General features: G+C 73.9%; 55 protein-coding genes and 1 pseudogene (1 of these 56 only partly in view). 36 read left to right on the top strand and 20 right to left on the bottom strand.

Annotation, left to right across the window (positions count from 1 at the left end; genetic code table 11):
* The 7 genes from ACFUK0_RS00280 to ACFUK0_RS00250 form a co-directional block, all read left to right on the top strand.
* A protein-coding gene (locus ACFUK0_RS00280; protein WP_380245718.1) for an FAD-dependent oxidoreductase crosses the window boundary here: on the top strand, positions 1-259 show its 3' portion. Its footprint begins 1,370 nt before the window's first position; only the last 259 of its 1,629 coding nucleotides appear in the window; its start codon lies off the left edge, out of view; it ends in the stop codon at positions 257-259.
* 338 nt (positions 260-597) lie between these two features.
* Complete coding sequence (locus tag ACFUK0_RS00275; protein ID WP_380245717.1) at positions 598-900, top strand: urease subunit gamma; 303 nt, start codon at positions 598-600, stop codon at positions 898-900.
* Entirely contained in the window at positions 897-1,208 is a 312-nt protein-coding gene (locus ACFUK0_RS00270) for an urease subunit beta (protein ID WP_380245716.1), read from the top strand. The genes ACFUK0_RS00275 and ACFUK0_RS00270 overlap by 4 nt, the downstream gene beginning before the upstream one ends.
* Positions 1,201-2,943, top strand: coding sequence for an urease subunit alpha (locus ACFUK0_RS00265; RefSeq protein ID WP_380245715.1), 1,743 nt, complete (start codon positions 1,201-1,203; stop codon positions 2,941-2,943). The genes ACFUK0_RS00270 and ACFUK0_RS00265 overlap by 8 nt, the downstream gene beginning before the upstream one ends.
* A complete protein-coding gene (locus ACFUK0_RS00260) occupies positions 2,943-3,611 on the top strand; it encodes an urease accessory protein UreF (RefSeq protein WP_380245714.1) in 669 nt (222 codons plus the stop codon). Before ACFUK0_RS00265 ends, ACFUK0_RS00260 begins: the two co-directional genes overlap by 1 nt.
* Entirely contained in the window at positions 3,601-4,296 is a 696-nt protein-coding gene (gene ureG, locus ACFUK0_RS00255; RefSeq protein WP_380245713.1) for an urease accessory protein UreG, read from the top strand. Before ACFUK0_RS00260 ends, ureG begins: the two co-directional genes overlap by 11 nt.
* A complete protein-coding gene (locus ACFUK0_RS00250) occupies positions 4,293-5,030 on the top strand; it encodes an urease accessory protein UreD (RefSeq protein WP_380245712.1) in 738 nt (245 codons plus the stop codon). The genes ureG and ACFUK0_RS00250 overlap by 4 nt, the downstream gene beginning before the upstream one ends.
* A gap of 33 nt (positions 5,031-5,063) precedes the next feature.
* Here the strand turns inward: ACFUK0_RS00250 and ACFUK0_RS00245 are convergent, their stop codons facing one another.
* Together ACFUK0_RS00245 and ACFUK0_RS00240 are read right to left on the bottom strand one after the other, a co-directional pair.
* The gene (locus ACFUK0_RS00245; RefSeq protein WP_380245711.1) at positions 5,064-5,603 is read right to left on the bottom strand and encodes a putative immunity protein; all 540 of its coding nucleotides are present in this window, start codon (positions 5,601-5,603) and stop codon (positions 5,064-5,066) included.
* Positions 5,604-5,687: 84 nt separating this feature from the next.
* Entirely contained in the window at positions 5,688-6,389 is a 702-nt protein-coding gene (locus ACFUK0_RS00240) for an SRPBCC domain-containing protein (RefSeq protein ID WP_380245918.1), read from the bottom strand.
* Between the two features lie 111 nt (positions 6,390-6,500).
* Here ACFUK0_RS00240 and ACFUK0_RS00235 point away from each other — a divergent pair, with 111 nt between their 5' ends.
* Positions 6,501-7,826: a DUF2254 domain-containing protein gene (locus ACFUK0_RS00235; protein ID WP_380245710.1), complete on the top strand. Its 1,326-nt coding sequence runs from the start codon at positions 6,501-6,503 to the stop codon at positions 7,824-7,826.
* A 9-nt stretch (positions 7,827-7,835) separates the two neighbouring features.
* Here the strand turns inward: ACFUK0_RS00235 and ACFUK0_RS00230 are convergent, their stop codons facing one another.
* On the bottom strand, positions 7,836-9,446 hold the full coding sequence (locus tag ACFUK0_RS00230; RefSeq protein ID WP_380245709.1) for an MFS transporter: 1,611 nt from the start codon (positions 9,444-9,446) through the stop codon (positions 7,836-7,838).
* Positions 9,447-9,531: 85 nt separating this feature from the next.
* On the opposite strand from ACFUK0_RS00230, the gene ACFUK0_RS00225 reads away from it, so the two are divergent.
* Entirely contained in the window at positions 9,532-10,197 is a 666-nt protein-coding gene (locus ACFUK0_RS00225; protein ID WP_380245708.1) for a TetR/AcrR family transcriptional regulator, read from the top strand.
* 89 nt (positions 10,198-10,286) lie between these two features.
* On the opposite strand, the gene ACFUK0_RS00220 is transcribed toward ACFUK0_RS00225, so the two are convergent.
* Together ACFUK0_RS00220 and ACFUK0_RS00215 are read right to left on the bottom strand one after the other, a co-directional pair.
* Entirely contained in the window at positions 10,287-12,170 is a 1,884-nt protein-coding gene (locus tag ACFUK0_RS00220) for a flavin monoamine oxidase family protein (protein WP_380245707.1), read from the bottom strand.
* Positions 12,171-12,324: 154 nt separating this feature from the next.
* Positions 12,325-13,800, bottom strand: coding sequence for an MFS transporter (locus ACFUK0_RS00215; protein WP_380245706.1), 1,476 nt, complete (start codon positions 13,798-13,800; stop codon positions 12,325-12,327).
* A 128-nt stretch (positions 13,801-13,928) separates the two neighbouring features.
* On the opposite strand from ACFUK0_RS00215, the gene ACFUK0_RS00210 reads away from it, so the two are divergent.
* On the top strand, positions 13,929-14,645 hold the full coding sequence (locus ACFUK0_RS00210) for a TetR/AcrR family transcriptional regulator (RefSeq protein ID WP_380245705.1): 717 nt from the start codon (positions 13,929-13,931) through the stop codon (positions 14,643-14,645).
* A 106-nt stretch (positions 14,646-14,751) separates the two neighbouring features.
* Here ACFUK0_RS00210 and ACFUK0_RS00205 read toward each other — a convergent pair whose 3' ends face one another.
* On the bottom strand, positions 14,752-15,747 hold the full coding sequence (locus ACFUK0_RS00205) for a cytochrome c oxidase assembly protein (protein ID WP_380245704.1): 996 nt from the start codon (positions 15,745-15,747) through the stop codon (positions 14,752-14,754).
* Between the two features lie 213 nt (positions 15,748-15,960).
* Here ACFUK0_RS00205 and ACFUK0_RS00200 point away from each other — a divergent pair, with 213 nt between their 5' ends.
* From ACFUK0_RS00200 to ACFUK0_RS00190, 3 genes are all read left to right on the top strand, one after another.
* A complete protein-coding gene (locus ACFUK0_RS00200; protein WP_380245703.1) occupies positions 15,961-16,203 on the top strand; it encodes a DUF6480 family protein in 243 nt (80 codons plus the stop codon).
* Positions 16,200-17,201, top strand: a complete 1,002-nt coding sequence (locus ACFUK0_RS00195) for a MerR family transcriptional regulator (RefSeq protein ID WP_380245702.1) — start codon at positions 16,200-16,202, stop codon at positions 17,199-17,201. Before ACFUK0_RS00200 ends, ACFUK0_RS00195 begins: the two co-directional genes overlap by 4 nt.
* A gap of 186 nt (positions 17,202-17,387) precedes the next feature.
* The gene (locus tag ACFUK0_RS00190; RefSeq protein ID WP_380245701.1) at positions 17,388-17,927 is read left to right on the top strand and encodes a DUF4383 domain-containing protein; all 540 of its coding nucleotides are present in this window, start codon (positions 17,388-17,390) and stop codon (positions 17,925-17,927) included.
* On the opposite strand, the gene ACFUK0_RS00185 is transcribed toward ACFUK0_RS00190, so the two are convergent.
* Complete coding sequence (locus ACFUK0_RS00185; RefSeq protein WP_380245700.1) at positions 17,915-19,195, bottom strand: FAD-dependent oxidoreductase; 1,281 nt, start codon at positions 19,193-19,195, stop codon at positions 17,915-17,917. The two genes, ACFUK0_RS00190 and ACFUK0_RS00185, sit on opposite strands and share 13 nt — an antisense overlap.
* Positions 19,196-19,467: 272 nt before the next feature.
* Between ACFUK0_RS00185 and ACFUK0_RS00180 the strand changes: the two genes are divergently transcribed.
* The 7 genes and pseudogenes from ACFUK0_RS00180 to ACFUK0_RS00150 all read left to right on the top strand — a co-directional run bounded on the left by ACFUK0_RS00180 (position 19,468) and on the right by ACFUK0_RS00150 (position 25,975).
* Positions 19,468-19,899: an SRPBCC family protein gene (locus tag ACFUK0_RS00180; protein WP_380245699.1), complete on the top strand. Its 432-nt coding sequence runs from the start codon at positions 19,468-19,470 to the stop codon at positions 19,897-19,899.
* Between the two features lie 97 nt (positions 19,900-19,996).
* The gene (locus ACFUK0_RS00175) at positions 19,997-20,836 is read left to right on the top strand and encodes an oxygenase MpaB family protein (RefSeq protein WP_380245698.1); all 840 of its coding nucleotides are present in this window, start codon (positions 19,997-19,999) and stop codon (positions 20,834-20,836) included.
* A 309-nt stretch (positions 20,837-21,145) separates the two neighbouring features.
* A complete protein-coding gene (locus ACFUK0_RS00170; RefSeq protein ID WP_380245697.1) occupies positions 21,146-21,706 on the top strand; it encodes a hypothetical protein in 561 nt (186 codons plus the stop codon).
* A gap of 266 nt (positions 21,707-21,972) precedes the next feature.
* Positions 21,973-23,667 (top strand): FAD-dependent monooxygenase, encoded by a 1,695-nt coding sequence (locus ACFUK0_RS00165; protein ID WP_380245696.1) that lies wholly within the window; start codon positions 21,973-21,975, stop codon positions 23,665-23,667.
* A gap of 96 nt (positions 23,668-23,763) precedes the next feature.
* Positions 23,764-24,234, top strand: a pseudogene (locus ACFUK0_RS00160) (SRPBCC family protein); the annotation flags it as partial.
* A gap of 274 nt (positions 24,235-24,508) precedes the next feature.
* Complete coding sequence (locus ACFUK0_RS00155; protein ID WP_380245695.1) at positions 24,509-25,528, top strand: YihY/virulence factor BrkB family protein; 1,020 nt, start codon at positions 24,509-24,511, stop codon at positions 25,526-25,528.
* A 63-nt stretch (positions 25,529-25,591) separates the two neighbouring features.
* Complete coding sequence (locus tag ACFUK0_RS00150) at positions 25,592-25,975, top strand: VOC family protein (RefSeq protein WP_380245694.1); 384 nt, start codon at positions 25,592-25,594, stop codon at positions 25,973-25,975.
* 73 nt (positions 25,976-26,048) lie between these two features.
* On the opposite strand, the gene ACFUK0_RS00145 is transcribed toward ACFUK0_RS00150, so the two are convergent.
* Positions 26,049-26,336 carry a DUF6479 family protein gene (locus ACFUK0_RS00145; protein WP_380245693.1) on the bottom strand — a complete coding sequence of 96 codons (288 nt, stop codon included), beginning with the start codon at positions 26,334-26,336 and terminating at the stop codon, positions 26,049-26,051.
* A gap of 196 nt (positions 26,337-26,532) precedes the next feature.
* On the bottom strand, positions 26,533-27,357 hold the full coding sequence (locus tag ACFUK0_RS00140) for a YhjD/YihY/BrkB family envelope integrity protein (RefSeq protein ID WP_380245692.1): 825 nt from the start codon (positions 27,355-27,357) through the stop codon (positions 26,533-26,535).
* A gap of 194 nt (positions 27,358-27,551) precedes the next feature.
* On the opposite strand from ACFUK0_RS00140, the gene ACFUK0_RS00135 reads away from it, so the two are divergent.
* Together ACFUK0_RS00135 and ACFUK0_RS00130 are read left to right on the top strand one after the other, a co-directional pair.
* Positions 27,552-27,989, top strand: a complete 438-nt coding sequence (locus tag ACFUK0_RS00135; RefSeq protein WP_380245691.1) for an ATP-binding protein — start codon at positions 27,552-27,554, stop codon at positions 27,987-27,989.
* A 14-nt stretch (positions 27,990-28,003) separates the two neighbouring features.
* A complete protein-coding gene (locus tag ACFUK0_RS00130; RefSeq protein WP_380245690.1) occupies positions 28,004-28,300 on the top strand; it encodes a hypothetical protein in 297 nt (98 codons plus the stop codon).
* Positions 28,301-28,386: 86 nt separating this feature from the next.
* Here the strand turns inward: ACFUK0_RS00130 and ACFUK0_RS00125 are convergent, their stop codons facing one another.
* A complete protein-coding gene (locus ACFUK0_RS00125) occupies positions 28,387-29,010 on the bottom strand; it encodes a hypothetical protein (protein ID WP_380245689.1) in 624 nt (207 codons plus the stop codon).
* A gap of 93 nt (positions 29,011-29,103) precedes the next feature.
* The gene (locus ACFUK0_RS00120; protein ID WP_380245688.1) at positions 29,104-30,555 is read right to left on the bottom strand and encodes a hypothetical protein; all 1,452 of its coding nucleotides are present in this window, start codon (positions 30,553-30,555) and stop codon (positions 29,104-29,106) included.
* 351 nt (positions 30,556-30,906) lie between these two features.
* On the opposite strand from ACFUK0_RS00120, the gene ACFUK0_RS00115 reads away from it, so the two are divergent.
* On the top strand, positions 30,907-31,554 hold the full coding sequence (locus ACFUK0_RS00115; protein WP_380245687.1) for a GAP family protein: 648 nt from the start codon (positions 30,907-30,909) through the stop codon (positions 31,552-31,554).
* Positions 31,555-31,597: 43 nt separating this feature from the next.
* Here the strand turns inward: ACFUK0_RS00115 and ACFUK0_RS00110 are convergent, their stop codons facing one another.
* The 3 genes from ACFUK0_RS00110 to ACFUK0_RS00100 form a co-directional block, all read right to left on the bottom strand.
* Positions 31,598-32,935, bottom strand: a complete 1,338-nt coding sequence (locus ACFUK0_RS00110; protein WP_380245686.1) for a diacylglycerol/lipid kinase family protein — start codon at positions 32,933-32,935, stop codon at positions 31,598-31,600.
* Between the two features lie 77 nt (positions 32,936-33,012).
* A complete protein-coding gene (locus ACFUK0_RS00105) occupies positions 33,013-33,300 on the bottom strand; it encodes an SHOCT domain-containing protein (protein WP_380245685.1) in 288 nt (95 codons plus the stop codon).
* A 33-nt stretch (positions 33,301-33,333) separates the two neighbouring features.
* Positions 33,334-33,786, bottom strand: coding sequence for a DUF6325 family protein (locus ACFUK0_RS00100; protein ID WP_380245684.1), 453 nt, complete (start codon positions 33,784-33,786; stop codon positions 33,334-33,336).
* 316 nt (positions 33,787-34,102) lie between these two features.
* On the opposite strand from ACFUK0_RS00100, the gene ACFUK0_RS00095 reads away from it, so the two are divergent.
* From ACFUK0_RS00095 to ACFUK0_RS00065, 7 genes are all read left to right on the top strand, one after another.
* A complete protein-coding gene (locus ACFUK0_RS00095) occupies positions 34,103-34,543 on the top strand; it encodes a hypothetical protein (RefSeq protein WP_380245683.1) in 441 nt (146 codons plus the stop codon).
* A 43-nt stretch (positions 34,544-34,586) separates the two neighbouring features.
* Entirely contained in the window at positions 34,587-35,546 is a 960-nt protein-coding gene (locus ACFUK0_RS00090) for a 2-hydroxyacid dehydrogenase (RefSeq protein ID WP_380245682.1), read from the top strand.
* Positions 35,547-35,685: 139 nt separating this feature from the next.
* Positions 35,686-36,522 carry an SDR family oxidoreductase gene (locus ACFUK0_RS00085; RefSeq protein WP_380245681.1) on the top strand — a complete coding sequence of 279 codons (837 nt, stop codon included), beginning with the start codon at positions 35,686-35,688 and terminating at the stop codon, positions 36,520-36,522.
* 97 nt (positions 36,523-36,619) lie between these two features.
* A complete protein-coding gene (locus tag ACFUK0_RS00080) occupies positions 36,620-38,083 on the top strand; it encodes a cytochrome ubiquinol oxidase subunit I (protein WP_380245680.1) in 1,464 nt (487 codons plus the stop codon).
* Complete coding sequence (locus ACFUK0_RS00075; RefSeq protein WP_380245679.1) at positions 38,080-39,099, top strand: cytochrome d ubiquinol oxidase subunit II; 1,020 nt, start codon at positions 38,080-38,082, stop codon at positions 39,097-39,099. Before ACFUK0_RS00080 ends, ACFUK0_RS00075 begins: the two co-directional genes overlap by 4 nt.
* A gap of 75 nt (positions 39,100-39,174) precedes the next feature.
* On the top strand, positions 39,175-39,819 hold the full coding sequence (locus ACFUK0_RS00070; protein ID WP_380245678.1) for a GAP family protein: 645 nt from the start codon (positions 39,175-39,177) through the stop codon (positions 39,817-39,819).
* A 26-nt stretch (positions 39,820-39,845) separates the two neighbouring features.
* Positions 39,846-41,612, top strand: coding sequence for a cation:proton antiporter (locus tag ACFUK0_RS00065; protein WP_380245677.1), 1,767 nt, complete (start codon positions 39,846-39,848; stop codon positions 41,610-41,612).
* 65 nt (positions 41,613-41,677) lie between these two features.
* Here the strand turns inward: ACFUK0_RS00065 and ACFUK0_RS00060 are convergent, their stop codons facing one another.
* A complete protein-coding gene (locus tag ACFUK0_RS00060) occupies positions 41,678-43,498 on the bottom strand; it encodes a glycoside hydrolase family 15 protein (protein WP_380245676.1) in 1,821 nt (606 codons plus the stop codon).
* 214 nt (positions 43,499-43,712) lie between these two features.
* On the opposite strand from ACFUK0_RS00060, the gene ACFUK0_RS00055 reads away from it, so the two are divergent.
* Together ACFUK0_RS00055 and ACFUK0_RS00050 are read left to right on the top strand one after the other, a co-directional pair.
* Positions 43,713-44,690 carry a DUF389 domain-containing protein gene (locus tag ACFUK0_RS00055; protein WP_380245675.1) on the top strand — a complete coding sequence of 326 codons (978 nt, stop codon included), beginning with the start codon at positions 43,713-43,715 and terminating at the stop codon, positions 44,688-44,690.
* A 143-nt stretch (positions 44,691-44,833) separates the two neighbouring features.
* Positions 44,834-46,186 carry a chloride channel protein gene (locus tag ACFUK0_RS00050; protein WP_380245674.1) on the top strand — a complete coding sequence of 451 codons (1,353 nt, stop codon included), beginning with the start codon at positions 44,834-44,836 and terminating at the stop codon, positions 46,184-46,186.
* Positions 46,187-46,219: 33 nt separating this feature from the next.
* Here the strand turns inward: ACFUK0_RS00050 and ACFUK0_RS00045 are convergent, their stop codons facing one another.
* Positions 46,220-46,579, bottom strand: a complete 360-nt coding sequence (locus tag ACFUK0_RS00045) for a hypothetical protein (protein ID WP_380245673.1) — start codon at positions 46,577-46,579, stop codon at positions 46,220-46,222.
* A gap of 157 nt (positions 46,580-46,736) precedes the next feature.
* Here ACFUK0_RS00045 and ACFUK0_RS00040 point away from each other — a divergent pair, with 157 nt between their 5' ends.
* The 3 genes from ACFUK0_RS00040 to ACFUK0_RS00030 all read left to right on the top strand — a co-directional run bounded on the left by ACFUK0_RS00040 (position 46,737) and on the right by ACFUK0_RS00030 (position 49,701).
* Positions 46,737-47,258, top strand: a complete 522-nt coding sequence (locus ACFUK0_RS00040) for a hypothetical protein (RefSeq protein ID WP_380245672.1) — start codon at positions 46,737-46,739, stop codon at positions 47,256-47,258.
* Positions 47,259-47,370: 112 nt separating this feature from the next.
* Positions 47,371-47,982: an SUKH-4 family immunity protein gene (locus ACFUK0_RS00035; RefSeq protein WP_380245671.1), complete on the top strand. Its 612-nt coding sequence runs from the start codon at positions 47,371-47,373 to the stop codon at positions 47,980-47,982.
* A 120-nt stretch (positions 47,983-48,102) separates the two neighbouring features.
* Positions 48,103-49,701: a glycoside hydrolase family 43 protein gene (locus ACFUK0_RS00030; protein WP_380245670.1), complete on the top strand. Its 1,599-nt coding sequence runs from the start codon at positions 48,103-48,105 to the stop codon at positions 49,699-49,701.
* Positions 49,702-49,751: 50 nt separating this feature from the next.
* Here the strand turns inward: ACFUK0_RS00030 and bla are convergent, their stop codons facing one another.
* The 4 genes from bla to ACFUK0_RS00010 all read right to left on the bottom strand — a co-directional run bounded on the left by bla (position 49,752) and on the right by ACFUK0_RS00010 (position 53,804).
* Positions 49,752-50,675 (bottom strand): class A beta-lactamase, encoded by a 924-nt coding sequence (gene bla / locus ACFUK0_RS00025; RefSeq protein WP_380245669.1) that lies wholly within the window; start codon positions 50,673-50,675, stop codon positions 49,752-49,754.
* A 201-nt stretch (positions 50,676-50,876) separates the two neighbouring features.
* Positions 50,877-52,298 (bottom strand): MFS transporter, encoded by a 1,422-nt coding sequence (locus ACFUK0_RS00020; protein WP_380245668.1) that lies wholly within the window; start codon positions 52,296-52,298, stop codon positions 50,877-50,879.
* An 88-nt stretch (positions 52,299-52,386) separates the two neighbouring features.
* Entirely contained in the window at positions 52,387-52,794 is a 408-nt protein-coding gene (locus ACFUK0_RS00015) for an SHOCT domain-containing protein (RefSeq protein WP_380245667.1), read from the bottom strand.
* A gap of 167 nt (positions 52,795-52,961) precedes the next feature.
* Positions 52,962-53,804 (bottom strand): helix-turn-helix transcriptional regulator, encoded by an 843-nt coding sequence (locus tag ACFUK0_RS00010; protein WP_380245666.1) that lies wholly within the window; start codon positions 53,802-53,804, stop codon positions 52,962-52,964.
* 161 nt (positions 53,805-53,965) lie between these two features.
* On the opposite strand from ACFUK0_RS00010, the gene ACFUK0_RS00005 reads away from it, so the two are divergent.
* Positions 53,966-54,988, top strand: a complete 1,023-nt coding sequence (locus ACFUK0_RS00005; protein WP_380245665.1) for an aldo/keto reductase — start codon at positions 53,966-53,968, stop codon at positions 54,986-54,988.
* Positions 54,989-55,020 lie beyond the last annotated feature (32 nt).

The raw sequence follows: 55,020 nt of genomic DNA, 5'->3' as shown, positions 1-55,020 counted from the left end.
GGCGGACTGGCACCCGGCCGCCCGCCGGGCCGCCGACCGGCTCGCGGTGCCGCTGGACACCTACCGGGTCGGCTCCGGCGCGGACGACGACCTGGCTCCCGAGCCCGGCGCGGACTGGGCGGAGCTGTACGGCGTGGGCGCGGACGGCGCGGTGCTGGTGCGCCCCGACGGGTTCGTCGCCTGGCGCTCCGAGGGCGCCCTGCCGGACCGCGAGCGGGCGCTCGACGAGGCCCTGCGCACGGTGCTCGGGCTGGCCTGAGCGAGCGGCCCGGCCCGAACGGGACCGGAACGCGGGACTCGCCCGGACAACGGGCCGGGCCGGCGGAGCGGCGTACGACCGCCCCGCCGGCCCGGCCCGTCCGGCATGCCGTCGGAGCGCCACGGCGAAAGCAGGCACCTGCCCTCTGACCGGACGGACCGTTCGTCCGCTACGGTGTCGGGCACGAGATCGAACTCCCGCGTGCGGGCCGGAGGCGGTCGCGCCGGGCGGTGCTGCCCGCGCATCCCCACCCTCTCTCCGGACACCCCCCGCGTGCCCGAGCGCACCCGCGGCACAGTGTTGTGTCCGCGCCCCCGAACTCCCCGAGGCGCGCGAAGATGAGGCTCACCCCCCATGAGCAGGAACGCCTGCTCATCCACGTCGCCGCCGACGTGGCCCGCTCCCGCCGGGCCCGCGGTCTGCGGCTGAACCACCCCGAGGCGGTCGCCCTGATCACCTCGCACGTCCTGGAGGGCGCCCGGGACGGCCGGACGGTCGCCGAACTCATGGAGTCCGGGCGGCACGTGCTCACCCGCGAGGACGTCATGGACGGCATCGCCGAGATGATCCCGGACGTCCAGGTCGAGGCGACCTTCCCCGACGGCACCAAGCTCGTCACCGTCCACGGGCCCATCCTGTGACGCCCGGTGAGATCCTGCACGGCGACGGCGACATCGGGCTCAACGCCGGGCGGCCCGTCACCCGGCTGGTCGTGGTCAACGCCGCCGACCGGCCCGTCCAGGTCGGCTCGCACTACCACTTCGCCGAGGCCAACCCGGGCCTGGAGCTGGACCGCGCGGCCGCGTACGGCCTGCGGCTGAACATCCCCGCCGGCACCGCCGTGCGCTTCGAGCCGGGCATCCCGGTCGAGATCGAGCTGATCCCCATCGGCGGCCGGCGCGAGGTCGCCGGGCTGCGCGGCGAGACCGGAGGCCCCCTCGATGACTGACCGTCACGTCCAGCCCGTCCCGCACGCCCTGTACGTGAGCCGCCGGCGCTACGCCGACCTGTACGGCCCGACCACCGGGGACCGGATCAGACTCGGTGACACCAACCTGCTGATCGAGGTCGAGGAGGACCGCTGCGGGGGCGGGGACGAGGCCGTCTTCGGCGGTGGCAAGGTCATCCGCGAGTCGATGGGCCAGGCCCGCACCAGCCGCGCCGAGGGCGCCCCGGACACCGTCATCACCGGCGCCGTCGTCCTCGACCACTGGGGCGTCGTCAAGGCCGACATCGGCATCCGGGACGGGCGGATCACCGCACTCGGCAAGGCCGGCAACCCCGAGACCATGGACGGCGTCCACCCCGAGCTGGTGATCGGCCCGGAGACCGAGATCATCTCCGGCAACGGCAGGATCCTGACCGCCGGCGCCATCGACGCCCACGTGCACTTCATCTGCCCCCAGATCGCCGACGAGGCGCTCTCCTCCGGCGTCACCACGCTGATCGGCGGCGGCACCGGCCCGGCCGAGGGCTCCAAGGCCACCACGATCACCCCGGGCAGCTGGCACCTCGCCCGGATGTTCGCCTCGATGGACGACCTGCCGCTCAACATCGGGCTGCTGGGCAAGGGCAACACCGTCAACACCGTCTCGATGCACGACCAACTGCGGGCCGGGGCCGTCGGGTTCAAGATCCACGAGGACTGGGGCGCCACCCCCGCCGCGATCGACGCCTGCCTGCGGGTCTGCGAGGAGAGCGGCGCCCAGCTCGCCATCCACACCGACACGCTGAACGAGGCCGGCTTCGTCGCCGACACCCTCGCCGCGATCGCCGGGCGGGGCATCCACGCGTACCACACCGAAGGCGCGGGCGGCGGCCACGCACCGGACATCATCACCGTCGTCTCGGAGCCCAACGTCCTTCCCAGCTCCACCAATCCGACCCGGCCGCACACCGTCAACACCATCGACGAACACCTCGACATGCTGATGGTCTGCCACCACCTGAGCCCGCACGTGCCGGAGGACCTCGCCTTCGCCGAGTCCCGGATCCGGCCCTCCACCATCGCCGCCGAGGACATCCTGCACGACCTCGGCGCGATCTCCATCATCAGCTCGGACTCCCAGGCGATGGGCCGGGTCGGCGAGGTCGTCATGCGCACCTGGCAGACCGCGCACGTGATGAAGGCCCGGCGGGGCGCACTGCCCGGCGACGGCCGGGCCGACAACCGGCGGGCCCGGCGCTACGTCGCGAAGTACACCGTCAACCCCGCCGTCGCGCAGGGCCTCGACCACCTGGTCGGCTCGGTCGAACCCGGCAGGCTCGCCGACCTGGTGCTGTGGACGCCCGCCTTCTTCGGCGCCAAGCCCGACCTGGTGATCAAGGGCGGCCAGATCGCCTGGGCCCAGATGGGCGACGCCAACGCCTCCATCCCCACCCCCCAGCCGATGCTTCCGCGCCCGATGTTCGGCGCAAAGGGCCGGGCCCCGGCCGCCAACTCCGTCAACTTCACGGCGCAGGCGGCCATCGACGACCGGCTGCCCGAACGCCTCGGCCTCGGGAAGGAGTTCACCGCGATCCGGAGCACCCGGGGCGTCACCAAGGACGACATGGTCAACAACACCGCCCGCCCCGACGTCCGGGTCGATCCCGACACCTTCACCGTCACCGTCGACGGTGAGGTCGTCACCCCCGCACCCGCCACCGAACTGCCGCTCGCCCAGCGGTACTTCCTGTTCTGATGAGCGTCGCGGCGCTGCTGCTGCTCTCCGACGGCCGGCTCCCGGCCGGCGGCCACGCGCACTCCGGCGGGGCGGAGGCCGCCGTCAAGTCCGGCCGGGTGCACGACACACCCAGCATGGCGGCCTTCCTCACCGGCCGGCTGCACACCACCGGCCTCACCACCGCCGCACTGGCCGCGGCCGCGGCGGGCGGGCGGTTCGCGACGGACGCCCTCGACGAGGCCGCCGACGCGCGGACCCCGTCACCCGCCCTGCGGGCCACCAGCCGGCGCCTGGGCCGCCAGCTCCTGCGGGCCGCCCTCGCCGCCTGGCCGGACCCAGGCCTCGACCGGCTGCGGGCGGCCCACCCCGGCGGCGCCCACCAGCCCGTCGTCCTCGGGGCCACCGCCCGTGCCGCCGGGCTCACCCCCGCCCAGGCGGCCGCCGTCGCCGCGTACGAGAGCGTCAACGGCCCCGCCACCGCCTGCGTACGCCTGCTCGGCCTCGACCCGTACGAGGTCACCGCCGTGCTCGCCCGGCTCGGCCCCGCCCTCGACGCCGTCGCCGCCGAGGCGGCCGCCGCCGCCGGCGGGCCGGACCTCGACCACCTGCCCGCCGCCTCCGCCCCGCTGCTCGACCTGTACGCCGAGCAGCACAGCTCCTGGAAGGTCCGTCTCTTTGCATCGTGACCACGTCGACCACGTCGACGCCCCGGCCCGGCACACCTACAGCCACCGCGACGCGGACACCGGCGGTGCGCCGCGCGCGCTGCGGATCGGCCTCGGCGGCCCGGTCGGCTCCGGCAAGACCGCCACCGTCGCCGCCCTGTGCCGCGTCCTGCGCGAGGAGTTCTCGCTCGCCGTCGTCACCAACGACATCTACACCACCGAGGACGCCGAGTTCCTGCTCCGCAACGCCGTCCTGCCGCCCGAGCGGATCACCGCCGTCGAGACCGGCTGCTGCCCGCACACCGCCATCCGCGACGACATCTCGGCCAACCTGGAGGCCGTCGAGGAGCTGGAGGGCGCGGTCGGCCCGCTCGACCTCGTCCTGATCGAGTCCGGCGGCGACAACCTCACCGCCACCTTCAGCCGTGGCCTGGTCGACCACCAGATCTTCGTCATCGACGTCTCCGGCGGCGACAAGATCCCCCGCAAGGGCGGCCCCGGCGTGTCCACCTCCGACCTGCTCGTCATCAACAAGACCGACCTCGCCCCGCTGGTCGGCGCCGACCTCGACGTGATGGCCCGCGACGCCCGCGCCCAACGCGGCGACCTGCCGACCGTGTTCTGCGCGCTCACCGCCCCCGACGGCGTCGCCCCGGTCGCCCGCTGGGTCCGCGAACGCCTCGCCGAGCGGCGGACCACCGGGTGAGCACCCTCCTCGCGGCGCCCGCCCGGATCACCGCCGAACCGGACGGGCGCGGCGGCACCGCCCTGCCGCTGCTGGCCGGCGCCGGGCCGATCGCGCTGCGCCGGACGAGGGGCGAGGGCGGCGCCGCCCATGTGGTGGTGATCGGCTCGATGGCCGCGCCGCTGGGCGGCGACCGGCTCGCCGTCCGCGCCGAGGTGCTCCCCGGCGCCGCGCTGCTCGTCACGAGTGCGGCCGCCACCATCAGCCTGCCCGGTCCCGGACCGGCGTACTACGAGGTGGACCTGACGGTGGGGGAGGGGGCGCGGCTGGACTGGCTGCCCGAACCCGTGGTCGCGGCCGCCGGCAGCCATCTCGTCCTGCACACCCGGATCACCCTCGCCCCCGGCGCCCGGCTGCGCTACCGCGAGGAGCAGGTCCTCGGCCGCCGGCACGACTGGGCCCGGCTCCGCGACCCCGGCCGCCTCACCTCCCGGCTCACCGTCCGCCGGGCCGGCCGGCTGCTGCTCGACCAGCAGACCGACCTCGGGCCGGGCGCGCCCGGCTGGGACGGCCCCGCCGTGCTCGGCGGCAACCGGGCGGCCGGGCAGCTCCTCACCGTCGGGACCGGCCCGCAGCCCGCCGCACCGCCCACCGCCGGGACGGCCCTGCTCGCCCTGCCCGGGGGCGGCGCCACCCTGCTGGCGGCCGTCGCCCCGGACGCGCTCGCCCTCCGGCGGGCGCTGGACGCGGGGTAGCGGGACGCGGCGGGGAACTCGCCCGGGCGGTCCTCAGGCGCGACCGCGGAGGGCCTCGTCCAGATCGCGGAGCAGCTCCCCGACGCGTCCGCCACCGGCAGGCGCCGCCGGGTAGCGTCCGAGCACCTCGACGACGACCGGGGTCGCGCTCCGGCCGGCCCGCCCGATCCGGGCGGCGCCGACGGCCCGGTCGTCCCCCGCCAGGAGCTCGGCCGCCCTCGCCGCGTGGGCCGCCGATCCCAGGATGTGCTTGACCTGGTGGGCGTCGGCCAGGGGGTGCAGGTACGCGGCGGCCGCCGCGCACATCGCTGCTCGCGCCGCTTCGCCGGCGGCCGCGGTGCCCGCCTGCCGGGCCGCCCTGTGCGCCGCCCACGCGGTGTCGCGCAGGGACTTCCCGCGCTCGCCGCCGCGGGCGAACGTCCAGGCGGCGTCGAGGGCTTCGCGAGGGCGCGAGTCCGCCGGGTGTGCCCGCTCGAAGATCTCCAGGACCTCCTGCGCGCTCGCGGCCGCGAAGCCGGTGACCTCGCGGAGGTCCTGCTTGCCCAGAGCGATCTCGCTGGTTCCGTCGGCCACGGGTGGCGCTCCTGTCCTCGTGTGCGGCGGTTCCCCGCCGGCCGTCGGGTTCTCCGGTCGGGCGCGCTGCGCCGCTGCCCGCCGCTACCCGCCGTACAGGCCGTCGAGCAGTCGCTGCCAGGCCCGTTCGGTGCCGGCCCGGTCCACCTCGTCCGCGAACAGGTGCAGCGTCACGCCGACCCGGCCGCCGAAGGCGTTCCGCCCGAAGAACCGGATCAGCCCCTGGTGGGTGCGCAGCCCGAGGAACTGCGGGCTGCGGTAGTCCACCTCGGCCTCCAGCACGCCGACCTCGTCCAGCTCGACGCTCAGCCGGTCACCGACCCGGACCTCCTTGTCGAGGTGCAGCTCGTCCAACAGGACGTCGAAGGCGTCCGCGGCGGCCGAGGCCGCCGGCGCCTCGACACCGACGAATACCGCCGGGCGGCCGTCGAAGTACCGCAGGTACTGGCCGAGGGTGTGCAGGTAGAAGTCGGTGTGCCTGCTGCAGCTGTCGTACCGGACGTCCCAGTCGTCGTCGGGGAACGCACCGGTGTGCGCATAGCGAAGGACGGAGCCGGCGGCCTCGCGCGGCCGGATGTCGTACTCCAGCGAGCCCGGCCGGCCGTCCTCGTCCTCGACCCGGACGGCGTAGCGGCCCGGCGGCTCCCAGACGGTGGCGCCCGCCTCCGCGGAGCCCTCCGGTGCCGGGAACATCCACGCGGAGACGGCCCCGGTCACCGCCGCGAAGACCTCCTGCGGCGCCGCCGGCAGCACGACCTCACGCCGGACCTCGAACTCCCTGGCCATACCCACTGCGCACTCCCTCGCTCCCGCCGGACCTCCCGGCGTTCCCCCCATTGTCGGGGCCGCCCGCGAGCCCGACGCGCGGGAGTGTCCCGCAGCTCCTAGCCTGGGCCGATGAACGAGCGCCGGCCCAGCGGCCGTCAGGCCACCCGAATCCGCTACCGGCCGATGTCGCCGCTCCGTGAGCACCTGCGCGAGTCGTTCTGGTTCGCGCCGCTGCTGACGTGTCTGACGGCCGTCGCGCTGGCCGGGCTGACGGCCTGGCTGGACGAGCTGAGCGTGTCCGTCACCGTCGAGCAGACCGGGTCGGCGACCGAGCTGATGCGCTTCACCGGGGCCGCCAAGAGCGTGGTGTCGACCGTCAGTTCGGCGATGCTCACGTTCATCGGCGTGGTCTTCTCGATCTCCCTGGTCGCCCTCCAGATGGCGGCCAGCCAGTTCAGCCCGCGGGTGCTGCGGCTCTACGTCCGCAGCCGGCTGACCAAGGCCACCTTCTCGGTGTGCCTGGCCACCTTCCTGTTCGCGCTGCTGGTGCAGCTCAGCTACGACGACTCCACGGACCCGGCGACGGTCACCTCGGTGCCGGTCTTCTCCGGCCTGGTGGCGGTGCTCCTGGTGATGCTGAGCCTGGGTCTGTTCGTGCTGTACGTGCAGTCGATGATGCGGCTGCTGCGCGTGCAGTACGTGATCGACCGGGTGGCGAACGAGTCGGTGGCGGTCATCTCGCTGTTCCGGCTGCTGCCGCCGGACCGCGAACCGCCGGCCGCCCCGGAGAACCTGCTGACGCTGCTGCACGAAGGCCGCTCCGGGGTGCTGCGCGACGTCAACATCCGCCGCCTGGTGCGCCTCGCGCGCAAGCACGACGTGGTGCTGCACCTGGTGCCGCGGATCGGCGACTTCATCACCCCCGGCACCCCGATCGTGCGGGTGGCCGGGGGAGCGCCGCCGCGCCCCTGGCGGATCGCCTCGGCGCTGAACGTCGGCGTCGACCGGACGATGCACCAGGACCTCAGCTTCGGCTTCCGCCAGCTGGTGGACATCGCCATCCGCGCGCTCTCGCCGGCCGTCAACGACCCGACCACCGCCGTCCAGGCCGTCGACCGGATCCACCAGCTGCTCGGCCTGCTGGTGCACGAGAGCTTCGGCGACGTCCGCTTCCGGGACAGGGACGGTGTCGTACGGCTGGTCGAGCCGGTGCCGGACTGGGAGTGCGTCGTCGACCTGGCCTTCACCGAGATCCGCATCTGCGGGGCCGGCCAGCCGCAGGTGACCAGGCGGCTCGCGGCCACGCTGGACGACCTGCTGCGGATCACCCCCGAGGAGCGGCGGCCGCAACTGCTGGCCCAGCGGAGCCTGCTGGAGCGGGCCGTCGCAGCCCAGGCGGCCGACCCGGAGAACCTCGCGTTCGCGCTGCTCCCGGACCGGCAGGGCATCGGCTGACGGCCGCCCTCAGCGTCCGGCGGCCGGCTCCCCGGCCGGCTGCGCGGCGGCCGGAGCGGGGGTGGCCGGCCGGAGCCAGCGCAGGGCGGTGAGGGCGCCGGCCAGGGTGATCGCGGCGCAGATCCAGGTGCCGCTGTTCATGGCGGTGGTGAAGGCCTGGTCGGCCGCGCCGGCCAGCCGCGCCGCCGCCTCGGGCGGCAGGTGCCCGGCCAGGATGTGCGCCGAGGTGAGGTCGTCGGTGGCCGGTGCGCCGGTGCCCGGCAGGGCCGAGCCCAGGTCGCCGCGGTAGGAGGCGGAGACGACCGTGCCGACCACCGCGATGCCGAGCACGCCGCCGAGTTCGCGCACCACGCTGTTGATCGAGCTGGCGGTGGGCGCCTTCTCGCGGGGCACCGAGCCGACGGTCGTGGCGCTGGCCGGCGCCATGATCAGCCCCATCCCCGCACCGACCACGGCCATGGTGAGCGCGATGACGAGGTACGGCGTGCCGGTGCCGACCAGTGAGACGCCGGCCAGGCCGAGCGACATCACGGCGAGGCCGCCCGCGATGGTGTACCGGGTGCCGATGCGTCCGGTGACCAGGTCGCTGGTCGCGGCGGTGGCCGCCATCGCCACCGCGAACGGCACCGCGCCCAGGCCCGCCTTGAGCGGGCTGTAGCCGTGCACGAGCTGCAGGTACTGGGTGAGGACGAACAGCAGGCCGAACAGGGCGAAGAAGGTGATGCCGAGGACGACGCCAGCGAGGGTGAAGGCGCGGACGGCGAACATCCGGATGTCGACCATCGGGTGCGCCGTCCGCAGCTCCCACCAGGTGAACGCGGCCAGCAGCAGGACGGCCGCGGCGCTCTCGGCCAGGGAGCCGGCCGAGAGCCAGCCGCGCTCGGGGCCGCGCACGATCACGTCGACGAGCGCCGCCAGACCGCTCGCGGAGAGCAGCAGGCCGGGGACGTCCAGGCGTCCGGTCCGGCGGCCGGGGAGGGCCGGCAGCAGCATCATGACGGCGACCAGGGCGGCCCCGACCAGCGGGATGTTGATCCAGAAGACGCTGTTCCAGGAGAAGTGTTCGAGCAGCAGTCCGCCGGTGACCGGGCCGATCACGATGCCGAGCCCGGCGGTGGCGGACCAGACGGCTATCGCCTTGGGGCGCTCGCGCTCGCCGAACAGCGCCACGATGCTCGACAGCGTGGCGGGCATGACGAAGGCCGCGCCCAGCCCCATCAGGGCGCGCAGGGCGATCAGCTGGTTCGCCGAGTCGGCCGTCGCGGCGATCGCCGAGCCGGCGGCGAAGACGGTGAGCCCGCCGATCAGCGCGCGGCGCTGGCCCATCCGGGCGCCGAGGCCGCCGGCCGTGATCAGCATCGCGGCGAACACCAGCGTGTACGCGTTGTTGATCCACTGCAGATCGGCGGTGGAGGCCCGGAGCGCCGAGGCGAGGGCGGGCAGCGCGGTGTTGAGCACCGTGTTGTCGATGGTGACGGCCACCAGCGCCGTGCAGAGCGCCGCGAGGGCGGCCCAGCGTCGCGGATGGCCCGGGTCCGGGTCCGCCTCGGCGCCGGTGGCCGCCGTGCCCGGCTTCGTACCTGTTCCGGTACCTGTTCCCGTACTTGTTCCCGTACTCATCGCGTGTCCTCGCCCCTGTGAACTTACGCCCGTAAGCTTTCATGGGAAAGCTACCGCTTTAGCTAACAGGTGTAAAGTCTTCGCCATGGCAAAGGAGTCCGCAGTCACCGACCAAGTCCCTGACCAGGAAGGACGAACGCCGACGCGGCATCGCAACCGGCGCGGCCAAGGACTCCTGCTCCGGGACGAGATCGTCCGCGCCGCGAACGCGATCATCGTGCGTACGGGCTCCGACCAGGCCGTCACGCTGCGCTCGGTCGCCCGCGAGGTCGGCATCGCCGCCCCGTCCATCTACGCGCACTTCCCCGACCGGGACGCCATCATCGACGCCGTGGTTGTCGAGTCGCTCGGCCGGCTCCGCGAGGAGATCCTCACGGCCGCCGGCGAGCACGAGGACCCGGTGGACTCGCTGCTCGCGGGCTGCGCCGGCTACGTCGCCTTCGGCACCAGGGAGCCCGCGCGCTACCGGCTGCTGTTCAGCTCGCCCCGGGTCAAGCTCGAGGCCGCCGACTGCAGTCCCGTCCTGCCCAGCGGCCTCCAGGCGTTCCAGACCCTGGTCGACAGCCTGGAGAGCTGCGCCCGGGCCGGGCGCTCCGAGACCGACGATCCGTTCGGCGACGCCGTCGCGCTCTGGACGGCCCTGCACGGGCAGGTGACCCTCCGGGCCGGTCTGCCGGACTTCCCGTGGCCGCCGACCGACACCGTCGAGCAGCTCGTCCGCCGCCTCGGCCGCATCACCCCGCAGGCATAGCCGGCCGGCCCCGGCCCCCGCGGTCGCACGGGGGCCGGGGCTGGCCGGACAGGGCCCGCGGCAGCGCGGGTGGACTTCAGGAATCCGCGTCAGCGCGGGTGGACCTCCAGGAACGCGCGGACCGCCGACTCCAGCGCGCCCTCGATCCAGGCGGGCTTGAGGCTGGTGTGCTCGCCGGCGAAGTGCACCCGGCCCTCCACCGTGCGGGTGGCGGCGTGCAGTTCGTGCAACTGGCCGGGCGTGAAGATGACCGCCTCGCCGAGCGCGTACCGGGCCCGGGCCCAGGACTGGGTGGCGCCCACCCCGGCGTACTCGCTGCGCACGACCGGACCGAACAGCCGCTCCATGTCGTCGAGCGCGAAGGTGTAGCGCTCGCTCTCGGTCAGCGAGTCCCAGCGGAAGGCGTCGTCGGCCCAGCTGTACGAGGCCAGCACCACGCCGCCCGGCGACCCGGCGGGCGAGTGCGAGGGCAGGTAGGTGAACCGGCTGGCGCTGTCGGAGGTGCAGCCGCCGCCGGTGAAGCCGTTCGGCCCCTGCTCCCAGAAGCGGGTCTTGAACTCCAGCAGCACCTTGGTCGCCGAGTCGTAGTGCAGCTCGTTGACGGCCCGTCGCTTCGGGTACGACATCAGCGGCTCGACCGAGCAGAAGCGCAGCGCGCTGAACGGGATGGTGACGATGGCGTAGTCGCCCTCGAACACCTCGGTGGGCTCGATCGGCGCGCCGTCGTGCGAGTCCTCGGTGCCGCTCTCGGCGGTCGTCTCGATCCGCACGCCGGTGTCGGTCTGCACCAGGCGGGTCATCCGCCGGCCCATCCGGATGTCGTTGCGCAGCGGCGCCGCCATCGCCTCGGTCAGCGTGTCGGTGCCGCCGACCAGCTCCCAGTAGCGGTTGGTCGGCTTGATCGCCGCGTGGTCCATCAGGGTCGGTACGAGCGAGTAGTGCAGCCGGGAGGTGAGGTTCTCCAGGGTGCCGGCGGCCTGGATCCGGTTCTGGTCCCAGCCCGCCTCCTCGACCAGGAACCGGCGGGTGGAGTGGTCGTCGTACTTCTGGAAGATCGTGGCCCAGGCCTCGATCTGGTCGTTGATGCTCCCCTCGGACGCCACCGTCACCGGCTTCAGCGCCTCGTTGACGGCCTCCGCCATGGTGGCGGCGGAGTCCACGCCGAAGCTGCTGTTCACCTGCGCGGGGGCGGCGTCGTAGGCGGCCCGGGTGGTGCTGATCCCGTTCACCCGGATCAGCCGGCGGCCCACGGCGGCGGGGGACTTGAAGGTGAGGTCGTCCGTGCCGTTCGTCCAGGTCTCACCCGTGAAGGCCTGGTACGTGACCGGGGGTACCGTCCCGGTGGGCTCGGCGCCGGGCGCGACGTCGGCGTTGTAGAACAGCTGGCGCTTGAGCCCCAGCTTGTCGGACAGCGCGCGGACCAGCGGGTGGAAGTCCGGCAGTCGCATCGCGCCCGCCTCGGCGTACAGGGCCTTGTCCTTGAAGCTGCGGAAGGTCTTCACCCGGCCGCCCACCCGGCTGGCGTTGGCCTCGATGACCACGACCTCGTGCCCGGCCTTCTTGAGCAGCGCGGCGGCTGCCAGCCCGGCCACACCGGCGCCGACGATCAGCACCTTCTTGTGCGGTGCGCGCCCCGGGAGCTGATCGTCGATCAGGATCCGCAGGTACTGCAGTTTGAGGTCCTCGCCGTTCTCCCCGACCAGCAGGAGCTTGCGGGCCAGGTCCTCGCTGACGTCCGGGTCGATGCCCCGGCCGCCGGGCGCCGACCGGGGTGCCGGTCGGGGTGCGCCGATCGCGCGGCCCCCGGTGAAGCCGGCGATGCCGGCCACCGCCGCCGCCGCGGCGGCCGACCCGAGGAAGGTGCGGCGGACGACCCGCGACGCCGCCGCCGGGGCGTCCGGAGCGTCGGGGGAGCCGGCGGCATCCGGGGAATCCGGATTCGAATCGGCGCTGCCTTCAGGGTGGTTGGACATCGGAGGGGCTCCTCAACAGCATTCGCATACGTCGGACCCAACCCCAACGGCGCGCAGTTGATCAAGGGCACGTGCGCCCTGCCCGGTTCACCCGACCGAGTGAGCGGGTCGCTCGGGTGTCCGTGGCCGGCGGCGGCCCCGCACCCCGTCGGGCTCAGTGCGCGCCCTCCGGGCGGGCCTGGCGGGGGAGCAGGAACGCGACGGCGAACGCGACCGCCAGTGCGGCGGCGGCGAGCCCGAGCGTGCGGCCGGTGGCGGGCTGGAACCCGTCGGACGCGGCCCAGCCGAAGAACGTCGTCCCGAAGACCGCCACGCCCACCGAGCCGCCGAGCTGCTGGACGGCGTTCAGCACACCGGAGGCGGAGCCGACCTCGGGCTCGTCCACGCCGGCGAGGGCGATGTCGAAGAACGGGGCCATGATCAGGCCCAGGCCGAAGCCGGTGACCAGGACGGCCGGCGCCAGCCCCCAGCTGGTCACCCCGGCCGACCGTCCGGCGATGCTCGCCCAGAGGGCGAGTGCGCCGAGCACGGCGACGGCCAGGCCGGCGTGCAGCACCCGGCGGCCGTACTTCGGGCCGAGCACGGCGCCCGAGAGCACCGCACCCGCGACGATGCCGAGCGAGAACGGGATCATCGTCAGACCCGAGTGCAGCGGCGTCCAGCCGAGGCCCAGCTGGAGGTACAGGGTGAAGACGAGCATCAGGCCGGACATCGCGGCGAAGAAGACCAGCCCGGTGGCCAGCGCCCCGGTGAAGGCGCGCTTGGCGAACAGCGAGGGCTCGACGAGCGGCGAGCCGCCGGCCCGCAGCACCCGCCGCTGGTGGAGCACGAACAGCCACAGCACGGGCAGCGCGGCGGCCATCGAGAGGTACGTCCACAGCGGCCAGCCCAGCTCGCGGCCCTGCACCAGCGGGTAGACCAGCAGCAGGACGCTCGCGCTGATCAGCAGCACACCGAGCGGATCGAGCCGGGTGGCGGTGGCCGAGCGGGTGCGGTCGTTGGCCGGGAGGAAGCGCAGCGCCAGCGCGGCGGCGGCGAGGCCGAGCGGCAGGTTGATCAGGAAGATCATGCGCCAGCCGGTGCCGAACCAGTCGGCGCTGGTGAGGTAGCCGCCGAGGGTGGGCCCGAGCACCGAGGAGAGGCCGAGCACCGGGCCGAACAGGCCGAAGGCGGCGCCCATCTCCTTGGGCGGGAACATGCCCCGGATCAGGCCGAGGCCCTGCGGGATCAGCAGGGCGCCGAAGGCCCCCTGGACACCGCGGGCACCGATCAGCATCCCCGGGCCGGTGGCGGTGGCGCAGAGCAGCGAGGACAGCGCGAAGCCGGCCGCGCCGACGACGAACAGCCGCTTGCGGCCGTAGATGTCGCCGAGCCGGGCGCCGGTGACCAGCAGGACGGCGAAGGCGAGGGTGTAGGCGGCGGAGATCCACTGGATCTGCGAGTCGCTGCCGCCGAACTGGCGGTGGATCGCGGGCGAGGCGACGCCGACGATCGTGGTGTCGAGCAGGTCCATCACCTCGGCGACGAGGATCACGGCGAGCGCGGCCCAGCGCCATCGGTAGGGCGGCGGGCTGTCGGACGGGCCCTCGGGCGGACTGTCGGGGACGGTCTCGGTGGCCTGCGAGGTCATGGCGGCACTCCTCGGGGAACAGTGTTTGTTGGGACGAACAGTGTTCGTCGATGACGAAGACTGTTTTTCCATGGAACGCCGTTCGTGTCAAGTAGGCTGATGTCGTCCCCGACCCCGGAGGTTCCACCGTGACCGGCGCCGCACCGCGTCCCACCTGGCCAGGCACCTGGCACGGCAAGGAGAAGCCCGCCCCCAGACGGCCGCCGCTCACCCGCGAGCGGATCGTCCGCGCGGCCCTGGCGGTCATCGACGGCGAGGGCATGGACGCGCTGAGCATGCGCCGGGTCGCCCAGGAGCTGGGCACCGGCGCCGCCAGCCTCTACGCCCACGTCAGCAACAAGGACGAGCTGATCGAGGAGGTCCTCGACCTGGTCTACGCGGAGATCGAGCTGGAGAAGCCCGATCCGCAGCGCTGGGAGGAGCAGATCAAGGGCCAGCTGCGCCGGGCCCGCGCCGTCCTCACCGGGCACGGCAACCTCGCGCGTGCCGCGATGGCCGCCAACGTGCCCGTCACCCCCAACGCCCTGGACAACGCGGAGGCGATGCTCGCCATCCTCCGCGCGGGCGGCCTCGACGAGCAGACGGCCGCCTACGGCGTGGACGTGCTCTCGCTCTACGTCACGGCCACGGCCTTCGAGGAGAGCTCCCGGGGGGGCTTCAGCGAGGCCGACCACGACGCCTTCACCGAGCGGATCACCGGCTACTTCAGCAGCATCCCCGCCGACCGGTACCCCATGATCACCACCATGGCGGCGGCGCTCACCCGCAACGTGGGCGACGAGCGCTTCGAGTTCGGCCTGGAGATCCTGGTCGGCGGCCTCGCCCGGCAGCGCTCCGCCGGCTGACCGGGCGCCCCGGGCGCGCGAGAGCCCCGCCCGGGATCGGACGGGGCTCTCGCGGTGGTGCTGCGTCGGTGGTGCCTGTGTCGGTGGCGCCTGCGCCGGTGCTGTCTCAGTCGGTGCCGGGCGCGGTGGCGGCCGGCCGGCGGTCCCGCCGGTCCAGTGAGGCCAGGTAGTCGTTGTAGGCGTTCAGCTCGGCGTCGCCGCTGCGCTCCTCCGCGCGGTCCCGGCGGCGCGCCTGGCGCTCCTCGGACTTCATCCACTGGAAGACCAGCGCGATCAGCACGATGGCGGTCGGGATCTCGCCGAACGCCCAGGTGATCCCGCCGGCCAGCTTCTGGTCCGCCAGCAGGTCCGTTCCGGGCGGCGCGCCGGCCGGGGTGAACGACGTCACCAGCTCGTGGCCGGCCATCATCACCGCCACGCCGAAGAACGCGTGGAACGGCATCCCCATGAACAGTTCGAGGATCCGCATCACGTGGCCCGGCCGGTGCGGCCCCGGGTCGATGCCCATGATCGGCCAGAAGAACAGCAGCCCGGCGGCGACGAAGTGCACCATCATCGCGATGTGCCCGAGCCGGTACTGCATCAGGTTGTCGAACAGCGGGGTGAAGTACAGCCCGTACAGGCTGGCGATGAACAGCGGGATGGTGAACGCGGGGTGCGAGATCACCCGGACGTAGCGGCTGTGCAGCAGCGCCACCAGCAGCTCGCGCGGGCCGCGCGGGCGCCCCTTGCCCGTCGGGCGCAGGGCGCGCAGGGCCAGCGTGATCGGCGCGCCGAGCAGCAGCAGGATCGGGACCAGCATCGACAGCACCATGTGCTGCATCATGTGGGCGCTGAACAGCACCATGCCGTAGTCGTTCAGGCCCGTGCAGGTGACCAGGACCACCCCGCCGACGCCGGCCAGCCAGCCCACCGACCGCCCGATCGGCCAGCCGTCGCCGCGCCGGCGCAGCCGGACCACGCCCGCGCCGTACAACGCCAGGGCCGCCAGCGACGCGATCAGGAACACCCAGTCGGGGGACCAGGTCAACGCGGAGGAGAGCGAGAACGGGCCCAGCTGCTCGCCCCCGTGGTGGTGCATTCCGGTCATTCCGTCGCCCATCGGCGGGTCCTGCTTTCCGTCAACGCGATCCCGAGTGGGTCCGGTTCGTCCGCTTTGCTTCGCGCTACAGCCTAGGTGGGCCCTACACGGGGGCGGCACCCGCCCCCGCCCGGCGGCGCGGCGCTGCGCTGCGCGAACGCTGCGCCTGGCCACCCGTACGGCTCCGGCCCACGCTGGGACGAGGGGGTGCCGCCCGCTCCGTAGGAGGCCGTCATGTCCGTCGCCGATCCCGTCGCCGATCCCGTCGCCGCTTCCGTCGTACGCCCGGCCGGGCCGCCGTCCGGGCCGAAGCCCACCGAGACACCCGAGTGCGAGGGCTCCACCTGTGCCGGGATCTCCACCGCCGAACGGGTCGAGTTGCACACCGCGTGGCCCGGTTGGATCCCGCTGCTCCTCATCGGCGTCCTCGTGTTCTGCAGCGCCGGGTTCATGGTCGGGCGCATCCTGGGGCTGTGAACTCCCCTTCCGCCGAGTCCGGAGCCCCGCCGACTGAGCCCGGGCCGAGCCTCTCCACCGGGGGCGTCGCGCGCCTGCTCGGTGTTTCGCCGACCACCGTCCGCTCCTGGGAGCGCCGCTACGGAATCGGCCCGGCCGGTCACCAGAGCGGGCGGCACCGACTCTGGGCTCCCGCCGACATCGCCCTGCTCCAGGCCATGTGCGGCCTCACCGCGCGCGGGGTGCCGCCCGCCGAGGCCGCCCGGCTGGCCCGCCAGGGCGACGCCCGGCCCCGGCCGGCCGGCGGCGCAGAGCGTCCCGCCCCCGCCGTACGGGAGTCCGCACGGGAGTCCGGCGGCCGTTCCGCGCTCCCGTTGGGCGCCGTGCGCCCGGAGTGCCGGGGGTTGGCGCGGGCGGCCGTGCGGCTCGACGCGCCCGCCGTGCAGCGGATGCTCCGCCAGGTGGTGGAGGAACTCGGGACGGTGACGGCCTGGGACGAGGTGATGCTGCCCGCCCTGCGCGCGGCCGGCCGCAAGTGGGCCGCCGAGGGGGAGCGCTACGTGGAGGTCGAGCACCTGCTCTCCTGGCACGTGTCCACCACGCTCCGGCTGGTCGCCGCAGCTGCCGGTCCGGCCGGCCCGGTCCGGCCGGTGCTGCTCGCCTGCATGCCGGGGGAGCAGCACTCGCTGCCGCTCGACGCGGTGGCGGCCGGGCTCACGGAGCGCGGGCTGCCGTTCCGGATCTTCGGCGCGGCCGTGCCGGCCGGCGCGCTGCTGGAGGCCGTCCGCCGGACGGGGCCGTCGGCCGTCCTGCTCTGGTCCCAGTCGCGCCCGACGGCGGACCGCCGCCTCGCGCTGCAGACCGCCGCGACCGGCTGGGGCGTACGCGGCGCACGGGCCCGGCCGGCGGTGCTGCTCGCGGGCCCCGGCTGGGCCGGCCCCGCCCGGCCCGCCGGGACGCTGCGCCCCCGTGGGCTCGGGGAGGCGCTGGACCGGCTGGCGGAGCTGATGGCGCCCTGACCGGCCCACCGGCCGCTCGCCCCGGCCCGGCCGCCGCAGGGCCGGGGCGCCGTAGGGCCGGTCGTCGATGCGGCAAACGGTGCGGCAAACGGTGCGAGATCGCTGCGAGTGGGCCCCGGCCGACGCGCGGAAGAGGCTGGACCAGCACGTGGGAACACCCGCCCACCTCCGGAACGGAGCACGGTCATGGACCTTCGCGACGAACTCCCCGTCGACCACCGGCTGGCCCAGGTCTACCGCGTCGGGGCGGGCCTGTGCGGCGCCGCCCTGCTGGTCTTCGGCTGCCTCGGCCTGCTGGACGGCCTCGCGTTCTTCAGCACCCACGGCGAGCGGATCGCCGGGCTGTCGACCAACGGCCTGGTCAGCCTGATCTCCATCGTCTTCGCGGTGATCCTGATCGCGGGCGCCGTGATCGGCGGGAACACCGCCTCGACCGTCAACATCGTGGTCGGCACCCTGTTCTTCCTCAGCGGGTTCGTCAACCTCGCCCTGCTGGACTCCGGAGCCAACCTCCTGGCGTTCGGGATGTCGAACGTGATCTTCAGCTTCGTGACCGGCCTGGTCATCGCCACCTTCGGAATGTACGGCCGGGTCAGCAGCAAGCTTCCGCACGACAACCCGTACTGGCGCCGCCGCCACCCGCAGGCCTCGGCGGCCGAGCGGGAGCGGGCAGCCCTCCTCGGTGCCCGTGCCGCCCTCGGCCGGCCGGGCGGTCAGCCGTCCTGACCTCTCCGCGCGGCGCCCGGCCCGCCCTCCCGGGCGCCGCCGAGCAGATCGGCCGACACCTCGCGGGCGGCCCGCGCGCCGGAGGCCAGCGCCCCCTGGACGGAGCCGGTCGCCCGGTGGTCACCGCAGACGTAGCGGCCGGCGGCGAACCGCGTGCTGCGGATCAGCGGGTGCGGGGCGGCCATGGCCGGCAGTGCGGCCGGGATCCGGTAGTCCGCCAGGTGCTCCCAGCCGGACGTGTCCGCCCCGTACAGCTCGGCGAGCCGGGCCCGGACCTTCGCCTCGTCGGCGCCGTCACCGAGCACCGAGGTCGAGACGAGGGCCCGGCCGTCCCCCGAACACCCCGGTACCACCTCGGACAGCACCACGCTGTTGAGCAGCTCGCGGTCGGAGTCGACGAGCAGCGTCGGCTCCCGCAGCGGGCTCACCGGCGCCGCGTGGTAGAGCGTGGTCACCGCGCGCGCCGCCGGTACGTCCAGCCCCGGCAGCAGCCGCGCGGCCTCGGCCGCCTCCGTCGCCACGACCACGGCACCCGCCGCCAGCGCCGAGCCGTCCGCCAGCCGTACGCCCTCCCCGGTCAGCGCCGCCACCGGCGACTCCAACCGCAGCACTCCGGGCGGCAGTCCCTGCGCCAGCTGGGCCGGCAGCGCGCCGATCCCGGCCGCCGGGAGGCAGAGCGTCCCGCGCAGCATGCTGCGCCACACCAGGTGGAACACCCGGCTCGACGTCTCCAGGCCGTCCTCCAGGAACACCCCGGCCAGGAACGGGCGCAGCACGGCGTCGACCGTCCCGGCCGAGAGGCCGGCCGCCGCCAGGGCCCGCGCGGTGGGCAGATCGCTCCCGCGCCTGAGCAGGGCGGGCGGCAGGACCATGTCCCGCGCGCTGAGCAGCCCGAGCGCGAGGACGTCGCCGAGCGGGGCGAGCCGCCCCGGCAGCAGGTCGGCGGCCTGCCCCGGCCGCCGGGTGGGGTCCGCGAAGCGGTACCGGCCGCGGGCGCCCGCGAGCACGAAGCCCGGCGTGAAGGGGTGCAGCCGCAGGGCCCGCAGATCCACCCGCCGCCGCACCTGCGGGTACGCGGTGTTGAACACCTGGAACCCGCGGTCGAGGCGGAACCCGCCGACCAGGTCGGTGCGCACCCGGCCGCCCACCGCGTCCGAGGCCTCCAGCAGGCTGACCCGCAGGCCCTCGTCGGCCAGGTCCCGGGCGGCTGCCAGCCCCGCCAGACCCGCGCCGACCACGATCACGTCCACTGCTGTACCGGGCCGCATGCCGTATCCCTGTCCTCTGCCGTCATCGAGCCGCTGATCCTCCGTGCGCCCTGCCGCCGAGCGCCGACGCCCCCAGTGATAGCCCGTCCCGGCGGCGGAAGCCGGTAGCCACGCACGACCGGCGGCCGGGCGTGAGGCGGACCAATCCGCCGGCGCCGCGGCGCCGAACACCCCGCGAGGGCCGCTTGGCGGCCCGCGCTCCGGAGCCGCACGGGCCGAAGGAGCCCGGATGGAGCCCGAAGAGGCCCTTCAGGTCGGAAAGGACGGACGACGTGGTCACGGTGGTCAGACGCTTCACGGTGAGCCGGCCGGCGGACGCGGTGCTCGGCTACCTCGCCGACTTCGGCAACACGCCGGAGTGGGATCCGGGCACGGTGCGCTGCGCCCGGCTGGACGACGGGCCCGTCCGGCCCGGCTCGCGCTGGCTCAACACCTCCCGGTTCCGGGGCCGGACCACGGAACTGACGTACCGGCTGGACCGCTTGGAACCGGGCCGGCTGGTCTTCGTCGGCGAGAACCGTACGGTGACCGCCACCGACGACATCGCGCTCTTCGCGCTGGACGGCCGCACCGAGGTGGTCTATGAGGCCCGGCTGCGCTTCAAGGGCGCGGCCAGGCTGGTCGCACCCTTCATGAGGGCCGAGTTCGAGCGGCTCGCCGACGGGGTGGAGCAGCGGCTGCCCGAGGTGCTCGGAGCCCGCTGACCGGCCAGGGCGGGCACCGCTGCGGAAACGGTGCGACTGGCCGCCGGGCCGTCCGGCGGCGGAGGCTGGAGGCCGCAGCGGCAGGGAGGACAGGCGCATGGGCGAGGCAGCCGTCCCCGAGGCCGGGCTGTTCGGCCCGGGCTCGGTCTCCTGGCGGGTCCACGCCGACCCGTCGATGGGCCTGGCCGGCCTGCGGGCGCTGATGCTCCAGGCCCTGCACCCGCTCGCCATGGCGGGCGTGGCGGAGCACTCCGCCTTCCGCGAGGACCCCTGGGGCCGGCTCTACCGCACCGCCTTCTTCATCGGAGCGGTGACCTACGGGACGGGGGAGGAGGCCCGGCAGGCGGTGCAGCGGGTCCGCCGGGTGCACGGCCACGTGCACGGCACCGACCCGGTGACCGGGCGGGCCTACCGGGCCGACGACCCGGCGTTGCTGGTCTGGGTGCACTGCAGCGAGGTCGGCTCCTTCCTGGAGGTGGCCCGGCGCTCCGGCCTGCGGCTCACGCAGGCCGAGGCCGACGAGTACCTCCGCGAGCAGGCGGGGGTGGCCCGACTGGTCGGAGTCCCGGCGGACTTCCCGGTGCCGGAGACGGTCGCCGGGCTGGACTCCTACTTCCGCCAGGTGCGGAGCGAACTCCTGGTCACCCCGGCGGCCCGGCAGGCGGTGCGGTTCGCCTTCGTCCCGCCGTTCCCCGCCTGGGCCCGCTGGGGCACCCCCGTGCGGCCGGCCTGGTCGGGGGCCGCCGCGCTGGCCTTCGAGCTGCTCCCGGCCTGGGCCCGCCGGATGTACGGCCTGCCGGGGTGGCCCCTGACCGACCTGGCCGCCACCGGCCAGGCGAGGGTGCTGCGCACCGTGCTGCTCGGCCTGCCGCGCGGCTGGCGCGAGGGTCCGCACCTGGTGGCGGCCAGGCAGCGCTGGTCGGTGCCCTCGGGGTGACGGCGGCAGTGACCGGCGCCGGCCGTCCCGCGGGCGACAACTACCGCCGGTGACGGGGCCGGTGGTCGCTCCCGGCGATGGACGGCCGAGAAGCCCGGCCGGTCGCCCTGCCGACGGGCGGCAAGGGGAGGGTGAGTGAACGGTGACTGTTCGTCACGTCCTTGCCCCGTCCGGGTGCGGACGGTAGTCGCCAGGTCTCGATTGGCCAACAGGTGGGGGATCAGTGGCGGAACGGTGAATGCCGGGTCGTCAATCTCTGGTTGACTCTGGGCTTTCCCGCCCCGAGATGCAACGGAGCCGTCCACACCCATGCCCTCCTCCATACCTGCCGGGCACCGGCGGCTGGCCGCCGTCGCCGGCCTCGTGCTCGCCGTCGGTCTCACCCTGACGGGCTGTGACCCGACGGTGAAGGACAACACCGTCCCGGCCGGCGCGGTCGCCACCACCGCCGCAGCCACCCCGGCGGCCCCGCCCGCCCCGGCGCCCGCCACCACCACGGCCGAACCGGCGCCCGCGCCGTCGCCGACCGCGACGACCGCGCCCGCGGCCGCGCCCGTCGAGACGGTCGCGCCGGCCACCCCCAAGCCGCCCGCGCCCGCCCCGGCCGCCACCACGGCCAAGCCCCCGGCGACCAAGGCTCCCGTCCCCGCTCCCGCGCCCACCAAGACGGTCGAGGCGCCGCACACCACCAGCGCCCCCGCCCCCGCCCCCGCCCCCGCAGGCAACTGCGAGATCGTCTCCAACGCCGGCAACTGCTACAAGGCCGGCCAGTTCTGCCGCAACGACGACCTCGGCCGGAGCACCCACGACGCCGGCGGCCGGTTGATCTACTGCCGGATGGTCAGCGGCAAGCCGCACTGGCAGGCCTGACCATCGCACCGGCAGGCCTGACCGCCGCACGGGCCGGCCTGGCCGTCGCACCGGCAGGCCTGACCGCCGCCCGCTCGCCGCGCCCGGCCGGGAGTGAACACCGGCCGGGCGCCCGCGCCCGCCACGTGGTCGCGGGCATGTCGCGCTGCGGCAAGCGCAGCAGCGGCAGCCCCCGGCGTCCGGCGCCCGGCTCGCCGCCCGTCCCCCGGCGGGCGACCATGGAGCACGGGACCGGACCCGAGGGGGCCGGGCTTTGGGAGGCACCCGTGGCGCACACCCGGACGACCGACGTACTGATCGCGGGGGCCGGACCGGTCGGCCTGAGCGCGGCCGCCGAACTCCGCCGCAACGGAGTGCGCTGCCGCCTCGTCGACCGGCTGCCGGCCCGCCTGCCGTACGCCAAGGCGGTCGGCATCCAGCCGCGCACCCTGGAGATCTGGGACCGGATGGGCCTGGCCCGCACCGTCCTGGAAGCCGCTGTCCCGCTGCGCGGCCAACTGATCCACGTCAACGGCCGGGAGCGGGCGCGGATCGACCTCGCGCTGCCGTCCGAGGTGCCCTACGGATTCGCGGCGCTGCCGCAGTACGAGACCGAGCGCCTCCTGGAGGAGTACCTCGCGGGCCTGGGCACGGCCGTTGAACGCGGCACCGAGCTGCTGTCGTTCACCCAGGACGAGGACGGCGTGACGGCCCGGCTGGGCACCGCCGCCGGCGCCACCGAGGAGGTCCGCGCCCGCTACCTGGTCGGCTGCGACGGCGCCCACAGCACCGTCCGCAAGGCGCTCGGCCTCGGCTTCGAGGGCGGCGCCTTCGCCGAGGAGTACATGCTGGCCGACGTCGAGGCGGACTGGGACCTGCCGTCCGGATACGGCCTGCGCTCCAGCCATCGCACCGACGACGGCTCCACCGACGACCTGCTGGTCTGCATCCCACTGCCCGGCGCGGGCCGCTACCGCATGTCGATGCTCGTCCCGCCCGAACTCTCCACCCGCGCGACGGGCGGCGCTACGGAGAGGGCGCCGGACGGCGGCGTCACGGACGGTGCGCCCGCGCCCGGCGACGGTGTGGCACACGGCCTGGAGGGCGGCCGGACCCCGGAGCTGTCCGACATCCAGGCCGTCGTCGACCGCCTCGCCCCCGGGCCGACGACCGTCTCCCGGCTGCGGTGGTCGTCCGTCTTCCGCATCAGTCACCGGATCGTCGACCGCTACGGCGACGGCCGGGTGTTCGTCGCGGGCGACGCCGCCCACATCCACCCGCCCACCGGCGCACAGGGCATGAACACCGGCATCCAGGACGCCTGCAACCTGGCCTGGAAGCTCGCGCTCGTCCTGCGCGACAGAGCCGGGCCCGGCCTGCTCACCAGCTACGACGCCGAACGCCGCCCGGTCGGCGAGGAGGTCGTCGGCCGGACGGTCCGGCACGCCACCCAGGGCATCGAGAGCGAGCCCGACGACCAGCGGACGCTGATGCTCCGCGAGGCCCAGCTCCTCGTCGGCTACCGGGGCGGCCCGCTCTCGGGCAGCCCGTACGGGCCGGCCGACGCGCCCCAGCCCGGCGACCGCGCCCCGGACTGCGCCGGCCTCACCACCCCCGTCGCCGCCTACCCGCTGCGCCTGCTCGACGTCCTGCGCGACCGCACGGGGCACGTCCTGGTCCTGTACACGGCCGACGCCGCCGAGCCGGCCGCAGCAGCTGCGGCAGCCGCCGCCACCCTGCTCCCCGGGGCCGGGCCGACGGCCCTCGCCGTCCTCGCGCGCGAAGCCGCACCGACCCGGCCGGGCGTCCTGTCCGTTCCCGAATACCGGGACGCGGCAGGGGAGTTCGCCAGGCTCTACCGCCCCGACGGCCCGACCGGCTTCGTCGTCCGCCCCGACGGGCAACTCGGCGCCCGGTTCCCGCTCGCCGGTACCGCGGCGGCCCTCACCGGCTACCTCGAAGCCCTGTCCGTACCGGTCTGACCACGACCGTCGAGACTCGTGTGATTGAAGGACCACCGGCCGGGCAGACGCCTCCATGTCCGGAATATCCCGCATGACTGTTTGGAGGAGAACGCCGTGAGCGTGGTGAAGGAATCCATCGACGTCGACGTTCCGCTGCACAGTGTCTACAACCAGTGGACGCAGTTCGAGGACTTCCCGAATTTCATGGAGGGCGTGGAGGAGGTCCGCCAGATCGACGACCGGCACTCCCACTGGAGGACCAAGGTCGCCGGTGCCCGCCGGGAGTTCGACACGGAGATCGTCGACCAGCTGCCCGACGAGCGGATCTCCTGGCGCTCGGTGGGCGGGGACGTGGAGCAGAAGGGGTTCGTGTCGTTCCAGCGCCTCGACGACGCCCACACCCGGGTGATCCTGGTGATGGACTTCGCACCTCACGGCATGGCCGAGAAGGCGGGCGACATGCTCGGCGTCCTCGACCGGCGGGTCAAGGGCGACCTGAAGCGGTTCAAGGGATTCATCGAGGAGCAGGCCGGGGAGAGCGGTGCCTGGCGCGGCCGCCTCACCCCGGCCGACGCCGGCACCACGCCCGCCGCTGCCGACCGCCCGGGCGGCAAGGGGCCCGACGCACTCGGCGACGCTCCCACGCGGGAGACGCCGCAGTCCCGGATGACCGGCGAGGGCGCACCGCCCGCGCCCGACCCCACGGCGGCCGAGCGGGGCCTCGGCTCCCTCCCCGCCGACCCGGACGACATGCGGCGCGGCTGACCGCACCACGTCGCGGGGAGCCGTGCAGCCCTGCCGCTCCCAACGGTGTCGGCGGGCGGAGATTCGCCCCGCCAGGGGCGGACAGACGCACACCATGGCCATCCTCAAGCGCAGAAACACTCGGGTGCCCGGGCCCGGCGGAACCCCGCCGGGCCCGGGCCCGCAGATCGAGAACGCCGCTCCAAACACGCCCGGCGACATGCCCCGGCGCTCCTGGCGGACGGTGTTGCGCAGTACCGGCAGGGAGTTCCTGGAGGACGAGCTGCCCGACCGTGCGGCGGCCCTCACCTACTACGGCGTCCTGGCGATCTTTCCGGCGCTGCTCGTACTCGTGTCCGTGCTCGGGGTCGTGGGCAGCTCGGCGACCGACGCCGTTCTGGACAACGCGGGGAAGCTCGCCCCCGGCGCCGCGCGCGACATCCTGCGCAACGCCGTCGTCCAGTTGCAGAACAACGGCAGCACCAGCACCGTGCTGATGGTCGTGGGCCTCGCCGCCGCCCTGTGGTCCGCCTCCGGCTACGTGGGGGCGTTCATCCGCTCCTCGAACGCGGTCTACGACATCCGTGAGGGCCGGCCGGTCTGGAAGACCACTCCGCTGCGCGTGGGGCTGACACTGCTGCTCATGCTGATGCTGGCGGCGAGCGCGGTGATCGTCGTGTTCACCGGTCCGCTCGCCGACCGGGTGGGCCGGGCCCTGGGGGCGGGCGGCACCGCGCTCACCGTGTGGTCGATCGCCAAATGGCCCGTCCTGGTCCTGCTCGTCAGCCTGATGATCGCCCTGCTCTACTGGGCCGCGCCCAACGTGCGCGATCGCGGCTTCCGCTGGATCTCACCGGGCAGCCTCCTCGCCGTGGTGCTGTGGATGGCCGCCTCGGCCGGCTTCGCCCTGTACGTCGCCAACTTCTCCTCCTACAACAAGACCTACGGCACGCTGGCGGGCGTCATCGTCTTCCTCGTGTGGTTGTGGATCTCCAACCTCGCGATCCTCCTCGGCCTCGAATTCGACGCCGAGCTCTCCCGGGAACGCGCCACCCAGGGCGGCCTCCCGGCCGGTGAGGAGCCCTACGTCCAGCCACGCGACACGCGCACCTGGCCGGACGAGCAGCAGCCGTGACGGCGCCCCGGCGGTGACGGATCCGGCGGTGCTCCCAGGGGACCGCTACGTACACTGGCGGGCATGGCATGCCGCATCAGTGAGCTGGTCATCGACGCCGCCGACCCCGAGCGGCTCGCCGCATTCTGGAGCGAGGCCCTCGGCTACGTCGAACTCGGCCGGGAGGATGACGGAAGCATCGAGATCGGGCCGCCCGACGCCGGCTTCGGCGGCCCGCAACCCACCCTCGTCCTCAGCCCCAGCAGCGAACCGCGGGCCGGGAAGCTCCGACTGCACATCGACGTCAACGCCACCGACCGCGACCAGGACGCCGAGCTGGAGCGGCTGCTCGCTCTCGGCGCCAGGCCCGTCGACGTCGGCCAGACCGGCACCGAGAGCTGGCACGTCCTGGCCGACCCGGAAGGCAACGAGTTCTGCCTCCTGCACACCCGGCTCAAGCCCCTCTGAGCAGCAGCAGTGGCGGCCCGCATCGCCTCCCTGGCTGGCCAGATCGGTCGACGCGGGCCGGCCGCAGGCGTCGTCAGTACGGCGGCCCGGGATTGTCCCGGCCGTTGGCCGTCGGCTCGGCGGGGCCGCCGCCCCGGACGCCGGGGTCGCTCCCGCTGCCGGGGGTCTGCCACGACCCGCTCGCCGGGCCCGGCCCGGGCGTGGTGCCGGGGTGCACCGGCGGGCCCTCGCGCGACTTGCGACGGCTGCCGTAGACGAATGCGCCGATGAGGACGGCGACCACGACGAGTCCGACCGCGAGAAGAAGTCCTACGGCCGGTCCGGTCATGGAGGCGGCGAGTACTACCGGGGAATCGGTCATGAGGGGTTCTCCTGTTCAGCACCCTGGTGAGTGGCGGACACCGTCCGGTACAGGGACGGCAGCGCCGAACCCGCCGTGCGGCGGGGAGAGTCACGGGATCCGTACGTCGGCTACCCCTGATACCCGGGACCACTCCCGGCTGGGGCGGCGCCGCCTCGAAGGTGTGCGGAGGGCCTGGCCGGCGAGTGACGCGCTGTCATTCGGGAGGCGCGGGAGGGGGGTCCGGGCGGTCGCGTCGGAGGGCGCGGCCGGTCAGCGCGCCGGCGTAGACGGTGTAGCCGACGCCGATCAGCCAGGACTGCACCACCAGCACAGTACCGACCGCTCCGAACGAGACCGCGTTGGAGACGATCAGCGGGGCGAAGACCAACTGCGAGAAGACCCGCAGCCCGGCGAAGGCGACCACGGTCGCGACCGCCCCGGGGAGCAGCGGGCGCCAGGCGACGCGCGACCCGAGCAGCAGGCGCTGCAGCCACCAGAAGTAGAGCACGCCGCCGCAGACGCCCAGGGCGCCCCGGAGCACGGCGGAGGCGGCGGTGCCGTGCCAGGGCAGGCCGCGCCAGGTGGTCAGCAGGATGAAGCTGATCAGGCCGGCCAGGCCGATCACCTGCCGCCACACGGTGTGCCAGGCGGCAGGGGGCAGCTCCCAGATCCGCTCGTACGTCCGCTGCAGTGCCGCCATCAGGGAGATGCCGAACACGGCGAGGGCGGCCAGGCTCAGCGCCGTGGTGGCACTGAGCACCTCGCTGCGGGAGGCGAACACCTCGCCGACGGATTCGGCCGAGTGCCCGGACAGGCCGAGCCCGTCGATGATCCAGTCGGCGATCCCGTTGCCACGGGTCGGCAGCGCGGCGGCGATCACCACCAGCAGCGGCACGAGAGTGACGAAGAACAGCGCGGCGAAGGCCATCGACCGATGCAGCAGCTCCAGCTTCCGGCCGTCGCGCCAGACACGTTCGGCCAGGGCTCTCGCCTGCCTGCCCAGAGCCACGGCCCGGGCTCCGATCGCCTTCACGATCATCGCGGGGCGCCCCTTCCTCCGCCTTCTTCCGCCGAGTGCGATGGGACTGTCCAGCCGCACCCTACGCGCTGCCGCACCGGAATCCGGCGCAGGCGCCGCCGAAGGGCGGCCCCGGAGCGCCGGATGGCGGGCGTGCTCCGGCCGAACGGGGGCAGCCGTCTCCACAGGGGCCCGACGGCGGAGGGACGAGGAGCATGGACGGACAGGAGCCCGCGCTGAAGGCGCTGGGTTGGGCACGGACACTGCCCGTCTCCAGCGGTGTGCGCGCCGGCCGTGCGTGGGGCCGCCGCCACCTCGACGAACTCGGCTGGACGACCCGTGCGCCCGAGGTCGCCGACGCGGTCGTCCTCACGATCTCCGAACTCATCACCAACGCCCACATCCACGCCCGCAGCAGCGCCGACCTCGTCCTCACCTGGGACGGGAGCTGCCTCTACGTCAGCGTGCACGACGCCTCGCCCGAGCTCCCGCGCCCGCGCGAGGCCGGCCCCGACGCCACCTCCGGGCGTGGCATGGCGCTGGTCGAGGCCCTCGCCGACGGCTGGCAGATCAGGACGGACCGCTGCGGCAAGACCATCACCGCCTGCTTCCACCCGCCCGGCGACCCCGCCCACCGGGTGCCGCCGTCGTAAGGACAAGGATCCGGATGAACACCAGCACCCTGGCCGCCGGCGCGACAGCCCTGGCCGCCGCAGCCGTCGTCGCGGCGGCCCTCCGGGCCACAGCCGTCCAGGCCCGGATCCGGGTGGAGCGCATGCTGCTCGCCCCGCCGGGCTACCTCCCGGCCCGGCCCCGCTCCGGGCGGACGGGCACGCGGCCCCCTCACACGTCGCCCCCTCACACGCCGTCCCCTCACGCGCCGTCCCCTCACGCGGACGCCTCCGGCGAGGCCGTCCGGCGCGCGGAGGCCATCGTGCTCGCAGCCGCCCGCCGGAGGCGGTGAACCGGGTCCGTGGACGGTTCTGCGGACGGGTTCGGCCGGGGCCCGGCCGCGCGGGCGGTGCGGGCCCCGGCCGTGGGCCGTCCGGGTCAGCGGCGGCTTCGTCCGATGGCGTACGCGAGGCCCCAGGCTGTCGCTGCGGCGAGTACCAGGCCGAGCAGCGCGATCCACTCGCCTCCGGTCTGGCTGCCCCACCAGGCCTTGGCCGGGGTGAAGGGGTCGTTCACCAGCATGTCCCGGAGGATCTGGTGTCCGGCGCTGTCGGCGATGACGAGCGGAACGGCGTTGGTGTAGCCGAAGAAGGCGCCGAGCGCGGCCACGATCGTCCCGGCGGTCCGGGCGGCGTTGCTGCGGCCGCCGACGAGGCCGGTCAGGACACCGACGGCCGCTCCGTTGACGAGGGCGTGGAGCAGATAGAGGGTGTGGACCGTGCCCTCCGACTGGTCCTGGTAGGTGGCGTAGATGGTGGCGCTGTAGACCGCTGAGATGAGGAACGAGGCGAGCAGCGAGAGGAGGAACGCGCCGATGGGGCGGCCGTTGCCGGGGTTCGGCTGCTGTCCGAAGGGCACGGGGTGCACCGGGTACGGCGGGCCGGGCTGCATCGGCAGTTGCCCGGGGAAGGGCGGTGGGACGGCCGGGCCCGGCGGCTGCTGGGCTATGGGTGGCTGGTGGTACGGGTTGTACGGGTACGGCGGTGGTTGGGGCTGGCTCAACTGATCCCCCGTGAAGCAGAGACGGACAGGTCGAGCAGAAACTATCAACAAGTCAGGAGTGGCTCGTTGACGGAGCGGTGGGGCGAGCGACGGTCAGGCGGTCGGCGGTGTCCCGGGGGTGCGCTGCTGCGGGCCGGTGTCCAGGAACTCCCGGACGGCGAACGCGGCCAGCACCGCGACGGTGATCCACGCCACCACGGCTGCGGACGGGTAGCTCCAGGTGAACAGCACCACGGCGGCCACCAGCAGGATCGCGGCGCCGATCCACCGCTTGAAGCGGTGGACGAACGGGCCGACCGGCCCCAGCCGCATGCCGATGGAGGTGAGGGCCTCGCGCGCGGCCGCGATGCCCCGGTGGCAGACGGTTCGGACGGTGACCGCGACCCGCGACGGGCCGATCAGGAACGCGCCCAGAGCGGTGATCAGGGCCAGCGCCCCGACGGCCCGGACGCTCGCGCGCATGAACCGGATCAGCGTGTCGTACACCGCCGCCGCGGCCGGCTGGGACGCACCGGCGGGAAGGTGGTCGAGGTAGAAGGAGCGGAACACCGTCAGCACGATCCCGGTGAGCAGCATCGCGGCGAACACACCCAGCGCCGCCCCGATCAGTGCGCGGCGCCGGTTCACGGCCAGGAACACCCCGGCGGCGGCGATCAGCACCGTGACGATCGGCAGCCAGGTGCCCATGATCTCCAGCAGCCGGAAGTACGACTTGACCTTGCCGATGTCGTCCGAGGCGAAGACGACGAAGTCCGTGTGCACGGCCGGGATCTTCGCGGCGAGGCCGAAACCGGAGTCCACCAGCTGGGTCTGGACCCTGGCCACGATCGGGGCGATGTCGATGGTGACCTGGTTGTTGTCCAGCGAGACCGCGCCGCCGCCCTCTCCGGTCAGGGCCTTGTCGAGCGCGGTGTGCCCGGCCCGGTTCGCGTCCACCCACAGCGTCTCGAAGGCGCTGCTGGCGACGACCCGGTGCACGGTCGAGTTCACCAGCTCGTTCAGGCCGTTGGTGATCGGCCCGGTCAGACCGTTGATCAGGTCCGCCGCCCGGGGCGGGACGCCCTGCTCCGCCGCGGCTTCGGACAGTTGGCTGACCAGGCCCTTCACGTCGATCTGGTCCAGCACCGCCGTGGTGACCCGGGCGGCGACCGCGTCCTGCACGTCCGGATTCGAGGCCAGCGGCGCGACCGTCGAGACGTAGCGGTCGGTGTTGCCGACGATGTCGCTCGTCCAGACCGAGAGCACCGACAGCAGTGACAGGACGGAGGCCAGCGCGATCAGCACCACGGCTCCGGACGTGCGCCACCGGTGGTGGCGCCGTGGTGCGGCGGAGCCCTCCAGTGACGCGACCCGCCGCCGCAGATCCTCGACCTCGCTGCGCTCACCCGCCGTCGGCTCAGCCGATCCGCCCGCCGTCGGCTCCGCCGATCCGTCCGCCTTCCCGCCCGGCGGTGCGGCCGGCGGCTGCGCATCCGGCGGTATGCGACCGCCCTGCTCTGCTCGTCCCGGATCGGTCGGCTCCGACCCGGACTCGTTCGAGGCCATCGCACTCTCCCTGGGGTGGGCCCTGCGTGGATGCCGCAGGCGGCAGCCGGCTGTTCTGCCCAGGAGATACGCCACGGCGCGGGCTCACCACCGGGGGTGCGCGTTCGGGTGACCCGACGCCGCCGGCGGGACGTTCGCGGCGGGCACCGGCCGGGCCGTCCGCGCATGATGGTCGGGGCCGGGTCTGCGTCTGTCGGACCGGCAGCGCACCCCCGGCGGACGATCGATCGGAGGCCACCCGTGGCTGTGGACAAGGGCAGCGCGCCCTGGCGCCGACGGCGTCACCGTGCGACGGCCGCCATGGCCGCGGCGGCCGGCCGCCGCCCCGAGCGGCAGGGGTGACCTGCGGCGATGGTTCTGGATCTCGTGCTGATCGGCACCGCCATCACGCTGGGGCCGCTGCACAACACGGCGTTCATCCTGCTGCTCTCCGCGAGCCGGGGCGTGCGCAAGGGGCTGGCCTTCCTCCTGGCGTGGCTCGCCTGCCTCGTGCTGGTGGTGGCCGGGGTGGTCCTGCTGACCGGCGGCCAACCCCCTGCCAGGAACACCGTTCCCTCGACCGCGGCGCTGGTCCTCAAGCTGGTACTCGGCCTCGGGATGGTCTGGTACGGGGAGCGCAAACGGCGCCAGGGCCCGCGGCCGCGCCGGAAGTCCCCGAAGTGGATGGCGCGACTGGACCGCGTCTCCGGCTGGACCGCGGCCGGGCTCGGCGTCCTGCTGCAACCGTGGGCCATGGTCGCCGCGGGCGGACTGACCGCGATGCAGGCGGACCTCTCCTCGCTCGCCGCCTACCTGACCCTGATCGGCTACTGCCTGCTGGCCACCTCGACCCTGCTGGCGATGGAGCTCTACGCCACGTTCCGGCCCGCCGGCGCCGAGGCGGAGCTCGACAGGCTGCGCCGCTGGATCGACGGCCACCAGGACCAGGCCGTCGTGTCCATCTCCCTGCTGCTGGGGCTCTGGCTGGTCGGGAAGAGCATCTTCGAACTCGTCGGGTGAGGCGGCCACCGGACATCCGGCGGCCGCGCCGACGGTCACCGGGTCACGGCCGGCTCCCCGGGCGGCGCCGGCCGAGGGCGAGCGAAAGGATCTCGCGCCGGTCCAGGGGCGGGACGGCCGCCGGGGCGCCGGTCCGGTGCCGGGGCACCAGCACCCGCAGTGCGCGGGGGCGGACGGCGCAGGTCACCGGGGTCGCCAGGTGCAGGGCCTCGCCGTCGACGGCGACGGGAATGGTCGCCGCGTCGGAGTCGACGGTGACGCGGCGGGACGTCAGGACGTGCAGGGCCTCCGCACGCGTGCCGCGGATCGCGATGTCGGCCGCCTGGGCCGCGTTCGCCACCCGGACTCCCACGAGTCCCAGCATTCCGGAGTCGAGGCGGGGCCGGTGGCCGTTGGCGGTCGTCGGTTCGGGTGCCGCGTACGGGTTGTTGCTGACCAGCAGGGCCTGTTGGGATTCCAGCCGGGTGTCGTCCGCCAGGGCGTGCAGCGGGTGGCCGGAGTAGCCGAGCAGGAGGTCCGGCAGCGAGTTCAGGATCGTCCCGGCCTTGGCATCGCGGTACTCGGGGCGTTGCACGATCTGTGCGTAGACGCCGAACGAGACGGTGTTGACGAACGGCTGTCCGCTCACCGTTCCCAGGTCGACGCGGATCTCCTGTCCGTCCGTCAGCGCCGCCAGGCCGGCGGCCGGGTCGGCGCGGTCCAGGCCGAGGTCCATGGCGAAGTGGTTGCGGGTGCCCGCGGCGAGCACCAGGAAGGGCAGGTCGTGCTCGGCCGCGACCTGCGCGACCCGGGCCAGCGTGCCGTCGCCGCCCGCGACGCCGAGCAGGTCCGCGCCCTCGGCCACGGCGCGGCGGGCGAGGCCGGTGACGTCCGTTCCGCCCGGGGCGTCCAGCAGCACGACCCGGGCGCCCAGTGCCTCCGCCCTCGCGACCAGTCCGAACCGGCCGACCTTGCCGCCGCCGGACCTGGGATTCATGATCAGCACCGCGTGCTGCGGGCGGGGCCCCGCGATCACCGGCATGCCCTCGGGCCGGCGCACCTGCCGGAGGGCGGCGCGGGCACAGGCCAGCCCGGCGGCCAGCAGTGCGACCGCGACGAGGGCGGCCGGCCACAGGCCGGCCCGCGAGTAGAACACCACCACGGCCACCGGCGCGGCGACCGCGAGCAGCGCTCCGGCCACGCGTACGGCCCCTCGGTGTGACAGGGCCCACCAGGTGCCGGCCGCTCCCAGGGCCAGCCCCGCCAGACCGATGGCGAGGATCAGCAGGCCGGCCGGGCCGCTGACGGCCAGCAGCGCGACCAGCGCGCCCAGCCAGCAGGCCAGCGCCAGCCGGGCGAGCAGCCGCGCGCGCGGCGGAGCGGGGGAGTCGATCGGTGCCACCGCACTCCTTACGGGGCGTTACAGGGCGTCGGGGGACGGCCCTGTGCCGATCCCGGACCGGCCGGCGCCGGGGTTGGTCAGGAACCGAGGATCCGGGCCTTCTGCGCCTGGAACTCGGCGTCGGTGAGCACGCCCTGGTCCTTGAGCTCACCGAGGTCCTTGAGCTGGGCGATCTTGCTGCTCATGTCGTCGGCCGCCGCCGGCGCCGGTGCGGGCGCGGCCTGGACGGCGGGCTGGGGGGCGGCCTGCGGAGCCTCCTGCTGGGCCCAGCGCCCGGCCTGACGGCGGGAGACCCGGTTCGAGACGGCGGTCGCCGTCCCGGCGACGACGGCGGTGCGGGCGACGCCGCGGAGTAGGCCTGGCATGGTGTGCTCCTCTACTGGGCCGACCCGGAGGGGTCAGGCCCGGGTCTCGGTGCTTTCGAGGGCTGCCAGCAGCTCCTGGACGGGGATGCGGCCGTTGGCCACGAGCCGGCCGCCGGCCCGGCGGACGGCGGCGGCGAACGGGGCGGCCCAGACGTTCTCGTAGACGAGGATGCCGGCCGAGCTGCCGGGCGCCAGGACTTCGCTCGCGTCGTCGATCTCGTCCTGGCCGAGCAGACCGGAGGAGATGCCTTCGAACACGGCGAGGTCGAGTGCGCCGTCGCCGGTCAGGTCGGCGAGTTCGACGCCGACGACCGATCCGTCCGGCTCCTTGCGGACGAAGAGGAGATCCAGGATCCGGATGACGCCCCGGTCGACCAGGTCGACCAGCAGGGGCAGTCCTTCCCCGTTCATCCGGCTTCCGGGGAACTCGATCACCACGTAGTCGATGGGTCCCAGTTCGTCGGGTGGGGCGGCTTCGGTGCTCACATCGACTCCTCATCGGGATCGGGTCCGTGCGACCCGGGGCCGGGTGTCCGGCGGCCGGCGCCCGGGGCGTTCCGCGGGTGCTCCTGGGCGTCCCGGGCGGGCCGAGTGCCGTCGGGGGCAGAGCGGACGGCCGGTTCGGCGCACTCCTCATTCCATCAGCGGGCGGCCCCCGGCGCATCTCGGACCGGCCTGCCCGCCCGGCCGTGCCCCCGCCGCCGCACGGGGCGCGGTATCCACGCCGCCGTGGAACGCTGGAAGTGGAGCTGCGGGCCGGCCGTTCGGAAGGCCGGGTGGCTCCCCGAACCAGGGAGGACCCATGGCCGGCAACGTCAACCAGCCGCAGCCCGGGCAGGTCACCGCCCCTGCCTCGCGGCATGTTCTACGGTCCGGCTGGACCGCTCTCGCGGCGGTTCTGATGATCTTCGGCGGAGCCATGGCGATCTTCGAGGGCATCGCCGCCCTCGCCAAGGACGACCTGCTCGTCCGGACGGCCGACTACACGTTCAGCTTCAGCCTGACCGGCTGGGGCTGGATCCACCTCATCCTCGGCATCGTCCTCGTCCTCGCCGGCTGCGCGCTGTTCGGCGGAGCCGTCTGGGCGCGCGCTCTCGGCGTCGTCCTCGCCGGTCTGAGCCTGATCGCCAACTTCCTGTGGCTGCCCTACTACCCGTTCTGGGCCATCACGCTGATCGCCGTCAACATCTTCATCATCTGGGCCCTGTGCGCCGGATCGTTCCGCGAGGCCAGCAGGCCCTGAGCCGGGGTTTGCTCCTGCGGGAGATCGCTGCTGGGATCGCTCCATGAGCCTCTCGAACGCGGTGCCCGGCGGCCCCCCGGCCAGGATCCTGCTCCCCTATCCGTCCGCGCAGGTGGGCCTGCGCCCGGAGGTGGCGGTGGCACTGTGGGACGGCCTGGACGCAGGCCCGCCCCAGCGGGTCCTCGACGAGGTGGAGTTCTTCGTCATCCCCTACACCCGCACGACGGCCGCTGCGCCGCTGCTGGCGCGGATGCCCCGGCTGCGGGTCGTCCAGAGCCTGTCGGCGGGAGTCGAGGAACTGCTGCCCGCGCTGCCGGCGGGAGTGGCGCTCTGCAACGCGAGGGGTGTCCACGACGCGAGCACCGCCGAGCTCGCGGTCACCCTCGTCCTCTCCTCACTGCGCGGGGTCCCGGGGTTCGTCCGGGCGCAGGACGCCGGTGCCTGGGAGGGCGGCTCGTACGCCTCGCTCGCCGACCGCACCGTGCTGGTGGTCGGCCACGGGTCGATCGGCGCGGCCGTCGAGGAGCGTCTCGTGCCCTTCGAGTGCGAGGTCCTGCGGGTGGCGCGCACGGCCCGGACGGCGGCCCGCGGGCCGGTGCACGCCATCGCCGACCTCCCCGGCCTGCTGCCGCGCGCGGACGTCGTGGTGCTGACCGTCCCGCTCACCGACGCGACCAGGGGGCTGGCCGACGCGGGATTCCTCGCCGCGATGAAGGACGGCGCCCTGCTGGTGAACGTGGCCCGCGGCGCCGTCGTGGACACCGGCGCCCTCCTCGCCGAGCTGCGGAGCGGCCGGCTGGCCGCGGCCCTCGACGTGACCGACCCCGAACCGCTGCCCGCCGGCCACCCCCTCTGGCGGGCCCCGAACACCCTGATCACCCCCCACGTCGGCGGCAACAGCTCCGCCTTCCTGCCCCGGGGCCTGCGGCTGATCCGCACCCAGCTGGAGCGCTTCCTCGCGGGCGGTCCGCTGGAGAACGTGGTGGTCCGGCCGGTCGGGTGACCGGTGCCCGCCGGGCCCGGCGCTGAGCCGTCGGGGGGACAAAGGCGCGCCCGACGGGCGAGCCGCTCCCCGCGCCGGGGGCCGGGCCGACCAGTGTTGTCCCCCGATGACGGCTTGCGGCCAACGACGGGAGAGACCAGTGACCTCAGCGGTGGACGAGGGGCGGCGGCCGGTCCCGCCGATCCTCCGGGGGCAGAAGGCCCTGGTGACCGGCGCGAACTCCGGCATCGGCAGGGCGACCGCGATCGGCCTCGGCCGCGCGGGCGCCGACGTGGTCGTGAACTACGTCTTCGGCCCGGAGGCGGCCGAGGAGGTCGTCGAGGAGATCAAGTCCTACGGGGTGCGGGCCTACGCCCACGAGGCGGACGTCTCCCAGGAGGACCAGGTCGTCGCGATGGTCGACCGGATGGTCGGCGAGTTCGGCACGATCGACATCATGGTGGCCAACGCGGGGCTGCAACGGGACGCCGCCCTCACCGAGATGACCGTCGCCCAGTGGCAGAAGGTGCTGGACGTCAACCTCACCGGCCAGTTCCTGTGCGCCCGCGAGGCCGCGAAGGAGTTCGTCCGCCGGGGCGTCGTGCCGGAGGTGTCCCGCTCGGCCGGGAAGATCGTCTGCATGAGCTCGGTGCACCAGATCATCCCGTGGTCGGGCCACGTGAACTACGCCGCCTCCAAGGGCGGCGTCCTGATGCTGATGCAGACGCTGGCACAGGAACTCGCCCCGAAGGGGATCCGGGTGAACGCCGTCGCGCCCGGCGCGATCCGCACCCCGATCAACAAGTCCGCCTGGGACACCCCCGAGGCCGAGAACGACCTGCTCCGGCTGATCCCCTACGGCCGGGTCGGCGACCCGGCGGACATCGCCGCCGCGGTGACCGTCCTGGCCTCCGACCTGATGGACTACGTGGTCGGCACCACGCTCTACGTCGACGGGGGAATGACCCTCTTCCCCGGCTTCGCCACCGGGGGCTGACGGCACGGTGGTGGCAGGCCGCCGGTCCACCCGCCCGCTCCCCGTCCGGTCCACCGGCTGACCCAGCGGTCATCCGGCACGAGCCACCGAGGTCCGCATGAACACCGCAGCACACCTCCTGGCGAACACTCCCGCGCAGCTGCTCCCCGCAAGGGAGTTGATGGCGTTCACGCTGGCCTCCCACATCCTGCTGGTGCCGTTGGGAGTGGCGCTGCCGTTCGTCACCCTGGTGATGCACCACCGCGGGCTGCGGAAGGCCGACCCGACCGCCCTGCTGCTGGCGCGGCGGTGGTCCGCCGTGATGGCCGTCCAGTTCGCCGTCGGCATCGTCACCGGCACCGTGCTCTCGTTCGAGTTCGGGCTGCTGTGGCCGGGCATGATGGGCCGCTGGGGAGACGTCTTCGGCCTCGGCTTCGGCGTGGAGGCGTGGGCGTTCTTCCTGGAGGCGATCCTGATCGCGATCTACCTCTACGGCTGGCGCAGGCTCAAGCCGTGGACGCACTTCTGGCTCGGCGTGCCGCTGCCGCTGGCGGCGCTGCTGGGCGCGTTCGGCATCATCGCCGCCAACTCGTGGATGAACACCCCGCAGGGTTTCACCCTCGACGACAGTGGCAGGCCGGTGGACGTCAACGTCCAACAGGCAATCTTCACACCCATGTTCGGCCCGCAGTACTGGCACTTCGTGGTCGCCATGTTCCTCACCGCCGGCTACGTGGTGGCCGGCGTCTACGCCGTGGGATGGCTGCGCGGCCGCCGGGACCGCTACCACCGCCTCGGCTTCACCGTGCCGTTCACGGCCGCGGCGATTCTCACCCCCGTCCAGTTCGTGCTCGGCGACTCCATCGCCCGGTCGGTCTTCCACAAGCAGCCCGTCAAGTTCGCCGCGACGGAGCTCGTCTGGAACACCGGCACCCATGTGCCCGAGTACCTGTTCGGCCGCCTGCAGGAGGACGGCACCGTCAAGGGCGGCATCAAGATCCCCCAACTGGACTCCATCCTCGCCGGGTTCAGCCCCGGGACGCAGGTCACCGGGCTGGCCTCGGTGCCCGCCTCCGACCGCCCCACCGCGACCCAGGCGACCATCGCGCACTGGGCCTTCGACATCATGGCCACCATCGGCAGCCTGCTGCTCCTGCTCGCCCTCTGGTACGGCTGGTGCTGGCTGCGCCGCCGTGAACTACCGCGCTCCCGCTGGTTCTTCCGGTTCGCCGCGGTGGCGGGCGCGGCCAGCCTGCTGACCGTGGAGTGCGGCTGGATCACCACCGAGGTGGGCCGCCAGCCCTGGATCGTCTACCGGAACATGCGGGTCTCCGAGGCCGTGACCCCCACCGGCGCCGCCTCGCTGTGGACGATGTTCGGGATCGTCGTCACGGTCTACGTCCTCGTCTTCGGAGCCTTCCTCGCCGTCGTCCTGAAGATGCGCGCCCGTTGGCGGCTCGCCGACGCCGGATCCGCCCGCACACCCGCCGAGGACCCCGAGACGGACACCCCCTACGGCCCGCGCCCGGAACCGGCCGCGAGTGCCCCCGGCAACCGGCGGCCCCCCGGGAGCGAACTGTGACAGCGAACGTCGTCGCCTGGATCCTGCTGCTCGCGATCGCCGCGTACGCCTGCGGCGGCGGCGTCGACTACGGCGCCGGGTTCTGGGACCTGCTGGCGGGCGGCGCCGAGCGCGGCAGACGCCCCCGCTGGCTGATCGACCACGCCATGGCACCGGTCTGGGAGGTCAACAACGTCTGGCTGATCTTCGCGTTCGTCCTGATGTGGACCGGATTCCCGGTGTTCTTCCAGACGGTGTTCACCGCCCTCTGGCTGCCGCTGGCCCTGGCCGCCGTCGGCCTGGTCCTGCGCGGCGCCGGGTTCGCGCTGCGCAAACCCACCCGGCGACTGGCCGAACGCCGCATCTACGGCGCCGTGTTCGCGGTCTCCTCGCTGCTCACCCCGTTCTTCCTGGGCGCCGCCGTCGGCGGTGTGGCCTCCGGGCGGGTCGCTCCCGGCACCACCGCGTCGGCCGACGCGTGGGCCAACACCACCTCGGTCCTGGGCGGGCTGCTCGCCGTCGCGGCCACCGCCTTCCTCGGCGCGGTGTTCCTCACGGTGGACGCCCGGCGCTTCGAGGCCGACGACCTGGTCGGCTACTTCCGGCTGCGCGCCCGGACGGCCGCCGCCGCCCTGCTGATCCTCGGCGTGACCGGCCTGACCGTGACCGACCCGCACGCCTCGTACGTCCACCACGGGCTCACCCACGGGACGGGGCTGCTGCTCGTCCTGCTCGCCGCGGCGGCAGCGGCGGTCACGGCCTGGCTGGTCGCCGGCTCCGCCGCCGGGTGGGCGCGCTACACCTCGGTGGCCGCCGTGGCCCTGCTGGTCGCCGCCTGGGGCGTCGCCCAGAAGCCCTACCTGGTGCCCACCTCGCTGACCGTCCAGCAGGGGGCGGGGGCGAGCGCCCCGCTCCAGTGGATGCTCGTCGTCGCCGCCGTCGCCCTCGTGTTCATCGGCCCGGCCCTCGTCGTCCTCTACCGCCTCGACACCCACGGCGTACTGGAACCGCTGGCCGACGAGGACGTCGCCCGGTGACGGCCGCACCGGGCCGGCCCGCACGCGGCCGGGCGCGTCCGTCCGTCCGGCCGGCCACCGAGAGGGGCACCCCCGATGGTTCTTGACCTTCTGCTGATCGGCCTGGCGATCACCCTGGAGCCGGTGCCGGTGACGGCGTTCATCCTGCTGCTGTCGGCGGACCGCGGTGTCCGCAAGGGGCTGGCCTTCGTGCTGGCCTGGCTCGCCTGCCTGGTCCTCGTGCTCGCCATGGTGATCGCCGTGACCGGCGGGAAGCCGCCCGAGGCCGAGAGCACCCCTTCGACGGCGGTGCTGGCCGTCAAGATCGCCCTCGGCGTGGGCCTGATCGCCTACGGCGAGCACCGCAGACGCCGGCCCGCGCGGCCCCACAAGCCGCCCGCGTGGACGGCCCGGCTGAACCACCTCTCGCTCTGGACCGCCTCCGGCCTGGCCGTGCTGGTACAGCCGTGGGGGCTGGTGGCGGCCGGCTGCGCGACCGTGGTGGACGCCGACATGTCCGAGGCCAGTACGTACCTCGTGCTGTCAGGGTTCTGCCTGCTGGCCAGCGCCAGCCTGTTGGCGATGCAGATCCACGCGACCTTCTGGCCCGTCACCGCGCAGGAGCGCCTCGGGCGGATCCGCACCTGGATGGAGGACCATCAGGAGCAGACCATCGTCGCGCTCGCCCTCCTGGTGGGCCTCTGGCTGGTCGGCAAGAGCATCGCCGAGCTCGTGGGGTAGGGCGCGACGTCCGAGGAGGAGGTGTCATGTCATCCAGTCAGGTGCTGGTCGGCGTCGCGCTGATCGTCGCCCTGGCCGTCGGCTCCCAACTGGTGGCGAGCCTGCTGCGGGTGCCGGCGATCCTCCTGCTGCTGCCCGCCGGCTTCGTCGCGGGCGCGCTGACCGACGACGTCGATCCCGAGCAGTTGCTGGGCGCCGCGTTCTCACCGCTGGTCTCGCTCGCGGTCGCGGTGATCCTCTACGACGCCGGACTCGGGCTGGACCTGGGCCGGCTCAAGGGACACACCCGCCGGGTCGTGATCAGGCTGATCTGGCTCGGCGGCCTGGTCACCTGGGTGTCGGCGGCCCTGCTCGCCGTACCGGTCCTCGGCATGTCGCCGGGCTCCGCCGTGATGCTGGGCGCGATCCTCGTGGTCAGCGGCCCGACCGTGGTCGGGCCGCTGCTGGGCTTCGTCCGCCCGACCGAACGCCTGCAACGCATCCTCGTCTGGGAGGGCACCCTGATCGACCCGGTCGGCGGCATCCTCGGGGCGTTCGTCTTCCACGGCGTCCTCGCCGGCGACCAGCACGGTCTGGGCAGCCAACTGGGCAGTTTCGGCGCCAGTGCCGCCGTCGGCCTGGCGGGCGGCGCCGTCGGAGCCGCCGCGCTCTGGCTGCTGCTGCGCCACCTGCCCCTCGGTGAGGTGCTCGGCACGACGGTGCAGCTCGCCGCGGTGGTCTCGGTGGCGGCGGTCTGCGACGCCCTCCGGGACGACACCGGCCTGATCGCGGCCGTGGTGATGGGAATGGCGCTGGCCAACCTGCCCGGGCTGGACATCCCGGCCCGCCGGGTCTTCTTCGAGACGCTCGTCTCGCTGACCATCGGCCTGCTGTTCGTCTCGATCTCGGCCACCGTCACGCCGCAGTCGCTGCGCCACGTGGTGCTTCCCGCGCTCGGCCTCGCCGCCGCCCTCGTGCTGGTGGTCAGACCGTTGGTGGCGCTGCTCTCCACCGCCGGCACCGACGTGCCGTCCCCGGAGAGGCGGTTCATCGGATGGATGGCGCCGCGCGGCATCGTCGCCGCGGCCACCGCCTCCACCTTCTCCGTCGCCCTCGTGCAGGCCGGTGTCGGCGGGGCGGAGAAGATCCTGCCGGCCACGTTCGTCGTGATCGTCGCCACCGTCATGGTCTACGGCCTGACGGCGCTCCCGGTCGTGCGGTGGCTCGGTGTCCGCCGTTCGGCCCGGTCGCGGCCGCTGCTGGTCGGGGGCGATCCCTGGGCGGTGGAGCTGGGCGTGGCCCTGCGGTCGGCGGGCCTGGACGTGCTGATGTGGGCAGGACTCGACCAGCAGCGCCGGAGCATCACGGACGCGGGCCTCGAACTGGCCCCCGGCGAACTGCTCGCCGCCGCCACCGGTGCCGGCGCCGAACTGGAGGGCATCACCGAGGTCCTCCTGCTCACCGCCGAGGACGACTTCAACGCTCTCGCCTGCATGACGCTGGAGGAGACGGTGGAGGGGTCCGTCCGCCGGCTGGGGCCGCCCACCCGCAGCCACGGCGTGGTCGCCCCCTACACCGGGGGCGCGGTGCTGTTCGCCCCGGGCCTCAACCGGCCCGGACTGGCCGGCCGGTACGCGGCCGGAGCCCGGATCGTCACCCGCCAGGTCGACGCGGGCATCCCGGCCGGACACGACCTGCTCTTCCTGGTGCGCGCCGACGGCCGGCTCGTCGCCGTCACCGAGACCGCCGCGCCGACGCCGGACGGCGGCGACACCGCCGTCCTCCTGACCCCTCCGGCCCGGCCCGCGCCGTAGTCCCCGGGCTCCGGCCGGACAGCGCTCCCGGGCCCGGTGAGTCGCGTCGCCGCTGCGGGGCCCGGTCAGTCCCGTCGCCGGTCGAGGGCCTCGTCCAGCGTGCAGGCCGCCGTGATGAGCGACAGGTGGGTGAACGCCTGCGGGAAGTTGCCGAGCTGCTCGCCGCTGGGCCCCACCTCCTCGGCGAAGAGGCCGACGTGGTTGGCGTAGGTGTGCATCTTCTCGAAGGTGTAGCGGGCCGGCCGCAGGCGCCCGGCCCGGGCCAGGGCGTCGACGTAGAGGAAGGTGCAGAGGCTGAACGTGCCCTCGGAGCCGCGCAGGCCGTCGGGGGAGGCGGCCGGGTCGTAGCGGTAGACGAGGCTGTCGGACACCAGGGTGCGGTCCATCGCGTCCAGGGTGGACAGCCAGGACGGGTCCCGGGGAGCGACGAAGCCGACCCGGGGCATCAGCAGCAGCGAGGCGTCCAGGACGGCGTCGCCGCCGTAGTGCTGGACGTACGCCTGCTGCTCCTCGCTCCAGCCGCGCTCCATGACCTGCAGCAGGATGGAGTCGCGGGCCTTCGTCCAGCGCTCGGTGTCGGCCGGCCGGCGGAAGACGTCGGCGAGGCGCAGGCCGCGGTCGAAGGCGGCCCAGCACATCACCCGGCTGTAGGTGAAGTCCTTGCGCCCGCCGCGGGTCTCCCAGATGCCCTCGTCGGGGCGGTCCCAGGAGTCGGCGAGCCAGTCCAGGCTCTCGGACAGGATCTTCCAGCCGCGGTAGCCGGCCTGGCCGGCGATCTCGTGTCCCTCGGAGAGGGCGTAGAGCGCCTCGCCGTAGATGTCCAGCTGCAACTGGTCGGCGGCCGCGTTGCCGAGCCGCACGGGCGCGGAGCCGCGGTACCCCTCCAGATGGCCGAGGATCTCCTCGGTCAGCAGCGGTTCGCCGTCGACCCGGTACATGATCTGGAGCGGTTCGCCGCCCTTGCCCGCGGTCTCGCGCAGGCGGTCGCCCAGCCAGTGCGTGAAGGCCGTCGCCTCCTCGACGAAGCCGAGGTCCAGCAGGGCGCGGACGGAGAGCGAGCCGTCGCGGACCCAGGTGTAGCGGTAGTCCCAGTTGCGCTCGCCGCCGACCTGTTCGGGCAGGCCCATGGTGGCCGCGGCCACCGGTGCGCCGGTGGGGGCGTAGGTGAGCAGTTTGAGCGTGATGGCGGAGCGGTTGACCATGTTGGGCCAGCGGCCGCGGTAGTTGGAGCCGCGCACCCACCTCTGCCAGAAGTCGGCCGCGTCCCAGAGCTGTTCGGTGATCCCGTCGACGGTGGGCGGCGGCGGCATCTCGCCGTCGGCGTCGCAGACGGTCAGCAGGACCGCCGCGGCGTCACCGATGTTCAGCGTGACGGAGCCGCGCACGTCGTCGCCGTCCCGCTCCACCGGGAAGGTGCTCTGGAGGTACGCGCAGACCCCCGGCGCCCGGAAGACGGACGCCTCGGGACGCAGGTCGAGTTGGTGGGAGGCCCGGCCGTAGTCGAACCGCGGGCGGCACTCCATGTCGAAGCGCACGGTGCCGCGCACGCACCGCACCGTCCGGATCAGGCTGTGCCGGTCGGTCGGGGTCCGGCTGGTGTTCGGCGGCATCCAGTCGATCACCTCGCCCACCCCGTCGGGCGACATGAAGCGGGTGACCAGGACGGCACTGTCCGGGTAGTACAGCTGTTTGCAGGTGGCCTGCGGATTGACGTCCGCGAGCCGGAAGTAGCCGCCGCGGTCGTGGTCGAGCAGGGCCGCGAAGATGCTGGGGGAGTCGAAGCGGGGAGCGGCGAACCAGTCGACGACGCCGCGCGAGGTCACCAGCGCGGCGGTCTGCAGGTCGCCTATGAGGCCGTGCTCGGCGATGGGCGGGTAGCGGTCCATGAGCGTCCCCAAGGTCAGAGTGATCCCGTGATCTCACTATCGGCCAGGACCGGCGGACGCGCCCGTCGCGGTGACCGGCCCGCTCCCCCGGCCGGTGTCGCGGCCCGAATCCGGGGCCGCCCGCGCGGCGGGTCCGCGAACGGCGGGACGGGGTGGAGGATCTTGCAGGGGCCGGGCACCCGGCCGGGAGGCCGACGCCTGTGGAGGTCCGGGGTTGGACATGATCCATGTCCGTGCGGTGAGCCCGCCGGACCTCACCGCACGGGTCGTCGGCCGCCTCGCGGGCGACCCCTCGGTCCTCAACCTGATCGTGCAGCCCGGTGCGGCGCGCAACCCGGACGGGGACGCCGTCGCCTGCGACGTGCTGACCGGCGCGGCGAACGACGTCCTGCGCGCCCTGCGCGCGCTGCACCTGGACAGCCGGGGTTCCGTCGTCATCGAGCCGGTGGACGTGGCGTTCGCCGGCGGGGCCGCGGAGGCCGGCACCCGGCAGCTCGGGGCACGCGCCCACGCACCCGTCTGGGACCAGGTCGAGGCACGGATCCGGGCCGAGGGGACGTACGCGCCGAGTTTCTACCTCTACCTGGTCATCGCCGGCCTGATCGGCGCGGTCGGGATCGTCACGAACTCGCAGATCCTGATCGTCGCGGCCATGGTCGTCGGCCCCGAGTACGGAGCCGTCGTCAGCATCGCGCTGGGCATCGACCGCCGGGACGGCCGGCGGGTCCGCCAGGGGCTGCGGGCACTGCTGCTGGGCTTCACCCTGGCCGTCGTCGCCACCTTCCTCTTCAGTCTGCTGATCCGCGGGTTCGGCTTCGAATCGAAGGCCTTCAGCGTGGGCGTGCGGCCGGTCTCCCAGCTGATCGACACTCCCGGCTTCTTCTCGTTCGCCGTGGCGGGGCTGGCCGGCATCGTCGGCATCATCTCGCTCACCGAGGCGAGGACGAGTGCGCTGCTGGGCGTGTTCATCTCGGTCACGACCATCCCGGCGGCGGCCGACATCGCGGTGTCCGTCGCCTTCTCCAGTTGGAGCGAGGCCCGGGGTTCGCTCGTCCAACTGCTCGTCAACATCGTCGTGCTGATCGTGGTGGGCACCTGCACGCTCCGCTGGCAGCGGGAGATCTGGCGCCGGGTCGCCGCCCGGCGCGCACCCGCCGACCGGCCGCAACGGCCGTCCCCGGGCGGGAACTGAGCCGTCGGAATGACGTTCGGTGAATCGCCGGGCGGTCGCCGGCCGCGAGCGCGGGGCAGGCCGCCGGGCCGTGGTACGACGGATCCGAGGCCTGCCGACCGACGCGTTCCAGGCCGCCGTCCGGTGCTGAGGAGACGATGAGCATGCCGACCCCGGCTGTCGGACCGCCCGCCGCCGAACCACCGCCGGATCCCCTCGCACTGATCCGGACCCGCAAGTACGCGATGCTGCTGGTGATGGCGGCGCTGCTCGGCGTCCCGATCTCCGCGCTGGCGTTCGGCTTCCTCGCCCTCGTGTCCGAACTGCAGTCGCTGACCTACACCGACCTCCCCAAGGGGCTGGGCTTCGACGGGACGCCGTCGTGGTGGCCGGTCCCGCTGCTCGCCCTGGCCGGGCTGCTGGTGGCGCTGGCCGTCAGCCGCCTGCCGGGAGGAGGCGGGCACAAGCCGGCCGAGGGGCTGTCCACCAAGGGAGCGCCGACGGCGGTGGAACTGCCCGGCATCGCGCTCGCGGCGGTGGCCTCGCTCGCGGCGGGCGCGGTGATCGGACCGGAGGCCCCGCTCATCGCGCTCGGCGGGGGGCTGGCGGTGTTCGCCGTCCGGGCGGTGAAACGGGACGTGGCGCCGCGGGCGAGCGCCGTACTGGGGGCCGCGGGGAGTTTCGCGGCCGTCAGCACGCTGCTCGGATCGCCCCTGCTCGGCGCGTTCCTGCTGATGGAGGCGGCCGGTCTCGGCGGCGCCATGATGGGTGTCGTGCTGGTGCCGGGCCTCCTCGCGGCCGGCGTCGGCGCGCTGATCTTCACCGGCCTCGGGTCCTGGACCGGTCTGGGCACCTACTCGCTGGTCCTGCCGCAGGTGCCGCACGCCGACCGCCCCGACCTCGCGGGGTTCGGCTGGGCCCTCGTCATCGGGGTGGCCTCGGCCTTCCTCGGGGCGGGGATCCACCGTTCGGCCCTGTTCCTCCAGGCCCGGGTCGAGCGGCGGCGGACGCTGCTCACCGTCCTGGCGGGCGTGCTCGTGGGAGTCCTCGCGCTGGTCTTCGCCGAGGGGACGGGCCGGGAGGCGTCGGAGGTGCTGTACTCGGGGCAGAGCGCACTCGGGCCGCTCCTGGCCGGTCAGGCCGGTTACACGGCGGGCACCCTGGTCGTGCTGGTGGTCTGCAAGGCGCTCGCCTACAGCCTCTCGCTCAGCGCATTCCGCGGCGGACCGGTCTTCCCGTCGATGTTCGTGGGAGCGGCGGGCGGGCTCGCCCTCGCCCACCTCCCCGGACTGGACGTGACCTCCGGGTTCGCGATGGGCGTCGGGGCGATGTGCGTGGCGATGCTGAAACTGCCGATGACCGCGGTGCTGCTGGCCACTCTGCTCCTGGGCACGGAGAGCCTCACCGTCATGCCGCTCGTGATCGTCGCGGTCGTGGTCTCCTACGCGCTCTCGTTCCGCCTCGCCCCTGCCCCGACTCCGGCCCCTGCGGCGCCACCGAGTGCGGCGCCCGCCTGAACCGCCCTGCGCGCCCCGGCCTCACCCGGCGGCTCAGGAGTACCAGGAGGCCTCCGTCGGCCGCGCCCGGTGGGGCACCTCCTTCTCGGGCATCGGGAGCTCCGTCCCGCCCTGCCCCGTTCCGTCCTGCCCCGCCCCGTCCTCGACCAGGACGCTGCTCGGCTCCCCGCGGACGGGGCCGGGCAGGGTCACCCGCACCTCGATGGGACGTGGCGGGTCGGTCGGCAGCGTGGTGGCCAGTGACCGCACCTCCGGGTGGTGGCCGTGGACCCGCTCGGCCGCGACCTCCTTGCCGTCCACCAGGAGTTCGACCCCCCGGGCTCCGCCCAGGTGGACGGCGACGGTCACGGAGCAGCCGGCGTGTTCACGGTGGAAGTGGTAGTCGCGGCCCATGACCGCCTCCGATCGCGGTGAAGCTCTGGCGTCCATCGTGACACCGACCGGGGGCTGCCGCGAGGTCCGCAGGGCCGGTGCACGACCCGGCCGTCCGGTGCGGACCCGCCCGCGCGTGGTGCGGCCGAGGGTGGGCGGGTTCGATTAGGTTGAGTTGGTGAACCGTTTCTTTCCCTGGCCACGCAGGCCTGACCGGACCGGCCGGCGCGCATCGCGGACGGACTTCGCGGGGGCCGTCTACGGGTCGCTCCTCGCCGCCTCGGTCATCGCCACGGCCGGCGCGGTCGGCGACTTCCCCCGGCTCCAGGTCGTGGTGCTGCTCCTGGTGACGGGCCTGGTCTTCTGGGCCGCCCACGTCTACGCGAGCCTCGCCGGCGAACGCCAGGTCGGCGGGCGGCCCGACTGGGCCGAGATCCGACGGGTCGGGCGGCACGAGTGGGGCATCGTCGAGGCGGCCGTGCTGCCCGCGGCGGCCGTGGCGGTCAGCCCCCTCCTGGGACTGGGGCTGAGCGGCGCGGCCTGGCTGGCCCTGGCGGTCGCGGTGACGCAGCAGGTCGGCTGGGCCTGCCTCGGAGCCCTGTACGCCGGCGCCTCCCGCACCGAGGCGGCCGTCGAGGGCGCGGTCAACCTCGTCCTCGGGCTGGTGATCGTCGCGGCGAAGGCGGCCCTCGGGCACTGAGGCCGGGGGACCGCCGCCCCCGGGGCGGGGCCTGTCGGTGCCACCCGGTTGGATGGTGCCGATGTCGCCCGAAGTTGCCGCCCGAAGTTGCCGCCTGATGGGGAGAAGGCCGTTGAACGAGTCCGAGCTGCTGGCCGTCGCCAAGAGGCCCACCGTCGAATGGCTGGAGTCCTGCTTCGGGCCGGGCAGTCTGTGGCGCCCCGCGGAGGCCGAGCTGCCCGTCCGGCTGGAGGACGCCGGTACCCGGGCCTTCCTGACCACCGTGGGAGTCCCGGCGGTCCGGCTCGACTTCATGGGCTACGACTCGGCCGGCCTGAAGGCCAAGGGCATGTGGGAGGAGGACCCGGACGAGCTGTTCGGCAACCGCTACCCCGACGACGACTCCGAACCGGCCTGCTGGTCCTACTGCGTCGGCATGGTCCAGCTGCTGCACCTGATGGTTCGCGGTGACAGCGGAACGGTCGAGATCTACGACCCGGACGGCTGGGACCACGCCGCCGGGTACGGCGGCCACGCCGCCGACTCGCTGCCCGAGCTGATCGGCGCGCTCGCCCTGATCGCCCGCTGCGGGCACCGGCTCACCGACGAGGACGGTGACACCGACGCCGACGCCCTGCTGGACGAACTCACCGGCAGGCTGGAGCTGCTGGGACAGGGCCCGGAGGAATCGAGCCTCTGGGAGGGCGTCCTGGAGAACCTCCGCGACGAGTACGGCGACCAGTAGGACCGGGCCCCGGGGACGTTGATCGACCGGAACCGGTTGATCGCGAATGCGTTCGACGCTAGCTTCGGCGTCAATGTCCTCGGAGCCGTGCGGAGCAGTCCGCGAGTGAGGTGTCCTGCGGTGATCCGCAACCCCGTCCTGCCGGGATCGCATCCGGACCCGTCGCTGCTGCGCGTCGGCCAGGACTTCTACCTGGCCACCTCGACCTTCGAGTGGTACCCCGGCGTCCGGCTGCACACCTCGCAGGACCTCGTGCACTGGCGGCCGTTGGGCGGCGCCCTCGACCGCACCGCCCTGCTCGACCTGACCGGCTGCCCGGACTCGGGCGGCGTGTGGGCGCCGAACCTGAGCCACGCGGACGGCCTGTTCCACCTGGTGTACTCCAACGTGTCCACGTACGCCGGCGGGTTCACCGACTGCGCCAACCACCTGGTGACCGCACCGTCGATCGAGGGGCCGTGGTCCGAGCCGGTGCCGCTGCACTCGCGCGGCTTCGACGCCTCGCTGTTCCACGACGGGCCCGACAGCTGGCTGCTGAACCTGGTGCACGACTGGCGCCCCGGGTACGGCGGTTCGGCCGGCCTGGAGGCCACCCGCTACGACCGCACCACCCGGCGCCTGGTCGGCGAGCCCGTACCGATCACGCTCGGCCGGGAGGGCGGCTGGATCGAGGGCCCCAACCTCTACCGCCGCGGCCCCTGGTACTACCTGCTCACCGCCGACGGCGGCACCGGCTACGACCACCAGGTCACCGTCTCCCGCTCCCGCAACCTCACCGGCCCGTACGACCGCGACCCCGCCGGCCCGCTGCTCACCGCCCGCGACCGCCCCGAACTGCCGTTGCAGAAGGCCGGACACGGCAGTCTCGCCCGGACCGCCGACGGCCGGTGGTACCTCGCCTACCTCGCCTCCCGCCCGATCGGCACCCACGGCCCCTGCGTCCTGGGCCGCGAGACCGCCCTCGCTGCCGTCACCTGGACCGCCGACGACTGGCCCCGGGCCGGGGACGGGACGCCCCGGCCGCAGCTCCCCGCACCCGGCCTGCCGGCCGCTCAGGTGCCCGACCCTGCGGACGACTTCACCGCAGCGCGGCTCGGCCCGCACTGGTCCACCCTGCGCCGCCCCGCCACGCCCGACTGGTGCAGCCTCACCGAACGCCCCTCCCACCTGCGCATCCGAGGCGGACGCTCACCCCAGAGCCTGGTCGGCCCGAGCCTGGTGGCCCGCCGTCTGACCGCCGCCCGCTGCTCCTTCGAGACGACGATGGAGTACCGGCCCGGCGGCTTCCAGCACCTGGCCGGCCTCACCGCCTACTACAACTCCCGCAACTGGTACTTCCTGCACGTCACTTCGGACGAGGACGGCACCCCGGTCGCAGGGCTGGCGGGCTGCGACCGGGGCCGCACCACCCTCGACGCGGGCGGCCGGGTGCCGGTCGGCGCCATCACCCGCCTCGGGCTGGACCTGGACGGCGCGAGCCTGCGCTTCCGCATCGACACCGGCGCCGGCTGGCGGCCGTTCGGGCCGCCGCTCGACGCCACCGTCCTGTCGGACGAGCACGCCGAGGAGTACGACGGCGACCGGATCCGCGCCCTCGGCTTCACCGGCGCCTTCGCCGGCCTGTGGGTGTGGGACCTGAACGGACACGGCCACCACGCCGACTTCCGGGACGCCGACTACGCCGACTGCACCGAAGCCGTCGGCGACGCCGCCTGCTGAGCCCTGCGGGGCGCCCACCGCAGGGCTCGGCGCATGGCTGCGAGCGCCAACTAGGCCGGATTACCGCCGAGTTCCGCCGCCAGCAGGGCGGCGGCACCGGCCACCAGCGGGTGGTCGGCCGGGGCGTCCTCCTCCCGCCGGGTGGTCAGGACGGCCAGCAGCACCGGCGTGCCGTCGGGCGACCAGGCGATGCCCGCGTCGTTGTTGCTCCCGTACCTCCCGCCGCCCGTCTTGTCGGCGAGGATCCAGTCGGCGGGGAGGCCGGCGCGGAACCTCTCGCCGCTGGTCGTGTTGGCGAGCAGCCAGCCGGCGAGCCGTTCGCGGTCCTGCGGTGCGAGTGCGTCTCCGAGCGTGAGCCGGGCGTAGGTCCGGCCGACGGCGCGGGGGGTGGTGGTGTCGGTCACCCGCCACGGCTCCGCCGAGTTGAGTTCCGGCTCCCAGCGGTCGAGCCTGGTCCGGTCGTCCCCGATCGAGCGGCAGAAGCGGGTGACGGCCTCCGGTCCGCCCAGCTGCCGGAGCAGCAGGTTGCCCGCCGTGTTGTCGCTGTAGCGGATGGCCGCGTCGCACAACTCGGCGACGGTCATGCCGGCTTCGAGGTTCTCGGCCGTACCGGTACGGGGGGAGAAGCCCGACCTCGCCACGTCCTCCGCGGTGTAGTGGATGCGCTTCGCCAGGAACTCGCCGTCGTGGTCGAGGTCGCGCAGCACCGCCGCGGCGGCGATCGTCTTGAAGAGCGAGCACAGGGGGAAGCTCTCGTCCGCGCGGTACGCGACCGACCTGCCGGTGCGCAGGTTGCGGGCGAACACCCCCAGACGGGCGGAGTGCTGCTGCTCCAGCTCCCTGAGCCGCGCGGTGATCCCGCCGCCGGACAGGGCGTGCGCCGTCCCGCCGAGGGGCAGGGCGGCGGAGAGTGCGGCGCCGGCGCCGAGAGCGAGTGCGGTGCGGCGGGACGGTCGAGGTCCGGTGGTGCGCAAGGCGTTCCCTTTCCGAGGCGGTCACGACGTACGTCGGTACACGTGGCAGGCGGCACGGATCCGCTGCGGTCACCACACCTGGTGTCCGGGCTTCGTCTCCGTGGCCTGCTGCCACCCTCGCCTGCCTCGCACACGAACGCATGAGTACGCGTACTCAGATGCCCCGCAGTTGCGATGTCGCCGGCCGGCCGTGGCGGGCCGTCAGCCGCCCGCCTCCGGACGGCCGGCGGGGGAGGGCGCCGCGGGCGCCGGGGTGTGCGGCAGGAGGGCGGCGGCGGCGAGGCCGATGAGTCCGACGGCTGCCAGGGTGATCATCGCGGCGGCGTAGGCGTGGCTGGTGAGGCCGGCGACCAGGATGGTGCCGGCGACCGCCGTGCCGAGGGAGGAGCCGAGGTTCGACACGCTGCGGGACAGGCCGGAGATCTCGCCCTGGCGCTCCTCCGCGAAGCTCGACTGGACGATGTTGACCGAGGGGGTGAGCATCAGGCCGAGGCCGAGGCCGATCAGCAGCAGTCCGGGGGCGAAGGCCCAGGGGCTGGGGGAGCCGCCGACGATGAGGATCAGGACGACGATGCCGGTGATCGTGACGGCGAATCCCGTCAGGATCAGGGTGCGCTGGGCGTACCGCTCGGCGAGGCGTTCGGCGGCGAGGGAGGTGAGGAGGATTCCGAGGGTGGCCGCCGTGAAGATCACCCCGGTCTGGATCGCGTCGTAACCGCGGACGACCTGCAGGTAGGAGGCCACCGTGAAGGACACGCCCATCAGGAGCAGCCACTGGGTGTTCTGGGTGACGAGCCCGAGGTTGGAGACGCGGCTGCGGAACAGGCTGGTGGACAGCAGCGGCTCCCTGCCCGCCCGCTCCCGGCCGCGGACCCAGCGGAAGAACCCCGCCAGGAGGAGCGCGCCGAGGAGGAGCAGGGCGAGCATCAGCCAGCCGTTGTCGTCGGCGGCCAGGATGCCGGTGACGACGAGGACGAGCCCGACGGCGGACAGGACGGTGCCGACGGTGTCGAACGGGCGGGTCGGATCCGGCGGCAGGGGATCCTCGATCCGGCGGCTGAGGACGATGATCACGACGATCACCAGTGCCTGGAACACGAACGCGGCCCGCCAGCTGAGCACCGAGGTGATGAGCCCGCCGATCAGCGGGCCGGCCGCCGCGCCGATGCCGCCGAGCGCCATGATCGTCCCGAACGCGCGGGCGCGTGAGGTCGTCTCCGTGAAGAGCAGCGTGGTGAGGATGTAGACGGGCGGGATGAGCAGGGCGGTCCCGACGCCCTCGAGGATCGAGTTTCCGAGGATGAGAACGCCCAGGCCCGGCGCGGCCGCGCTCAGCAACGCGCCGGCGCCGTACACGGCCAGCCCTGCCAGCAGGCAGCGTTTGCGGCCGTAGCGGTCGGTCAGCTTGCCGCCGGGGATCATCAGGGCGGCCATCACCAGCAGGAAGATCGTGATCGCGACCTGCACGCCCTGGACGGTGGTGTCGAGGTCCTCGCTGATGTCGTTGATCATCACGTTCATGTTCGAGCCGGCGAAGCTGCAGATGAACTGGGCGAGGGCGAGCGGGGCGATGATCCGCCGCAGGGCGGCGGGCGAAGGAGCGGCCGGGGACGTGTCAGTCATCGGGGCTGCCGCCTTCGGCCCGTCCGCGCTGCCGGCCAGGGGCGGTCGCCGGGTGGGCGCTCATGGGTGACTCCGTCAGGTCAGGAGTTCAGGAGTTCAGGAGTTTGGCCTTCGCCTTGGCGAACTCCTCGTCCGTGATGTGGCCGGCGGTGCGTAGTTCGCTGAGTTTCGCCAGTTGGTCGGCGGTGGCGCCCTCCCCGGAGGAGGCCGCGCTCTCGCGCACGTACGCGCGGAAGCGTTCCTCGCTCTTCTGCGTCCTGCTCAGTTCGCGCTCGCCCATGCCGCGTCCGCGGGCGATGAGGTAGACGAAGACGCCGAGGAACGGCAGCAGGACGAGGAAGACGGCCCAGCCGGCCTTGGCCCAGCCGTGCACCGAGTCGTCGTGGAAGAGGTCGATGAGGATCCGGAACAGCAGCATGAACCAGAGGATCCACAGCATGAACCAGAAGATCGTCCAGAAGACGTTCAGCAGCGGGTAGTCGGCAGCGAGGTCCATGGCTCTGCTCTCCTGTCCCGGCCCGGACCGGGCCGGCCCGCGTCGGGTGGGCGCGGTTGCCGAGGGCGGCGCGGGTGTGCGCCCGCCCATACCCTCATGCTGCGCGCGGCGGCCGGTTCACGCATCCGATCGGGTACCGGGCGGGGGAGCCGCACGCGGGCCGGGGATCAGCTGCGGGTCAGGTCCTGGAGGCCGACCACCCGCAGCAGCTGGAGCCGCTCGTGGGATTCGCTGCCCGGGCGGGCGGTGTGGACGATCAGCCGCTGGTCCTGCTCCGGGCTCAGCAGTACCTCGCAGTCCAGCTCCAGCAGGCCGACCACCGGATGCGCGAAGCGCTTGACGTCGACCCGGCGCACGGCGACGTCGTGGTCCTCCCACAGGGCCGAGAACTCCTCGCTCCGGGCCAGCAGGCGGCGGACGAGCTCCGCCGTCCGCACGTCGCCCGGGCGGCGGCCGAGGGTGGCGCGCAGATCCGCCACCGCCGCGCGGGCGGCCCGGTCACGGTCCCCGGCCGGGAAGAGCTCCCGGGCGGACAGGTCCGTGAACCAGCGCCAGACGATGTTGCGCTCCGCCCACGGGCGGGCCGAGGCGTCGCCGTGCAGGGCCCTGGCCATCGCGTTCTGCGCCAGGATGTCGCCCCGGTCGCTCACCACCTGGGCGGGAGCGTCCGTCAGCCGGTCGAGCACGAGGAGCAGGCCGGGGCGCACGTGGTCGGTGGCCGCCCGGTCGCGCGGGGGCTCCTCGCCGGCCAGATGGAACAGGTGGTCCCGTTCGTCGCCGGTCAGCCGCAGCGCGCGGGCGACGGCGCCGAGCATCTGCCGGGACGGGCGCGAGCCCCTGGCCTGCTCCAGCCGCGTGTAGTGGTCGGTGGACATGCCCGCCAGCTGCGCCACCTCCTCGCGGCGCAGCCCCGGGGTGCGGCGCCGGGTGCCCCGCGGCAGGCCCACGTCCGCGGGGTCGAGTCGGGTGCGGCGGCGACGCAGGAAGTCGGCCAGCTCGGTTCGGTCCATTCCTCCACCATGTCCCGGAACGCCGGCCGGAGCCAGGGACCGCCCGTCCCCGGACAGGGACGTCTCTCCCGCCGCTGCCCGCACCGCCGCACGCTGGAGGCCGGACCGGCGGCCCGGTGGACCGGCGACCCGGATCTCCTGCGAGGAAAGGCACGCTTCTCATGCGCTACCGCACTCTCGGCCGGACCGGTATCAAGGTCAGCCCCTACGCGCTCGGCACCCTGATGTTCGCGACGTCCATCGGCAACCCCGACCCCGACGACTCGGCCCGGATCATCCACCGGGCGCTGGACGCGGGAATCAACCTCATCGACACCGCCGACTCCTACGGCGACTCCGAGGAGGTCGTCGGCAGGGCGCTCAAGGGCCGGCGGGACAAGGTCGTCCTGGCGACCAAGGTGAGCCGCCCGACGGGCGACGACCCCAACCAGCAGGGCGCCTCGCGGCGCTGGATCGTGACCGCGGTCGAGAACTCGCTGCGCCGCCTGCGGACCGACCACATCGACCTCTACCAGATCCAGCGGCCGGACCCGGACACCGACGTCGAGGAGACGCTGTCCGCCCTCTCCGACCTGATCCACAGCGGGAAGGTCCGCGCGATCGGGACGTCCACGATGCCGGCCTCCGACATCGTCGAGGCCCAGTGGGTCAGCGAGCGGCGCGGGCTGGCACGGTTCCACACCGAGCAGCCGCCGTACTCACTGCTCGACCGCGGCGTCGAACGCGAGGTGCTGCCGGTCGCCCAGCGCCACGGGATGGGCACCCTGGTGTGGGGCCCGCTCGGGCAGGGGCTGCTCACGGGGCGGGTCCGCAGGGGCCGGCCGAACGAGCTCCGCCGGGCCGGCCTCTTCAAGCACCTCACCGACGAGCGCCGCCTGGACGCCGTCGAGCAGTTCGTCTCGCTCGCCGAGGAGACGGGTCTGCCGCTGACCCACCTCGCCATGGCGTTCACGATCGCGCATCCGGGCGTGACCAGCGCGATCGCCGGGCCGCGCACGATGAGCCACCTCGACGACCTCCTCGCGGGCGCCGGCACGACCCTCGACGACGACGTCCTCGACCGGATCGACGGCATCGTCGCGCCCGGCACCGACATCGGCACGCTCGACCAGGCCTACCTGCCGCCGGCCCTCCGGCAGAAGGGCCTGCGCCGCCGACCCGTCGGCGAACGCACCGCGGCCTGACCGCGGTGCGCGGCAGCGCGGGTGGCCGGGAG

It is taken from the genome of Kitasatospora sp. NPDC057223 (assembly GCF_042669755.1).
GTDB lineage: Bacteria > Actinomycetota > Actinomycetes > Streptomycetales > Streptomycetaceae > Kitasatospora.
This window is presented reverse-complemented; position numbering and strand designations above follow the sequence as displayed.

Coding starts and splice junctions, on each gene's coding strand:
- ACFUK0_RS00275 (WP_380245717.1), top strand. CDS start 598: ATGAGGCTCACCCCCCATGAGCAGGAACGCCTGCTCATCCACGTCGCC.
- ACFUK0_RS00265 (WP_380245715.1), top strand. CDS start 1,201: ATGACTGACCGTCACGTCCAGCCCGTCCCGCACGCCCTGTACGTGAGC.
- ACFUK0_RS00260 (WP_380245714.1), top strand. CDS start 2,943: ATGAGCGTCGCGGCGCTGCTGCTGCTCTCCGACGGCCGGCTCCCGGCC.
- ACFUK0_RS00240 (WP_380245918.1), bottom strand. CDS start 6,389: ATGGCCAGGGAGTTCGAGGTCCGGCGTGAGGTCGTGCTGCCGGCGGCG.
- ACFUK0_RS00235 (WP_380245710.1), top strand. CDS start 6,501: ATGAACGAGCGCCGGCCCAGCGGCCGTCAGGCCACCCGAATCCGCTAC.
- ACFUK0_RS00230 (WP_380245709.1), bottom strand. CDS start 9,446: ATGAGTACGGGAACAAGTACGGGAACAGGTACCGGAACAGGTACGAAG.
- ACFUK0_RS00225 (WP_380245708.1), top strand. CDS start 9,532: ATGGCAAAGGAGTCCGCAGTCACCGACCAAGTCCCTGACCAGGAAGGA.
- ACFUK0_RS00220 (WP_380245707.1), bottom strand. CDS start 12,170: ATGTCCAACCACCCTGAAGGCAGCGCCGATTCGAATCCGGATTCCCCG.
- ACFUK0_RS00215 (WP_380245706.1), bottom strand. CDS start 13,800: ATGACCTCGCAGGCCACCGAGACCGTCCCCGACAGTCCGCCCGAGGGC.
- ACFUK0_RS00205 (WP_380245704.1), bottom strand. CDS start 15,747: ATGGGCGACGGAATGACCGGAATGCACCACCACGGGGGCGAGCAGCTG.
- ACFUK0_RS00200 (WP_380245703.1), top strand. CDS start 15,961: ATGTCCGTCGCCGATCCCGTCGCCGATCCCGTCGCCGCTTCCGTCGTA.
- ACFUK0_RS00190 (WP_380245701.1), top strand. CDS start 17,388: ATGGACCTTCGCGACGAACTCCCCGTCGACCACCGGCTGGCCCAGGTC.
- ACFUK0_RS00185 (WP_380245700.1), bottom strand. CDS start 19,195: ATGCGGCCCGGTACAGCAGTGGACGTGATCGTGGTCGGCGCGGGTCTG.
- ACFUK0_RS00175 (WP_380245698.1), top strand. CDS start 19,997: ATGGGCGAGGCAGCCGTCCCCGAGGCCGGGCTGTTCGGCCCGGGCTCG.
- ACFUK0_RS00170 (WP_380245697.1), top strand. CDS start 21,146: ATGCCCTCCTCCATACCTGCCGGGCACCGGCGGCTGGCCGCCGTCGCC.
- ACFUK0_RS00155 (WP_380245695.1), top strand. CDS start 24,509: ATGGCCATCCTCAAGCGCAGAAACACTCGGGTGCCCGGGCCCGGCGGA.
- ACFUK0_RS00150 (WP_380245694.1), top strand. CDS start 25,592: ATGGCATGCCGCATCAGTGAGCTGGTCATCGACGCCGCCGACCCCGAG.
- ACFUK0_RS00145 (WP_380245693.1), bottom strand. CDS start 26,336: ATGACCGATTCCCCGGTAGTACTCGCCGCCTCCATGACCGGACCGGCC.
- ACFUK0_RS00140 (WP_380245692.1), bottom strand. CDS start 27,357: ATGATCGTGAAGGCGATCGGAGCCCGGGCCGTGGCTCTGGGCAGGCAG.
- ACFUK0_RS00135 (WP_380245691.1), top strand. CDS start 27,552: ATGGACGGACAGGAGCCCGCGCTGAAGGCGCTGGGTTGGGCACGGACA.
- ACFUK0_RS00130 (WP_380245690.1), top strand. CDS start 28,004: ATGAACACCAGCACCCTGGCCGCCGGCGCGACAGCCCTGGCCGCCGCA.
- ACFUK0_RS00120 (WP_380245688.1), bottom strand. CDS start 30,555: ATGGCCTCGAACGAGTCCGGGTCGGAGCCGACCGATCCGGGACGAGCA.
- ACFUK0_RS00115 (WP_380245687.1), top strand. CDS start 30,907: ATGGTTCTGGATCTCGTGCTGATCGGCACCGCCATCACGCTGGGGCCG.
- ACFUK0_RS00105 (WP_380245685.1), bottom strand. CDS start 33,300: ATGCCAGGCCTACTCCGCGGCGTCGCCCGCACCGCCGTCGTCGCCGGG.
- ACFUK0_RS00095 (WP_380245683.1), top strand. CDS start 34,103: ATGGCCGGCAACGTCAACCAGCCGCAGCCCGGGCAGGTCACCGCCCCT.
- ACFUK0_RS00090 (WP_380245682.1), top strand. CDS start 34,587: ATGAGCCTCTCGAACGCGGTGCCCGGCGGCCCCCCGGCCAGGATCCTG.
- ACFUK0_RS00080 (WP_380245680.1), top strand. CDS start 36,620: ATGAACACCGCAGCACACCTCCTGGCGAACACTCCCGCGCAGCTGCTC.
- ACFUK0_RS00070 (WP_380245678.1), top strand. CDS start 39,175: ATGGTTCTTGACCTTCTGCTGATCGGCCTGGCGATCACCCTGGAGCCG.
- ACFUK0_RS00065 (WP_380245677.1), top strand. CDS start 39,846: ATGTCATCCAGTCAGGTGCTGGTCGGCGTCGCGCTGATCGTCGCCCTG.
- ACFUK0_RS00060 (WP_380245676.1), bottom strand. CDS start 43,498: ATGGACCGCTACCCGCCCATCGCCGAGCACGGCCTCATAGGCGACCTG.
- ACFUK0_RS00050 (WP_380245674.1), top strand. CDS start 44,834: ATGCCGACCCCGGCTGTCGGACCGCCCGCCGCCGAACCACCGCCGGAT.
- ACFUK0_RS00045 (WP_380245673.1), bottom strand. CDS start 46,579: ATGGGCCGCGACTACCACTTCCACCGTGAACACGCCGGCTGCTCCGTG.
- ACFUK0_RS00020 (WP_380245668.1), bottom strand. CDS start 52,298: ATGACTGACACGTCCCCGGCCGCTCCTTCGCCCGCCGCCCTGCGGCGG.
- ACFUK0_RS00015 (WP_380245667.1), bottom strand. CDS start 52,794: ATGGACCTCGCTGCCGACTACCCGCTGCTGAACGTCTTCTGGACGATC.
- ACFUK0_RS00010 (WP_380245666.1), bottom strand. CDS start 53,804: ATGGACCGAACCGAGCTGGCCGACTTCCTGCGTCGCCGCCGCACCCGA.
- ACFUK0_RS00005 (WP_380245665.1), top strand. CDS start 53,966: ATGCGCTACCGCACTCTCGGCCGGACCGGTATCAAGGTCAGCCCCTAC.